The 57,671-nt window shown below is 37.2% G+C and carries 58 protein-coding genes, 3 tRNA genes and 1 pseudogene (1 of these 62 only partly in view); 30 read left to right on the top strand and 32 right to left on the bottom strand.

Annotation, left to right across the window (positions count from 1 at the left end; genetic code table 11):
- Positions 1 to 93 precede the first annotated feature (93 nt).
- Positions 94 to 723 (top strand): GNAT family N-acetyltransferase, encoded by a 630-nt coding sequence (locus WJM97_RS01525; RefSeq protein ID WP_353931312.1) that lies wholly within the window; start codon positions 94 to 96, stop codon positions 721 to 723.
- A gap of 346 nt (positions 724 to 1,069) precedes the next feature.
- Complete coding sequence (locus WJM97_RS01520) at positions 1,070 to 1,630, top strand: hypothetical protein (protein WP_353931311.1); 561 nt, start codon at positions 1,070 to 1,072, stop codon at positions 1,628 to 1,630.
- Between the two features lie 13 nt (positions 1,631 to 1,643).
- On the opposite strand, the gene WJM97_RS01515 is transcribed toward WJM97_RS01520, so the two are convergent.
- From WJM97_RS01515 to WJM97_RS01505, 3 genes are all read right to left on the bottom strand, one after another.
- On the bottom strand, positions 1,644 to 2,789 hold the full coding sequence (locus WJM97_RS01515) for a histidinol-phosphate transaminase (protein ID WP_353931310.1): 1,146 nt from the start codon (positions 2,787 to 2,789) through the stop codon (positions 1,644 to 1,646).
- 13 nt (positions 2,790 to 2,802) lie between these two features.
- On the bottom strand, positions 2,803 to 3,453 hold the full coding sequence (locus tag WJM97_RS01510; protein WP_353933082.1) for a YqiA/YcfP family alpha/beta fold hydrolase: 651 nt from the start codon (positions 3,451 to 3,453) through the stop codon (positions 2,803 to 2,805).
- A gap of 83 nt (positions 3,454 to 3,536) precedes the next feature.
- Complete coding sequence (locus WJM97_RS01505) at positions 3,537 to 5,018, bottom strand: FecR domain-containing protein (protein WP_353931309.1); 1,482 nt, start codon at positions 5,016 to 5,018, stop codon at positions 3,537 to 3,539.
- Positions 5,019 to 5,251: 233 nt separating this feature from the next.
- Here WJM97_RS01505 and WJM97_RS01500 point away from each other — a divergent pair, with 233 nt between their 5' ends.
- Positions 5,252 to 6,619: a hypothetical protein gene (locus WJM97_RS01500; RefSeq protein WP_353931308.1), complete on the top strand. Its 1,368-nt coding sequence runs from the start codon at positions 5,252 to 5,254 to the stop codon at positions 6,617 to 6,619.
- A 58-nt stretch (positions 6,620 to 6,677) separates the two neighbouring features.
- Here WJM97_RS01500 and WJM97_RS01495 read toward each other — a convergent pair whose 3' ends face one another.
- Positions 6,678 to 7,496 carry a sulfurtransferase gene (locus WJM97_RS01495; protein ID WP_353931307.1) on the bottom strand — a complete coding sequence of 273 codons (819 nt, stop codon included), beginning with the start codon at positions 7,494 to 7,496 and terminating at the stop codon, positions 6,678 to 6,680.
- Positions 7,497 to 7,548: 52 nt separating this feature from the next.
- Here WJM97_RS01495 and WJM97_RS01490 point away from each other — a divergent pair, with 52 nt between their 5' ends.
- Positions 7,549 to 8,433 carry an MnmC family methyltransferase gene (locus WJM97_RS01490; protein WP_353931306.1) on the top strand — a complete coding sequence of 295 codons (885 nt, stop codon included), beginning with the start codon at positions 7,549 to 7,551 and terminating at the stop codon, positions 8,431 to 8,433.
- A gap of 71 nt (positions 8,434 to 8,504) precedes the next feature.
- On the top strand, positions 8,505 to 9,860 hold the full coding sequence (gene glmU / locus WJM97_RS01485; protein ID WP_353931305.1) for a bifunctional UDP-N-acetylglucosamine diphosphorylase/glucosamine-1-phosphate N-acetyltransferase GlmU: 1,356 nt from the start codon (positions 8,505 to 8,507) through the stop codon (positions 9,858 to 9,860).
- A gap of 84 nt (positions 9,861 to 9,944) precedes the next feature.
- Here glmU and WJM97_RS01480 read toward each other — a convergent pair whose 3' ends face one another.
- Together WJM97_RS01480 and WJM97_RS01475 are read right to left on the bottom strand one after the other, a co-directional pair.
- Positions 9,945 to 11,651 (bottom strand): DUF3352 domain-containing protein, encoded by a 1,707-nt coding sequence (locus tag WJM97_RS01480; protein ID WP_353931304.1) that lies wholly within the window; start codon positions 11,649 to 11,651, stop codon positions 9,945 to 9,947.
- A gap of 130 nt (positions 11,652 to 11,781) precedes the next feature.
- Positions 11,782 to 12,045: pseudogene (locus WJM97_RS01475) on the bottom strand (chorismate pyruvate-lyase family protein); the annotation flags it as partial.
- A gap of 170 nt (positions 12,046 to 12,215) precedes the next feature.
- Here WJM97_RS01475 and hemB point away from each other — a divergent pair.
- From hemB to WJM97_RS01445, 6 genes are all read left to right on the top strand, one after another.
- Positions 12,216 to 13,139: a porphobilinogen synthase gene (gene hemB / locus WJM97_RS01470; protein ID WP_353933081.1), complete on the top strand. Its 924-nt coding sequence runs from the start codon at positions 12,216 to 12,218 to the stop codon at positions 13,137 to 13,139.
- A 215-nt stretch (positions 13,140 to 13,354) separates the two neighbouring features.
- Entirely contained in the window at positions 13,355 to 14,362 is a 1,008-nt protein-coding gene (locus WJM97_RS01465) for a GTP-binding protein (RefSeq protein ID WP_353931303.1), read from the top strand.
- A gap of 58 nt (positions 14,363 to 14,420) precedes the next feature.
- Positions 14,421 to 15,071, top strand: coding sequence for a GTP cyclohydrolase I FolE (folE, locus tag WJM97_RS01460; RefSeq protein ID WP_353931302.1), 651 nt, complete (start codon positions 14,421 to 14,423; stop codon positions 15,069 to 15,071).
- A 106-nt stretch (positions 15,072 to 15,177) separates the two neighbouring features.
- Positions 15,178 to 15,951 (top strand): GTP-binding protein, encoded by a 774-nt coding sequence (locus WJM97_RS01455; protein ID WP_353931301.1) that lies wholly within the window; start codon positions 15,178 to 15,180, stop codon positions 15,949 to 15,951.
- A complete protein-coding gene (locus tag WJM97_RS01450; RefSeq protein ID WP_353931300.1) occupies positions 15,948 to 16,757 on the top strand; it encodes a metallophosphoesterase family protein in 810 nt (269 codons plus the stop codon). The genes WJM97_RS01455 and WJM97_RS01450 overlap by 4 nt, the downstream gene beginning before the upstream one ends.
- Positions 16,758 to 16,806: 49 nt before the next feature.
- The gene (locus WJM97_RS01445) at positions 16,807 to 17,529 is read left to right on the top strand and encodes a metallophosphatase (RefSeq protein WP_353931299.1); all 723 of its coding nucleotides are present in this window, start codon (positions 16,807 to 16,809) and stop codon (positions 17,527 to 17,529) included.
- Between the two features lie 144 nt (positions 17,530 to 17,673).
- Here the strand turns inward: WJM97_RS01445 and WJM97_RS01440 are convergent.
- Positions 17,674 to 17,754, bottom strand: a tRNA-Leu gene (locus tag WJM97_RS01440).
- Between the two features lie 267 nt (positions 17,755 to 18,021).
- Here WJM97_RS01440 and accC point away from each other — a divergent pair.
- Positions 18,022 to 19,368: an acetyl-CoA carboxylase biotin carboxylase subunit gene (accC, locus tag WJM97_RS01435; RefSeq protein WP_353931298.1), complete on the top strand. Its 1,347-nt coding sequence runs from the start codon at positions 18,022 to 18,024 to the stop codon at positions 19,366 to 19,368.
- 54 nt (positions 19,369 to 19,422) lie between these two features.
- On the opposite strand, the gene WJM97_RS01430 is transcribed toward accC, so the two are convergent.
- Positions 19,423 to 19,716 (bottom strand): YggT family protein, encoded by a 294-nt coding sequence (locus WJM97_RS01430; RefSeq protein WP_353931297.1) that lies wholly within the window; start codon positions 19,714 to 19,716, stop codon positions 19,423 to 19,425.
- A 211-nt stretch (positions 19,717 to 19,927) separates the two neighbouring features.
- Between WJM97_RS01430 and WJM97_RS01425 the strand changes: the two genes are divergently transcribed.
- From WJM97_RS01425 to WJM97_RS01410, 4 genes are all read left to right on the top strand, one after another.
- Positions 19,928 to 20,047 (top strand): photosystem II reaction center X protein, encoded by a 120-nt coding sequence (locus tag WJM97_RS01425; RefSeq protein ID WP_353931296.1) that lies wholly within the window; start codon positions 19,928 to 19,930, stop codon positions 20,045 to 20,047.
- A gap of 230 nt (positions 20,048 to 20,277) precedes the next feature.
- On the top strand, positions 20,278 to 21,192 hold the full coding sequence (locus tag WJM97_RS01420; protein ID WP_353931295.1) for a Ycf66 family protein: 915 nt from the start codon (positions 20,278 to 20,280) through the stop codon (positions 21,190 to 21,192).
- 46 nt (positions 21,193 to 21,238) lie between these two features.
- A complete protein-coding gene (locus tag WJM97_RS01415; protein ID WP_353931294.1) occupies positions 21,239 to 21,793 on the top strand; it encodes a hypothetical protein in 555 nt (184 codons plus the stop codon).
- A 105-nt stretch (positions 21,794 to 21,898) separates the two neighbouring features.
- The gene (locus WJM97_RS01410) at positions 21,899 to 22,426 is read left to right on the top strand and encodes a Tol biopolymer transporter periplasmic protein (protein WP_353931293.1); all 528 of its coding nucleotides are present in this window, start codon (positions 21,899 to 21,901) and stop codon (positions 22,424 to 22,426) included.
- Between the two features lie 80 nt (positions 22,427 to 22,506).
- Here WJM97_RS01410 and WJM97_RS01405 read toward each other — a convergent pair whose 3' ends face one another.
- Positions 22,507 to 23,508 (bottom strand): succinate dehydrogenase/fumarate reductase iron-sulfur subunit, encoded by a 1,002-nt coding sequence (locus WJM97_RS01405; RefSeq protein ID WP_353931292.1) that lies wholly within the window; start codon positions 23,506 to 23,508, stop codon positions 22,507 to 22,509.
- Positions 23,509 to 24,838: 1,330 nt separating this feature from the next.
- On the opposite strand from WJM97_RS01405, the gene WJM97_RS01400 reads away from it, so the two are divergent.
- From WJM97_RS01400 to WJM97_RS01370, 7 genes are all read left to right on the top strand, one after another.
- Positions 24,839 to 25,282 (top strand): AbrB family transcriptional regulator, encoded by a 444-nt coding sequence (locus tag WJM97_RS01400; protein ID WP_353931291.1) that lies wholly within the window; start codon positions 24,839 to 24,841, stop codon positions 25,280 to 25,282.
- A gap of 287 nt (positions 25,283 to 25,569) precedes the next feature.
- Complete coding sequence (locus WJM97_RS01395) at positions 25,570 to 26,361, top strand: type II CAAX endopeptidase family protein (RefSeq protein WP_353931290.1); 792 nt, start codon at positions 25,570 to 25,572, stop codon at positions 26,359 to 26,361.
- A gap of 200 nt (positions 26,362 to 26,561) precedes the next feature.
- The gene (locus WJM97_RS01390; protein WP_353931289.1) at positions 26,562 to 27,806 is read left to right on the top strand and encodes a glycosyltransferase family protein; all 1,245 of its coding nucleotides are present in this window, start codon (positions 26,562 to 26,564) and stop codon (positions 27,804 to 27,806) included.
- A gap of 68 nt (positions 27,807 to 27,874) precedes the next feature.
- Entirely contained in the window at positions 27,875 to 29,131 is a 1,257-nt protein-coding gene (locus WJM97_RS01385; RefSeq protein ID WP_353931288.1) for a glycosyltransferase family 4 protein, read from the top strand.
- Positions 29,128 to 30,285 (top strand): glycosyltransferase family 4 protein, encoded by a 1,158-nt coding sequence (locus tag WJM97_RS01380; protein ID WP_353931287.1) that lies wholly within the window; start codon positions 29,128 to 29,130, stop codon positions 30,283 to 30,285. Before WJM97_RS01385 ends, WJM97_RS01380 begins: the two co-directional genes overlap by 4 nt.
- A gap of 1 nt (position 30,286) precedes the next feature.
- A complete protein-coding gene (locus WJM97_RS01375) occupies positions 30,287 to 32,134 on the top strand; it encodes an ABC transporter ATP-binding protein (protein WP_353931286.1) in 1,848 nt (615 codons plus the stop codon).
- Between the two features lie 23 nt (positions 32,135 to 32,157).
- Entirely contained in the window at positions 32,158 to 33,153 is a 996-nt protein-coding gene (locus tag WJM97_RS01370; protein ID WP_353931285.1) for a phosphotransferase, read from the top strand.
- A gap of 192 nt (positions 33,154 to 33,345) precedes the next feature.
- Here WJM97_RS01370 and WJM97_RS01365 read toward each other — a convergent pair whose 3' ends face one another.
- The 4 genes from WJM97_RS01365 to WJM97_RS01350 form a co-directional block, all read right to left on the bottom strand.
- Positions 33,346 to 34,467, bottom strand: coding sequence for a geranylgeranyl reductase family protein (locus tag WJM97_RS01365; protein WP_353931284.1), 1,122 nt, complete (start codon positions 34,465 to 34,467; stop codon positions 33,346 to 33,348).
- 81 nt (positions 34,468 to 34,548) lie between these two features.
- Complete coding sequence (frr, locus tag WJM97_RS01360) at positions 34,549 to 35,097, bottom strand: ribosome recycling factor (RefSeq protein WP_353931283.1); 549 nt, start codon at positions 35,095 to 35,097, stop codon at positions 34,549 to 34,551.
- Positions 35,084 to 35,812 carry a UMP kinase gene (pyrH, locus tag WJM97_RS01355; RefSeq protein WP_353931282.1) on the bottom strand — a complete coding sequence of 243 codons (729 nt, stop codon included), beginning with the start codon at positions 35,810 to 35,812 and terminating at the stop codon, positions 35,084 to 35,086. The genes frr and pyrH overlap by 14 nt, the downstream gene beginning before the upstream one ends.
- A gap of 82 nt (positions 35,813 to 35,894) precedes the next feature.
- Positions 35,895 to 36,461 (bottom strand): thioredoxin family protein, encoded by a 567-nt coding sequence (locus WJM97_RS01350; protein WP_353931281.1) that lies wholly within the window; start codon positions 36,459 to 36,461, stop codon positions 35,895 to 35,897.
- A gap of 409 nt (positions 36,462 to 36,870) precedes the next feature.
- On the opposite strand from WJM97_RS01350, the gene WJM97_RS01345 reads away from it, so the two are divergent.
- Positions 36,871 to 37,764 (top strand): alpha/beta fold hydrolase, encoded by an 894-nt coding sequence (locus tag WJM97_RS01345; protein WP_353931280.1) that lies wholly within the window; start codon positions 36,871 to 36,873, stop codon positions 37,762 to 37,764.
- 33 nt (positions 37,765 to 37,797) lie between these two features.
- On the opposite strand, the gene WJM97_RS01340 is transcribed toward WJM97_RS01345, so the two are convergent.
- From WJM97_RS01340 to WJM97_RS01300, 9 genes are all read right to left on the bottom strand, one after another.
- Positions 37,798 to 38,052 carry a hypothetical protein gene (locus tag WJM97_RS01340; protein ID WP_353931279.1) on the bottom strand — a complete coding sequence of 85 codons (255 nt, stop codon included), beginning with the start codon at positions 38,050 to 38,052 and terminating at the stop codon, positions 37,798 to 37,800.
- A 275-nt stretch (positions 38,053 to 38,327) separates the two neighbouring features.
- Positions 38,328 to 38,504: a hypothetical protein gene (locus WJM97_RS01335; RefSeq protein ID WP_353931278.1), complete on the bottom strand. Its 177-nt coding sequence runs from the start codon at positions 38,502 to 38,504 to the stop codon at positions 38,328 to 38,330.
- Between the two features lie 473 nt (positions 38,505 to 38,977).
- Positions 38,978 to 39,307 carry a hypothetical protein gene (locus tag WJM97_RS01330; RefSeq protein ID WP_353931277.1) on the bottom strand — a complete coding sequence of 110 codons (330 nt, stop codon included), beginning with the start codon at positions 39,305 to 39,307 and terminating at the stop codon, positions 38,978 to 38,980.
- Between the two features lie 55 nt (positions 39,308 to 39,362).
- Positions 39,363 to 41,531, bottom strand: coding sequence for a peptidase domain-containing ABC transporter (locus tag WJM97_RS01325; protein WP_353931276.1), 2,169 nt, complete (start codon positions 41,529 to 41,531; stop codon positions 39,363 to 39,365).
- A gap of 101 nt (positions 41,532 to 41,632) precedes the next feature.
- Complete coding sequence (locus WJM97_RS01320) at positions 41,633 to 43,147, bottom strand: HlyD family efflux transporter periplasmic adaptor subunit (protein ID WP_353931275.1); 1,515 nt, start codon at positions 43,145 to 43,147, stop codon at positions 41,633 to 41,635.
- Positions 43,148 to 43,572: 425 nt separating this feature from the next.
- Positions 43,573 to 43,848, bottom strand: a complete 276-nt coding sequence (locus WJM97_RS01315) for a CTB family bacteriocin (protein WP_353931274.1) — start codon at positions 43,846 to 43,848, stop codon at positions 43,573 to 43,575.
- A 47-nt stretch (positions 43,849 to 43,895) separates the two neighbouring features.
- Positions 43,896 to 44,231, bottom strand: coding sequence for a CTB family bacteriocin (locus WJM97_RS01310; protein WP_353931273.1), 336 nt, complete (start codon positions 44,229 to 44,231; stop codon positions 43,896 to 43,898).
- 383 nt (positions 44,232 to 44,614) lie between these two features.
- On the bottom strand, positions 44,615 to 44,986 hold the full coding sequence (locus tag WJM97_RS01305) for a CTB family bacteriocin (RefSeq protein WP_353931272.1): 372 nt from the start codon (positions 44,984 to 44,986) through the stop codon (positions 44,615 to 44,617).
- Positions 44,987 to 45,236: 250 nt separating this feature from the next.
- Positions 45,237 to 45,944 carry a diacylglycerol/polyprenol kinase family protein gene (locus WJM97_RS01300; RefSeq protein ID WP_353933080.1) on the bottom strand — a complete coding sequence of 236 codons (708 nt, stop codon included), beginning with the start codon at positions 45,942 to 45,944 and terminating at the stop codon, positions 45,237 to 45,239.
- A 51-nt stretch (positions 45,945 to 45,995) separates the two neighbouring features.
- Between WJM97_RS01300 and yidD the strand changes: the two genes are divergently transcribed.
- Together yidD and WJM97_RS01290 are read left to right on the top strand one after the other, a co-directional pair.
- A complete protein-coding gene (gene yidD, locus WJM97_RS01295) occupies positions 45,996 to 46,241 on the top strand; it encodes a membrane protein insertion efficiency factor YidD (protein WP_353931271.1) in 246 nt (81 codons plus the stop codon).
- 35 nt (positions 46,242 to 46,276) lie between these two features.
- Complete coding sequence (locus WJM97_RS01290) at positions 46,277 to 46,957, top strand: M15 family metallopeptidase (RefSeq protein WP_353931270.1); 681 nt, start codon at positions 46,277 to 46,279, stop codon at positions 46,955 to 46,957.
- 31 nt (positions 46,958 to 46,988) lie between these two features.
- Here the strand turns inward: WJM97_RS01290 and era are convergent, their stop codons facing one another.
- Together era and WJM97_RS01280 are read right to left on the bottom strand one after the other, a co-directional pair.
- Complete coding sequence (gene era / locus WJM97_RS01285) at positions 46,989 to 47,945, bottom strand: GTPase Era (RefSeq protein WP_353931269.1); 957 nt, start codon at positions 47,943 to 47,945, stop codon at positions 46,989 to 46,991.
- 475 nt (positions 47,946 to 48,420) lie between these two features.
- Positions 48,421 to 48,493 (bottom strand) — tRNA-Ile (locus WJM97_RS01280).
- A gap of 271 nt (positions 48,494 to 48,764) precedes the next feature.
- Here WJM97_RS01280 and WJM97_RS01275 point away from each other — a divergent pair.
- Positions 48,765 to 49,457 (top strand): hypothetical protein, encoded by a 693-nt coding sequence (locus WJM97_RS01275; protein WP_353931268.1) that lies wholly within the window; start codon positions 48,765 to 48,767, stop codon positions 49,455 to 49,457.
- 30 nt (positions 49,458 to 49,487) lie between these two features.
- Positions 49,488 to 50,867 (top strand): hemolysin family protein, encoded by a 1,380-nt coding sequence (locus tag WJM97_RS01270; protein WP_353933079.1) that lies wholly within the window; start codon positions 49,488 to 49,490, stop codon positions 50,865 to 50,867.
- Positions 50,868 to 51,139: 272 nt separating this feature from the next.
- Here the strand turns inward: WJM97_RS01270 and WJM97_RS01265 are convergent.
- From WJM97_RS01265 to WJM97_RS01250, 4 genes are all read right to left on the bottom strand, one after another.
- Positions 51,140 to 51,213, bottom strand: a tRNA-Pro gene (locus tag WJM97_RS01265).
- A gap of 151 nt (positions 51,214 to 51,364) precedes the next feature.
- Positions 51,365 to 51,736, bottom strand: a complete 372-nt coding sequence (locus WJM97_RS01260) for a DUF1818 family protein (protein WP_353931267.1) — start codon at positions 51,734 to 51,736, stop codon at positions 51,365 to 51,367.
- Positions 51,737 to 51,794: 58 nt separating this feature from the next.
- The gene (locus WJM97_RS01255) at positions 51,795 to 52,229 is read right to left on the bottom strand and encodes a hypothetical protein (RefSeq protein WP_353933078.1); all 435 of its coding nucleotides are present in this window, start codon (positions 52,227 to 52,229) and stop codon (positions 51,795 to 51,797) included.
- A gap of 122 nt (positions 52,230 to 52,351) precedes the next feature.
- Positions 52,352 to 52,588 carry a DNA-directed RNA polymerase subunit omega gene (locus WJM97_RS01250; protein WP_353931266.1) on the bottom strand — a complete coding sequence of 79 codons (237 nt, stop codon included), beginning with the start codon at positions 52,586 to 52,588 and terminating at the stop codon, positions 52,352 to 52,354.
- Between the two features lie 231 nt (positions 52,589 to 52,819).
- On the opposite strand from WJM97_RS01250, the gene WJM97_RS01245 reads away from it, so the two are divergent.
- Positions 52,820 to 53,365 (top strand): hypothetical protein, encoded by a 546-nt coding sequence (locus WJM97_RS01245; protein WP_353931265.1) that lies wholly within the window; start codon positions 52,820 to 52,822, stop codon positions 53,363 to 53,365.
- A 113-nt stretch (positions 53,366 to 53,478) separates the two neighbouring features.
- Here WJM97_RS01245 and WJM97_RS01240 read toward each other — a convergent pair whose 3' ends face one another.
- Entirely contained in the window at positions 53,479 to 54,621 is a 1,143-nt protein-coding gene (locus tag WJM97_RS01240; protein WP_353931264.1) for an extracellular solute-binding protein, read from the bottom strand.
- A gap of 210 nt (positions 54,622 to 54,831) precedes the next feature.
- On the opposite strand from WJM97_RS01240, the gene WJM97_RS01235 reads away from it, so the two are divergent.
- Positions 54,832 to 55,203 (top strand): hypothetical protein, encoded by a 372-nt coding sequence (locus WJM97_RS01235; RefSeq protein WP_353931263.1) that lies wholly within the window; start codon positions 54,832 to 54,834, stop codon positions 55,201 to 55,203.
- Here the strand turns inward: WJM97_RS01235 and cobT are convergent.
- The 3 genes from cobT to WJM97_RS01220 all read right to left on the bottom strand — a co-directional run.
- Entirely contained in the window at positions 55,180 to 56,316 is a 1,137-nt protein-coding gene (cobT, locus tag WJM97_RS01230; protein ID WP_353931262.1) for a nicotinate mononucleotide-dependent phosphoribosyltransferase CobT, read from the bottom strand. The two genes, WJM97_RS01235 and cobT, sit on opposite strands and share 24 nt — an antisense overlap.
- Before the next feature lie 34 nt (positions 56,317 to 56,350).
- A complete protein-coding gene (locus tag WJM97_RS01225; protein WP_353931261.1) occupies positions 56,351 to 57,085 on the bottom strand; it encodes a DUF2232 domain-containing protein in 735 nt (244 codons plus the stop codon).
- 107 nt (positions 57,086 to 57,192) lie between these two features.
- A protein-coding gene (locus WJM97_RS01220) for a Crp/Fnr family transcriptional regulator (RefSeq protein ID WP_353931260.1) crosses the window boundary here: on the bottom strand, positions 57,193 to 57,671 show its 3' portion. Its footprint extends 220 nt past the window's final position; the window shows 479 of its 699 coding nt (coding positions 221-699); the start codon falls outside the window, past its right edge; it ends in the stop codon at positions 57,193 to 57,195.

Genomic DNA, 57,671 nt, shown 5'->3' with positions numbered 1-57,671 from the left:
TCACTGTTAAGGATGAATCATAAATCTAAGTTAGACGACAGTATATAGACATTTAAGTAAACTTCATTAAATTCACATAATTCTCAACTAGCTTTGAAACCCTGGTTTTCTCGCCCACATCATCAACAGTCAGTCACAGATGCAAGCATTTCTCATTCATGTCAATTTCAAATACGTGCGGCTACATCTGCTGATTTACCCGGTATTGCCCAAATAATTACTGAAAGTTTCCACTCTCAAAAGGGTTTATGGGGATTGGTTTTCCCATTGTTCCGCTTGGGTATTTATGAAGACTTGAGATATCGTCTAGCTTCTATGACATCACATCAAATTTGTTTAGTAGCTATAGATACAACTATGCACGGAAATAATCAAGTCCTGGGAACTGTAGAAATTAGCTTACGTTTTAGTGATGGTTGGGTAAATGTTCGTAAATGCTTCCCATATTTGTCTAACTTAGCTGTTCACCCGAAATACCGTAGACATGGTCTAGCATCCAGTTTATTGACGAGTTGTGAACGAGTTTGCCAAAATTGGGGATTTGAAGATTTATATCTCCATGTTTTAGAAAACAATCATCAAGCTAGGCAGTTGTATTTCAAAATGGGTTATCAGGCGCAGAAAGTTGAATCTCATTGGGATGGCTTTTTTTTCCACACATCACGGCAAATCTTTTTACACAAACATATCAGTAAATATCCAGGCATGGTGAGGGATAGATAAGAAAATTCTGCTGCAAGTGCATCATTTCTATGTGTCATTTATATCTAGAGTGGTAATGTATTTTCTGAATGAAGACCAGATTTATTTTGCATTACAAACTGAAAACTTTATTAAAAGTTTAACAAATGTACCTAAATTTGAGAGACAAATTAGTTGTTATACCCTAGAATACTATTATTAATTTTGTAACAACACTTTGCTAGTCATCAATTTAGCTTAAATTAGGATTCGCCAGCAATTCTTATACATCAAATAAGGAAGACTAAGTAATTTCATTTGATTAAACTGCTAGTTAGTTGACGTTTTAAAGTGCATAATCCTAACTTTACTAAAAGTTTAAAAATACATGGATAGCAAACAACGCCGATGCTATCAAACTGCTATGGTATCCGCTTATTGCTCTGAAACGAGTTTCCTGGACAAACCCACCATGCGAGATGGAAATCAACAATCGCATAAGCTTGATATTCTAGCATCTTTACATAGCAGAAAAGTTTTGGTAGTCAATAGCCGTAGGCGTAATGGTTTATTAGTATTTAAACGATATCACGCCGAATTTGCAGGGCCAGGGGCAATTGTCGGTGGTGATTATGATACCGACTGTCAATTTGTGATCCCTATTGGTAATCTCTCTTTGTTAGATCCTCAATCTCATGAAGATCGTCAAAAGGCTTACCTGATCAGGAGACAATGGGTTCGCTTGGTTAAACAAATTACTGAAAATTCTGTTCCTGTGCAAAGAGTCCAAAAAATTCTGGAACAGTTTGAACAGTATTTTCCGGCAGAAGTGGTTGCTGCTTTGCCGGATGATGCTTTTGCTATGTTAGTGGGTGTATTACCACAAACAGTAGCAACGGTGAGGCGTTTAGGTGGTGATCTCGAAGACTATTTTGATGATGAATGTTAATTTTTTGCTGGTTTTATTTTGCTTGTTTTAAAGCGTTTTGTATTCTCTCAAGAGTACGGGCATTTTCTTGGGGTGTACCCACAGTAATTCTCAATGCTCCTGGTAGTAATCTTACTAAGGTGCCTTGATTTCTGAGTGTTTGGTTTAGATTTTGCAATATTGTATCTGTTAATTGAGATCCATTTGCTTTCAGGCGTAGATAAATAAAGTTGGTATCACTGGTTGTAATTGCTAATGCTGGATGTGTGGATAATTCAGTAATAATTTTTTGCCTTTCGCTCAAAGTTTCAGCAATAGAACTGAGTAGAACTTGACGATTTTCTAGGGCAAATATAGCAGATGTTAAAGAGAAACTGGGTAAGTTATAGGGAAGACGTACTTTTTCTAAGATAGCGATCGCATCTGGATGAGCTATACAATAACCTACTCGCATTGCTGCTAACCGAAAAGCTTTGGAAAAAGTCCGCAATACTATCCAGTTGGAATGTTGTGCTAATTCTCCTACTAAAGTAGTCTGACTAAATTCAAAGTAAGCTTCGTCAATAACTACTAAAATTTCTTCTGGTAGACTTTTTAACCATGCGATTTCTGCTGTTGTTAAATTATTAGCTGTGGGGGAATTGGGATGTACAACAAAAACTACACGAATGGGCGGATTTTGAGTTTCTGCGATCGCTGTTTGTGCGGCTTTTAAGTCTATTTCAAAATTGTCTTCATTTCTACCTACGCTTACCACAGGAATACCTAAAGTTTGTGCCAAAATCCCATACATTGAAAAGGTGGGATTGGCAACTAAAATAGAACCTTCTCCCTTTAAACAAGTGGCAATTAATAAAGAACGAATTAATTCATCTGAACCATTACCAACGGAAATATTCGCATCAGTAAAAGTGGATGATGAAAGGTTTGCGGATTCGTTTACATAGGTGGCGATCGCCTCTTTGAGTATTTGGTGTCCACCATCAGGATAACGATTGCTTTCAATGATTTGTTGAAAATTCCACCCTAGTTTTTCTTTGATATCTGATGGTAAATCGTAGGGACTTTCATTGGTATCTAGCCTGTCAAATTCTATGGCAACTGGTTCGGCTGTATTACTACTGGGGTGAGCTTTGTAAGCTGTAAGTTTGGCTAAATCAGATCGAATAAAGGGAAGCATAATTTGTTAGTTGTTAGTTGTTATTTCCCAATTGACAAAAAGCATAAATAGCTGGCCAAATTTCATCAGTGACGTTTGTTAAGGCGTGATCACTATCTAGTTCTATTAATTCTACCCAAGAACGCGATCGCTTAAATTCCCGACTAGCTTGAATAGGGATTACTTCATCTTTTTTACCATGCAGAATCAGTGTAGGAATAGAACGTTTTAATAAGTGTTCTTGATATTGAGCAGCATCAGTTATGAAATCATAACTTAAAGGTAATTCTCGTCCTTCTCCATAGTGATATACCGACAGATATTTTTCTTGTTGCCAACGTTGTATTTTGTCTGTTCCTAACTTGGACAACCAATGGGATAAAAAGCCAAAGGCAGGGGCTAGTAGAACTAAGCGTTGTACTTGTAAATATTTTTCTCCTAAATGAGCAGATGTTAAGCCACCTAAACTCGAACCTATAAGCGTTACAGGGACAGATGGATCAGGAAATTCAGATTTAACTTGATGTAATTGACGGCTAATTGTGAGATGGGAAAAATCCCCAGCATTGAGGTCAGGAATTGTTAATGGAATCTGAATTTGGGCAAAGCGATTGCCTATATCTTGAGCCTTATTTGATTTAGGGCTAGATGCAAAGCCGTGCAGATAGATAAATGAATTCAAAATAATTATTGATAATCTCTATTTCCGTAATTATGAATCCATTTTACGGTTAACAAGCGATCGCTCCCAAAGTTTTTTCTACAAAATTAGGGATTATTACCTTGATTACCCTGCCCTTGATTACCTTGACCTTGGTTGCCTTGACCTTGATTACCCTGCCCTTGATTACCTTGACCTTGGTTGCCTTGACCTTGATTACCCTGCCCTTGATTACCTTGACCTTGGTTGCCTTGACCTTGATTACCCTGCCCTTGATTACCTTGACCTTGATTACCTTGACCTTGGTTGCCTTGACCTTGATTACCCTGCCCTTGATTACCTTGACCTTGATTACCTTGACCTTGATTACCCTGCCCTTGATTACCTTGACCTTGGTTGCCTTGACCTTGATTACCCTGCCCTTGATTACCTTGACCTTGATTACCCTGTCCTTGATTACCCTGTCCTTGATTACCCTGTCCTTGATTACCCTGTCCTTGATTACCCTGTCCTTGATTACCTTGACCTTGATTACCCTGTCCTTGATTACCTTGACCTTGATTACCCTGTCCTTGATTACCCTGCCCTTGATTGGAATTATTCCGTTGCCGATTTTCGCGGATGACTTCACCAGTCCTAATCAAAACATCCAGTGGTCGGCCAAAATTACCCCCAGGAGAATTACCTCGGAAATTGTTGCCACCACGACCATTTATTAGTCTTTGAGATCGTCCAAAATCTCTATTATTAGATGTATTGTTAGAGTTATTTCTACCGTTATTTCTAGAATTGGAGTTATTGTTGGATGGGTTAGCAGAAGCAGTTGGGTTAAAATCTTCACTCAAAAAAGATGGATTTTCAATTGTACCTTCACCCAGAATAGGTAATTGGGTTTCTAAAGCTTCCGTAGTTTCCGCTTGAACACTTGCTATTGAAGGATCTGAAGTAGGTAAAGAATTTTGCCTATTCAAATTTAAACCCTTAACTAAGCTACTCTGTTGATAAAAAGTTCTCAGGTCAAAATCATATAATCCTTGAAACTTACCTTCCACAACAACCATTAATTGTCCTGCTTTCAAAGTAAGTTCCTGGGAAGCCTCCTGGTTGGCAACTTGAATACCGCTATTTGTAAGCGCACCTATGATCGTTGTGTTGGATTCAGAGTTATGTTTAACAAATAAAGCTGAACCACGAATTGCTGCTGCTGCATTTGGGGTTTTAATATTTGTTTGTCCCCTTCCTGGTGGAATCAGTAATAAAACTGTTCCGTTGGTTAGTGTGAAATTACGTGTCTGTGGCAGAAATTGAAATACTGCTTGTTCTCCTACCCTGGCTACAGAACCATCATTAAAGCGTAAGTCTGCTAGGGAAGAACGACCAGTAGATATACCATCTCCAGGAGTGATGGTTTGTGACTTACGTGCAGGTCTGATTTGAGAGTTATTTTTAGGGATGAATTGGACAATATTGCGAATTTCTTGAATTTCTGCTTTTGTCAGTGGGGTAACAGCATTTGCTCTATTTGATACTGGGAATAAGGTGACTACGCACAAACCCAGAACTACAGATTGTAAAAATTTAGTTAACATATTTGGTGAATTCCTTGAAAGAAATTGTTATATATCGTAATAATTCGGTGAATTGTAATGTAATACTTATTATTTCCCTATAGTTATAGTAGGCTTACATAATGATTTAATATATAGTCAGACTTACTGATTTCTTGGTAAACTCTATGTGATGAACGCAAATATTAGTATAAACTTTGTATAGGATTAAATCAATTACAATATTTTTTCTTACCAATATCTAACTTTTGCTAATGCAATTAAAATCATCATACATACAAGCCAAAATAAAAAAAGAGTTTTGGTTGACACTGATTTTGTTAATTTCCAGCACTGGCCAATGGTGTTACAGAGAAATCAAACCTTCTTTAGCAAATACACCAGATGCAAAAATTTCGCAAGAAGATTCAAGTCTTAATCTCATTTATTTGACTTTAACAAAATCTACTACTCAAAATAGTGAGTCAAAAAATACTCACTTACGTGAATCCTCTGTTACGAACAAAGTAGTACAAAAAACATCCAAGAATAACCCTCAACCGGAATTAGTATACTTAGAATTACCTAGCCATTTAGAACCTCTCATTCATAAAATTGACAAAGAGGAAACAGAAGCATTTAATAACACTCAAAACAATACTAACATAGCTAAGGTTAAAGCTCATCCGGGTGAAATTTATCCATTAGTTTCTCAATCAGCAGCGCAGTTGCTGGATGAACCAACAAATATAGTAGAGAGTTCCGAGAACTTACAAAAACTGACACAGCAAGTATCAGAAGAAGAACAACCTCCCTTAGATCCTAACGAAGAACAGGAATTGAGATTAAGGGTAAGGCCTAGGCCAGCAGAAGAACTACCATTTCCGTCACAGGAAAAACCCCCAGAACAGTTTCAACCGATAGGTTATTTAAGGGGTTATGCGGGTTATTTCCATAGCAGTAATATTTTTTCTAGCAATGATAACAAGATTGAAGATGGGTTATTTTATACAGGGTTAACACTAGCATCAGCTTATTTTCCCATCACGTCTAGTACCTATTTGAACGGATCAATTGATGGTTCATTAATTCGTTATATTGATCAATCAAAGTTTGATTACAACCAGTTAAGATTTAATTTAGGAATTTATCAACAAATTTCCCCAGAAATGTATGCGGAATTAAACTTTAGTAATCAAAGGTTGTTTTATGCTAGAAATGGCGATTTTTTTGCAGCGGGAGATCGGTTTTTAGATGAAGACTCAGTCAGATTATCTTTAGGGAGAAGAGATAATCTCACAGATAAGTTAACGTTAGATAGTTTTTATGAACTTAGTGCCAATTTTTCTAGACCAGAAAGAAGAAGTAGGATAGTTAATTCGCTGTGGGTTTCTTTGAGTTATGCTGTACAAAAGCCTTTAGAAGTAGGGTTAAATTACCAGTTTAACTTATCAGATTTTACTGAACAGGAAAGAGAAGATCAATTTCATAGAATATATGGACATTTAAATTATCGTACTTCTGACACAAGTAATGTTTACCTGCAAGGTGGGTTTAATTTGGGTGGTTCTACCACCCCGGATATTGACTTTTCTGGGTGGTTTTTTAGTGTCAATTATGGTTTTGAACTTGGTAGATTTTAACTTTATGAGTCATTAGTTTTGTTATTATTGCCTATTCCCTATTCCCTATTCCCTATTACTAATGACTTATCCAATCACTCCAACTACCAGCATAAAGTTTACCTGTAGAAATTCCAGCTATTGCTAAAGAAAGTAGATTTACACAAGCTGTCACACCTGAACCACAATAGACTATAATTTCTTTACTTGCTGCTATTTTTCCCCATCTTTGGAGTTGTTCTGATTGAGGAAGTAAAAAACCAGAATTATCAGTTACTTCTGTCCAAGGATAGTTGACAGCGCCGGGGATATGACCGGCAATTTTATCAATGGGTTCTCGTTCTCCACGATAGCGATCGCCTTCTCTAGAATCAACCAAAAGCATATCTGGACTGTCTTTTGAATTTTTCACATAATTAAAATCTACAACTTTTTCAGGTTTTAATTGTGGGTGAAAACTGCCGATTTTTGACTCAGTAATGATATCAGAAACAGGATAAGCAGCTTTTTGCCAACCTGCAAAACCACCATCTAAAACAACTACTTGATCATGTCCTAAATAATTTAATAACCACCACAAACGAGATGCAAATGCAAACCGTGAATCGTCATAAGCAACCACCAAAGTTTTTTGGAAATCAACACCAATGTTTGCTAATTTATTAGCTAAATCGTTAATATCAGGTAATGGATGTCTTCCTCCATGTTCTTTGACAGGACTAGATAAATCTTGATTTAAGTCTAAATAATAAGCACCAGGAATATGACTGATTTTATATTGGTTAAGTCCTAATTGTGGATCAGCTAGAGAAAAACGACAATCAATAATTACAACGTGGGAATCATGCAGATGTTCAGATAGCCATTGAGAAGAAACAAAAAATTTATGATTAGTCATGATTGAATTTTAATAGTAAACGGTAAAAGATCTAAAATAGAAACAGGAAGAAATGACATTAGATAGAAATGAGTTGATACTCCATCCTACTAAAGATGGTTCTTTCACTTTCTTTTCTTCAGAATTTAATGAAGCTTTTCATAGTAATTATGGAGCAAAACAAGAAAGTTATCAAAAATTTGTCATCCCTACCCAAGTACAGCAAGTAGCTAAACAAGGTCAAGTCAGAATTTTAGATGTTTGTTATGGTCTAGGATACAATACTGCGGCAGCTTTAGAGGTGATTTGGCAAAAAAATCCTCATTGTCTAGTTGAAGTCATAGGTTTAGAAATAAATCCAGAAGTCCCGAAAGCTGCGGTGAATCAAGATATATTTAATGGTTGGAATGACGAGTATATAAAAATTTTAACTGCACTAGCTTTTAAACACAATTACCAAAGCGATCGCCTCCAAGCCAAATTATTAATAGGTGATGCAAGAAAAACAATTCAGAAAGTACGAGAATCTGGTTTTTTGGCAGATGCTATTTTTCTTGATCCCTTTTCACATCCTCAATGTCCACAATTGTGGACAATAGAATTTATCCAAAATTTAATTTTATGTTTACATGAAAACGGTTTACTAGCAACCTATTCCTGTGCTGCTTCTGTCCGCACCGCACTTGTAAATGCTGGGTTAGTGATAGGTTCTACCACACCCGTAGGTAGACGTACTCCTGGTACAATAGCCGCATATCCAAAACATAGAGAGAAAGAAATTATAGATACCTATCCTCTTTCTCCAGCGGAAATAGAACATTTACAAACTCGTGCTGCTGTTCCTTATCGTGATCCTCAATTAAGTGATACTGCTGAAATAATAGTGATGCGAAGACAAAAAGAACAACAAGCATCAGCTTTAGAAATTACATCTCAATGGAAAAAAAGGTGGAATTAACTGATATGATTTGAAACTGAATCGGAAAAATACTAAAAACATTGATCATTGAAATTTACTGATAGTTAATTATGGTTGTTGTAGCAATTCTCGCCGCAGGAAAAGGCACAAGAATGAAATCTAATCTACCTAAAGTATTACATTCTTTGGGTGGAAAATCCTTAGTTGAACGCGTGATTAAAAGTGTTGAACCATTTTCACCTTCCCGAAAATTAGTAATTGTTGGATATAAATCAGAAGAAGTAAAAACTGCTTTAGATCATGTTTCAGAACTAGAATTTGTAGAACAGACTTCACAATTAGGTACAGGTCATGCGATTCAACAATTACTTCCCCATTTACAAGCATACAATGGAGATTTATTAATCCTCAATGGTGATGTACCTTTATTAAGAACAGAAACTTTAAATAATCTTTTGCGAATTCATAAAGACAATCAAAATTCCTGTACAATTCTCACCGCAAGTTTAGCAAATCCCCAGGGTTACGGTAGAGTTTTTTGTGATAGTGATAATGTTGTACAGGAAATGGTTGAGGATAAAGATTGTACTCCCGAACAGAGAGAAAATAATCGTGTAAATGCTGGTATTTACTGTTTCCGTTGGTCTGATTTAGCCAAGATTTTACCACATTTAAAAAATGATAATGCTCAAAAAGAATATTATCTCACTGATGCTGTTACCCAAGTAGGTAAAGTCATGGCTGTAGATGTGGAAGATGACCAAGAAATTTTGGGAATTAATGATAGATTACAATTAGCTAACGCTAACGATATTCTCCAAAATAGAATCAAAGAAAAATGGTTATTAGCAGGAGTAACAATGAATGATCCTGCCAGTATTACCATTGATGAAACCGTAGAATTAGAACCAGATGTAATTATTGAACCTCAAACCCATTTACGAGGTAAAACAATGATTAAATCAGGTTGTCATATTGGACCTGGAAGTTTAATTGAAAATAGTCAATTGGCTGAAAATGTCACTGTGCAATATTCTGTAATTACAGATAGTTTTGTAGAAACAGGAACAAGAATAGGACCCTATGCACATTTACGCGGCCATGTAGAAGTTGGTTCTGGTTGTAGAATAGGTAATTTTGTAGAGTTGAAAAATAGTCAATTAGGCGATCGCACAAACGTAGCACACCTTTCCTATTTAGGTGATACAACTGCGGGAACTCAAGTTAACGTCGGTGCAGGAACAATTACCGCTAATTATGACGGTGTGAAAAAACATAGAACCAGAATAGGCGATCGCACAAAAACCGGATCTAATAGTGTTTTAGTCGCACCGATTACGATAGGAAATGATGTTTATATCGCTGCGGGTTCAACAGTCACAGAAGATGTAGAAAATAATGCTTTAGTCATTGCTAGAAGTCGTCAAGTTATTAAACCAGGTTGGAAAAGAAAAACTGAAAATTAATCAAATAATTCATGAAGGAGGGAATAGGTAAAACTTAAATTCTTCCTTACTACTCCTAACTTCTGAATTATTAATTGTTAATTGTTAATTCTTAACTTTTTTCAGCTTTAAAACAACATCATACTGCTGACTACGATTATCTTTAACAGCAGTTTTTACACCAACTGTCTTTATAGCAGACAAAAAAGCTTGTTGATTAGAAAGTCCTCTATTGAAACTAAAATTATTCACAACCCTTTCCATATCCAAGAAAAACAAACTATTAGCAGGATTTAATTCTTGAGGAACAGTTTGTTGAAACAGAAAATTACTAGCCAATGTCTGATTAGGTTTAGTAATAATTTTTTCAGTAATCGGAGCGCCTAAAACGAAGAAAAGTAACTCTTCATCTAACCAACCATGAGTAGCAGTTAAAGTCCCGAAAGGTGAAATCCAATTAACAACAGATTTACCAACGACAGTAGCAGATTCTACTTTAAATTGATATTGGTTCTTAACTACATTATCTAGCTTTTCCAAAGTAGTTTCTGCCAATTTACGTCTTTCCCCTTGAGGATTACCAGCCTTGATCATAAATACCAAACCCACTCGAAAATTATCTGGTGTCGCATCATTTGAACTATTAGGAATTACTGCAATAGAAAATTCTCCAGTCATCCAACTGAGTAAATCTTGCTCCAAGTCCAAATTGATCAAAGATTTAACACTCTTTTTCAATTCCTCCGGGTTGAAAGGTGCTAAAGGATTTCCCTTAGAAGTAGAAATGTAATCTGTCCAAAAATGATTTAAATTACTACCAGAAAACATCATCAAAGTTTCTCTAGGAAGACGATTTTGCATACTTCCAGCCTTATTTTCTACCGCCAAAACCCGCCGACTATGAGAATTTAACCAAGAAACACCTTTTAACCTAATTCCCTGTGGTTCTAGGGTGATATTTCCCGCCAGACCTTGATTATTTTGAAGTTGTGTTAGTACCTGATTTGGTAAAGCTCGGTTAGGAGTTTGAGCCGCTATTTTAGCAGCAGTTGGTACATTGATATAAAACTGAGCAAAAGGTTTATAATTACTAATTTTAGAAAAATTTTCTGCAAAACCTGTCAACCTTGACAAAGATGTTTGATTTTTAAAACTATTAATAGTTCTTTCCATAGTTTTAATATCATCTGTAATTAACATAAATTGCTGATTAATTACAGCCGCAGATAGTTTTTCTCCAGGGTTTCCTTGTTTTTGTGTAATAGTAATTCCTTGATACTTATGCTCTACCAATTTACCTTGATTTTGTAATTTATTTTGCATAAAAGCACTATTAGCCACTTCTGGTTTTTTAATAGGTAAAACCATTATCATTGACTGTTTATAAATATTCTGGTCAGTTGATTTTGGTTGTGAAGTATCATTAACTATAGCACGAGGTAAAACAGCAATTGTGACTTCATCTCCCACCCATGGTTTAATGTCTTTCTCAAAATTGTAACCATTATTAGTAAGAAAGCGTTTTTGCAATTGTGTTAAATTTTTTTCTATTTCTCTTTGAGTTGCTACTGTTCCCAACTCCCTTAATTTTCCCCATTCTTGATTATCTGTAGTTACGGAAATTGTCAGTAAAGCATCTTGAGGAATAATATTTGCACCTACTGGTAAATTTCTAGAAAATGGCTGTCCTTGAGTAAAAAACCAGTAAGCAGCACTTCCGACTCCAATTAATAATCCCGCAACTGAAAGTGTTAGCACCAAAGATGGTTGCTTTTTTTTCTTCATTAGACTAGACACAATAGGTAGTGTCATGACAATATATGGTTGCTAATAATGTTGGCAAAGATCAAATCATTAGTTTAATTCATTAGTTGTGAATGGTTTAATGTCTATTAAGTGAAAAAGTCTTCACATCTTTAAAATTTTTAACATTAACCTCTGTCTACTTACTATTGCCATTGAACTGGGTTTGACCTAAATATTTGGTCAAATAAGGTGAAAAAACTTCATAAATTAAGGTGAGAGGCTGCCCATGATGCCAAAACAAATAATGACGACCCCAAAATGGTTCAGCTTGCTCAAATCCCAATTCTAAAGCTTCTGAATGACCACAATAAATACGGCGAATATCTCTATACAACTCTGTACGTATACGCGCCAAACTTGCCCAAATCGGTAAAGAACGATTTTGCAAAACTTCATCTATTTCTATGAAAGCACAATCAGAGAAGATGGGGATGAAAATTGGATGCTCATATTTGGCAAGAACGATTATCATTATTGTAAAATATGTATGCTGTCTGATAAAACTCTAGAAAACTAGTGAATATCCTACAACGTCCCCGTCGTCTGCGTCGCACTGAAACCTTACGGAACATGGTTAGAGAAACAAACCTAACGGTAGATGATTTGATCTATCCCATGTTTGTCATGAGTGGGGAAGGGCAAAAAGTAGAAATCCCTTCCATGCCGGGATGTTATCGCTATTCTCTAGACCTGTTGCTGAAAGAAATAGCGGAAGTTTCGCAGGTGGGAATTAATGCTATTGCACTTTTCCCAGTTATCCCAGAACACCAAAAAGACGAAACTGGTACAGAAAGCTATAACCCAGAAGGCTTGGTACAAACAGCAGTTAAAGCTATTAAAAAAGCCGTTCCCGAAATCATCATTATTACTGATGTTGCCCTTGATCCCTTCACAACACACGGTCATGATGGTTTAGTGGATGAAAACGGTTCTGTTTTAAATGATCCCACCGTGGAAATATTAGCCAAAATGGCACTGTCTCAGGCTCATGCCGGCGCTGATTTTGTTGCTCCCTCTGACATGATGGATGGTAGAGTAGGGGCAATTCGTCAAGCTTTAGACAATCAAGGTTATATTAATGTTGGTATTTTGGCATACTCTGCTAAATATGCCTCAGCTTACTATGGTCCATTTCGGGATGCTTTAGACTCAGCCCCCAAATTTGGTGATAAAAAAACCTATCAAATGGATGCGGGGAATAGTAAAGAGGCTTTAAAAGAAGTTGAATTAGATATTGCTGAAGGTGCAGATATTGTCATGGTTAAACCTGCCCTAGCTTATTTAGATATCATTCATCAAGTTAAACAAAATACAAATTTACCAGTTGCAGCATACAACGTTAGCGGTGAGTATGCGATGATCAAGGCTGCTGCTGCCAATGGCTGGATAGATGAGAAAAAGGTGATTTTAGAATCATTAATCAGTATGAAGCGGGCTGGTGCAGATTTAATTCTCACTTACTTTGCTAAAGAGGTGGCTTTGATGCTGATGTGACTTAGATACCTACCCAATACTGCTCCCCCCTTAGTCCCCCTTGAAAAAGGGGAAATAGAGCCATTCTTAGACCCCCATGTTTATGGGGAGGGGTGAACTCATACCATAATTAATTTTTACAGTGCATAAGTCCCAGATAATTTTTGTCCTGAAAAATTTTGTGTGCTATATTGATAATGATTATCATTATAGATGAATCAACCATAAGAAAAATCATGACTCAATTAACATTACCCACTACAAACCCAGTCATGGAAATTCCCAAACAAGGAATGCCAGTCACAATCATCACCGGATTTTTAGGCAGTGGAAAAACCACACTTCTCAATCAAATTCTGCAAAATAAACAAGATTTAAAAGTAGCAGTTCTCGTCAATGAATTTGGTGATATTAATATTGACAGCCAATTGCTAGTAACCGTAGATCAAGACATGGTAGAACTTAGCAATGGCTGTATATGCTGCACTATCAATGATGGTTTAGTTGATGCAGTCTATCGAATTTTAGAAAGAGAAGAAAAAATAGATTATTTAGTCATTGAAACCACTGGAGTTGCTGACCCACTACCAATAGTTTTAACCTTTCTAGGAACAGAATTAAAAGACTTAACCACCCTAGATTCAATCATCACCGTAGTAGATACCGAAACATTTAATGAAGATCATTTTGAAAGTGACGCAGCTTTACAACAAATTACCTACGGCGATATGATTCTACTGAACAAAACCGACTTAGTGACACCAGAAAAAATTAAATCAGTAGAAAACTTTATCTATGATGTGAAAAGTGCAGCCAGAATTTTACATACTCAATATGGTCAAGTTCCCTTACCATTAATTTTAAGCGTCAATCTCACACCAGAAAATGAATATATCTCCAATCATATAGAAGAAAATCACGAACACCATCATCATGATCATCACTCTCCCCATTTAGAGAATGATGGTTTTATATCCATATCTTTCCAAGCAGATAGACCATTTAACGTGCATAAATTTGAAACTTTTCTCACGGAAAAAATGCCCCAAACAGTATTCAGATCCAAGGGGATTTTATGGTTTAGTGATAGTGAACTGCGCCACATTTTCCAACTGAGTGGACCACGCTACAGCTTACACGCTGATGAATGGCCAACACCACCCAAAAATCAGATAGTGTTTATTGGTAAAAACTTAGAAAAAGAGGAAATTTACACAAACCTCAATAATTGTTTATTATGCTGAATAAGCATCAATAAATATCACAAAATTTATCCATCAATAATTTATTCAACCAAAAACAATGACTTTATCAACCCGACCTGATCTAAATTCTAATCCTCAAGATTTGTCATTTATATCTACTCAGCAACAACCAAAAGTCACAGAAGCAGAAATGATGCAAGCTGTGAGAAAATTGCTGATTGGACTAGGAGAAAATCCTGATCGGGAAGGATTACAAAATACCCCTAAAAGAGTGGTTAAAGCCTTACAATTTCTGACCAAAGGATATCATGAATCCTTAGATGAATTGCTCAATGGAGCAGTGTTTACAGAAAATGCGAATGAAATGGTGTTAGTGCGAGACATTGATATTTTTAGTTCCTGTGAGCATCACATATTACCAATCATTGGCCGCGCTCATGTAGCTTATATTCCTAATGGTAAAGTCATTGGTTTATCAAAAATTGCCCGCATTTGTGAAATGTATGCAAGACGTTTGCAGGTACAAGAACGTCTGACTGTACAAATTGCTGATGCACTCCAAGGTTTACTCAAACCTCATGGTGTTGCAGTAGTAGTAGAAGCAACTCATATGTGTATGGTTATGAGAGGAGTACAAAAACCTGGTTCTTGGACTGTTACCAGTGCAATGCGTGGTGTGTTTTCCGAAGATGCAAGAACCCGTGAAGAGTTCATGAATTTAATTCGACATAAAGCATATTTTGGGTAATAATCTCTTTGATCAAAGTCTGAATATTAAACACACAATCGAGTTATCATAAACTGATCTCAGGTGGGCATTCCCCACCCTACTTATTTGATCAACAATTACCAATATGAATAAGCAAATAATTACAGCTATTGCTGGCTGTTCAGGAGTAGGAAAAACCACTTACATCTGTGAAGAAATCAGAAATATTAAGTCTAAGGAAAAAGTAATTTACTTTAGCCCCGGTACAGGCAATGTTACCATAGATCAACATAGAATCAAGGTGGAATTTCCTGAGATCAATGTATTTGGAGATGGTGACGAATTAAATTTTTTTCATCAACTACCAGAAGCTGATAGATTATATTTAGAGTTAGGTTCTTATTTAGAATTAAAATCTGTATCATCAATATTAGATAATCTAAAATATCGAGCGATCGCTATCATAGCACCAGGTGATAAAAACCATGAATATGATATCTGGGCTGATGAAATTATCTATGGTACACCAGCAGAACATAAAACCATAGAAAATATCTGGCGAGTTTGTACAACTGGTCAAGTTATTGATGAAACCAGTTTAGAAGAATTTTGGTATGAAATAACTCATGGAGCTTATGGAGAAGTAACCCGTGCTAAAGGAATATTTGATGTCAATGATGGACGTTCCATTTACTGTGATTTTGTTGCAGGTACTCCCCAAATAGATTTTCTAGAATTGAATTTACCTAGATATTTAGAAGGTAGACCAGACCGTTTTAATGGATTAGAATTATCAGGTAAAAACCTAGATGAATCAGCATTAAAAACAACATTATCAGATTGTTGTTTATCTGAAGCCATGATTTTGCAATATCAACAACAAGTCAAACAAATTTTATCAGAGGGTCAAATAGTATGAAAATAGCCGTTATATCATGTATTCATGGTAATTATGAAGCCTTAGATGCTGTATTATTAGACATTGATCAGCAAAAAGCAGAAAAAATTTTTTGTGTTGGTGATTTAGTAGGATATGGACCCCATCCCAACGCTGTTATTAGCCAAATTCGCTCTTTAGATATTCCTACCTGTGTTGGTTGTTGGGATGAAGATATAGTAGAAGGGTTAAATGCTTGTGATTGTAGTTATCCCTCATTATTAGCAGAAAAAAGAGGTCTTCAAGCTCATGAATGGACTAATCAAGAAGTTCACCCCGAAAACCGTGAATTTTTAGCTAATTTACCCTACAGTTTACAATGGAAAAATTTAGCTTTTGTACATGGTAGTCCCCATAGTAATCATGAATATTTATTACCCGAAATTGATGCCTTTACAGCTTTAGAAAGGGTGCTGTCTACGGGTGCAGATACCCTATTTTGTGGACATACTCATGTACCCTATGTCAGAACTTTAAACACTGGTAATATACAAGCAACAGTTGATAGTCAAACAATATCACAGGAAATTAGCTTCACATCTCCCGTCAAACGCATTATTAACGTGGGTTCTGTAGGAGAACCTCGACATGGTAGACCAAATGCAACCTATGTAATTTATGATGATGAAACTCAAGCAGTTAGTTTGAGAGAAGTTACTTATAATTATCAAAAAACCTGTGCAGCAATCATTGAAAAAGGACTACCTAAAATTTTTGCTTGGCGTTTATCACAAGGTTTAGAATTTGCCGAAAAAGCAGATGACCCTACTCATGTTTGTACAAGGTAAGATAATTGGGGAATTATAAAATCTGGATTTTGAATTATTATCGAAAATTATGTGGATTATCTTGAGTGGAATTGATGGAAATTTAGCAGCTTACGAAGCTGTCATGGCAGATATTAAGCGTCAACGTTATGTAGATGCTTTATATATTTTGGGTGATTTAGTTGGACCCACCAAAGAATGTGAACAATTAATAGCAAGGGTAAAATCTCCCCGTCGTGGTGAATTACAACCGATCATTTGTAAGGGGTGGTGGGAAGAACAATGTTTAAATTTACATGGTTTAGGTCCTAGTGGGAATGTTCCTGATTTATTAGCAAAATATGGGGGTGATACTGTAAAAATGCTTTGGGATTCTGTTTCTCGTCAAACTGTTCAATGGTTGAGAAATTTAGATTTTGGTTTTTTTGAATTAGATTGTTTATTGATTCATGGTTCAACTGTAGGTGTCAGCGATGAACTTACACCAGAAACTCCTCCTATTCAAATGTTAGATAGACTCTCACGCATGCAAGCCAATAATTTATTTTGTGGTCGTTCTGGTTTAACTTTTCAATATCAATTACAAGGTGGTTCTGTTACCAGTGAAGTTACCACTCTTGATCACCAAATTTCCCCGCAAACAACTACTATTACACCCCGTCAAATAATTGGAGTCGGTAATGTTGGACGCAATCCTGGTGAAGCTACTTATACTATTTATAATCCTGGTAGTAATCAGGTCAAGTTTAAGAAAGTTACTTATGGTAATAGTAAAGGATTTAAATTGTATTAGTGTGGATCAATCTAATTATTAGTATAGTATATTTAATCTTAACCATGCTTATAATGATAAGGTGTAGGCTGAACCCAGATTCAACTTACACCTTCAGAAGCAGCCAAAATAAAATGGATGCCGCACAAATTAATACATAACTTATGCGGATGGCGAGACTCGAACTCGCAAGGCAAAGCCACACGCACCTCAAGCGTGCGCGTATACCAATTCCGCCACATCCGCACGGTTGTCTAAGAAAACAATATAGCATAAAAATTTGATGATGGAAAAGATTTTAGAAAATTTTTCCCACAAATTTTTTCCCAAATGTTTTAATCAGGGAATACTGAATAGAGTTTAGGGTGTAGAAAATTGATTAATTGGGAATTAGATGATAAATCTTCTTCTGCCTCTTGATAAATTTGCAAGAATTTACAGTAATGCGACAGCTTTATTTTAACGAGATGGGAGAGAATGACAATCTACTGGTACTAATATCACAGCTAGAAAATGAAGTTTGACAAAATTTTAATTGCTAATCGGGGAGAAATAGCTCTTCGCATTCTCCGCGCCTGTGAAGAAATGGGAATTGCTACAGTTGCCATACACTCCACTGTTGACCGGAATGCTTTGCACGTACAACTAGCTGATGAAGCAGTTTGTATTGGTGAGCCAGCTAGTAGTAAAAGTTATCTGAATATTCCTAACATTATTGCAGCTGCTTTAACGCGTGGCGCGACGGCTATTCATCCTGGTTATGGTTTTTTAGCAGAAAATGCCAGATTTGCAGAAATTTGTGCAGATCATAAAATTGCTTTTATTGGACCAACGCCAGAAGCTATTCGCCTCATGGGGGATAAATCTACTGCCAAGGAAACCATGCAAAAAGCTGGAGTTCCCACAGTTCCGGGTAGTGATGGGTTAGTAGAAACAGAAATAGAAGGATTAGCGATCGCCAAAGAAATCGGCTACCCTGTTATGATTAAAGCCACAGCTGGTGGTGGTGGAAGGGGAATGAGGCTTGTCCGCTCTCAAGATGAATTTACCAAACTATTCCATGCTGCCCAAGGAGAAGCAGGAGCAGCCTTTGGTAACGCCGGCGTTTACATAGAAAAATTCATTGAACGGCCACGGCACATAGAATTTCAAATCTTGGCAGATACCTACGGTAACGTCATTCACTTAGGAGAAAGAGACTGTTCAATTCAACGCCGTAACCAAAAATTATTAGAAGAAGCTCCCAGTCCCGCCCTCGACGAAGAACTGCGGCAAAAAATGGGACAAGCAGCAGTTCGAGCCGCCCAATTCATCAATTACACAGGCGCAGGAACTATCGAATTTCTTTTAGACAAACACGGTCAATTCTACTTCATGGAAATGAACACCAGGATACAAGTTGAGCATCCAGTCACAGAAATGGTAACTGGTGTTGACTTGTTAGTTGAACAAATCCGTATTGCTCAAGGAGAAAGACTCAAATTAAGCCAAGACCAAGTAATATTACGAGGTCATGCCATTGAATGCCGCATTAATGCCGAAGACCCAGATCATGATTTTCGTCCCTCCCCTGGCAAAATTAGCGGCTATCTTCCACCTGGAGGCCCTGGTGTACGGATTGATTCTCATGTTTACACAGATTATCAAATTCCCCCTTATTATGATTCCCTGATCGGCAAGTTAATTGTTTGGGGTCCCGACAGATCCACAGCTATTAACCGCATGAAACGAGCTTTGAGAGAATGTGCAATTACTGGACTACCCACGACCATTGGATTTCACCAAAAAATCATGGAAAACGCCCAGTTTTTACAAGGTAACGTTTACACCAGTTTTGTCCAAGACATGAAATTGCAATGATTGGTGATTGGTGATTGGTGATTGAGTTATAAACCTTTTCCTACGCCCTACACCCTAACCAACACGCGCCATCATGGTCAGTAATCCTTGCTGGCCTAGTAAAATTTCTCTGATTAAACTCAAAATACCTACCCAGATAATGGGGGTAATATCAACGCCGCCAATAGGTTGTACTATCTTCCGCAACAGCACTAAAAAAGGTTCAGTTGGCCAAGCAATCAGACTAAAAGGTAAGCGATTAAGATTAGCTTGGGGATACCAAGTGAGAATGATGCGGAAAATAAACAAGAAAATCATCACGCCCAAAATGGGGCCAAGAATCCAAGAAGTCAAGTTAACACCAGTCATGGCTTTAATTTACTGTCTGTAAAAAAATCAACAAATAGGAGTGGAATCTAGAAAATTTTAAGCTTTGTAAAGCATTCTCCTTCTTATCTTAACTAAATGCTGTCAATTTCTTTCACAGGAAAATAGCAACTGAAAAGTTTTCATAGCTTCTCAAGGAACTGATACACCATTAAAATTAAAATGAACTATGTAAAAAAAAAGGTTGAAAACTATGACACCCTCTTTAGCAAATTTTCTTTGGAGTCTACTTTGGGGTACTGCGATTGTTGTTATCCCTGCCACCGTTGGTTTGATTTTCATCAGCCAGAAAGATAAAATCCAACGTGACTAAGTTACAGAAAACAGGTGACAGGTGACAGGTGACAGGTGACAGGTAAAAGTTTTACCAATTACCAATTACTAATCACCAACTACCAATCACCAACTACCAATCACCAAAAATGGTAAATAGCTTCAGAGCTTCTTTACCGGATGCTTTGAAGCTTAAATATATTGTCAATAGTTAAAATAGTGATTTTAATTGTGACTCGCTAACATAGATTTGATATTAGGAAAAGAGCAATGATTAATTTTGGGCTGAACTCAGCCAGTGTTTTGGCTCAGGTAAATTTTGGGGCGAACTCAGCCAGTGTACTAGGAATTTTTCTGGCTGTAGCTGGGGCAGCACTGTATTTTCTCCGCACTGTACGTCCAGAACTGTCACGAGATCAAGATATCTTTTTTGCGGCAGTGGGTTTACTGTGCGGTTTTATTCTCATCTTTCAAGGATGGAGACTTGATCCAATTTTGCAATTTAATCAGTTGTTGTTAGTTGGTTCTACAGTATTTTTTGCTGTGGAAAGTATTCGTCTACGGAGTATTGCTACTCAACAAGCAAAACGTAACACTCCCATTGTGGATGATGAACGAGAAGTCAGCAGAAAATATTCCTACTCTGAACGCCGCAACTATCAAGCGGAGATGGATGCAGATTTAGAACCTCTACCTTATTACGAAGACGAAGAAGAAGATATTCCCCCACGCCCCAGGATTCGTGGTAGTAGAGATGATCGCCCCAATCGCGATAGTTACTATGAAGAACAACCCCCTCGTCGGACAGAACGTCGTACTAGCAGAGAAAAACCAGAAACCACAGAAAGGAAACGACGTACAAGTTCTAGGCGTTCCGTAAGTAGCCCCGATGTTAATATTGAATCAGAAAATTGGGGTGCTGTTTCTAGGGAAGTTGATGATTGGGAAAGTCCCCAAGAAGAAGTCAGAAAATCACCTCGTCGCCGTAATAACAGACCTTCTCGTCCAGAAAGTACCCAGGATGATGTAACTCCAAGACCCAGAAAACGCCGTCCATCTTCTGATTCGACTTCTCGTAGAAACAGAGAAGATGATGAGGCTATCCCTACTGATTATGTACCATATAAACCAATTGACAATTCTCCAGAGGATACTAATAATTCCAATGACTTTGATGATATTTAAAACTTTGGGCTGATGGTAGTTTCAAGGCTGACGGAAAACGTTTGATGTGAGAAAATTTACGGCGATTTTGTGGCTCCAAAAACCTGTTCATTGGAGCCTGATTTTTAGTTTTGCTAGTTTACTCGTGTCCTGTGGTGCTGGTGATATTCCTATTGGGGTTTCTTCCCTGAACAGTCGTTATACTGAGGAGCAACCAGCTTTGAGCGGAAACGGACGCTTTTTAGCTTTTGTTTCTAATCGTAATGCTAATCAACAGTTATTGTTGTATGATTTGGAAGCTCAAAGTTTCATTTCTACTCCGGGCTTAAATCGGCGTGAGACAATTGCAGAAAGTCCTAGTCTTAGTTACACCGGTCGTTATCTTTGTTATTTAACGAGTGACCAAGGTAGACCTGTGGTAGCTCTTTATGATCGTGCTTTGCAAAAGTCCCAAATTCTCACTCCTAGCTATCGTGGTTGGCTCAGAAATCCTGATATTAGTTCTGATGGTCGTTATGTTGTGTTTGAGTCTGCTAGACGTGGCAGATGGGATATTGAAGTTTTAGATCGTGGTCCAACTGTAGAATTAGATATTCCTGATGGTAAAACGGTGAATAATTAAAAATTCAGAAGGCAGGGAAAGCTGGGGAAGATGAATAACCCAATGCCCAATGCCCAATGCCCAATGCCCAATGACCAATGACCAATGCCCGATGCCCAATGACCAATGACTAATTACAAATTATCAATTCTTTTATTTTTAAGCTCAGGTTTATTAAGTGGTTGTTTTGGCTATCCGCGTATATTAAGTTATCCATTCGATGCTAGTGGACGGAGTCTCAACAGTTTGGCTTCTGAGTTAAATCCGCAAATTTCAGGAAGATATATTGTTTTTACTACCAACCGTCGTGGGACTCAAGACATATATATGTTTGATTCTGTAGCACGGAATTTAATTGATTTACCGGGTTTAAATTCTTTTGATACTATTGCTGACCATCCTTCTGTCAGTGAAGATGGACGTTTTGTTGTATTTGCAGCTAGTCGTCAGGGACGACCTGCTATTTTTCTCTATGATAGGGAAACACGACAATCACGAAATTTAACTGCTAATTTGCAATCTGAAATCCGCAATCCTACAATTAGTGCTGATGGGAGTAGGATTGCATTTGAGTTTAATAATAATGGGCAATGGGATATTCTGCTTTATGATCGTTTTGGTCAGAAATTAAATATCCCCCAAGAACCAAAGTAATACCAATTCAAAATCAAGAATTCTTGGCTTTTGCCCCTTTTTTCCTTCTTCTAAAACTGTGACCTGTAACCTGTAACCTCTCACCTGTCATCTGTCACCTGTTTAACTGATTCAATGAGCGATCGCACTTCCTCAGTCCCTTCTGATGGTTCAAAGGAGAGGGGAAATTTACCCCGGACAAGCATCCGTAAACCCAGAGGTGCAAGGCTCAATAATCCTTTTAAGTCGCGGAAATAATTACCAACTACCTGAATCCCAAATTGACGTTCATCAATCCAACCACCGGCTTTGACTAAATCTATTAATACTTTACGGTGACGAATGGAACGGCTATCGCTGGCTTGTTTGCGGTCAAGAATTTCCTGTTTAATTTTGGTAATTTGTTCTAGGGGTGCTACTTCCATGGGACAAACTGAGTCGCAGTAAAAACAACGAGTACAACCCCAAACTCCCTGAGTATCTTCGTTGTAGGTTTCTAAGCGATTTTCTGTGTCACTATCACGGGAATCAGCTACCATGCGATAGGCTTTAGCTAAAGCATGGGGACCAACAAAATTAGGATTGATTTCGCGAGCGTTACATTCTGAATAACAAGCACCGCACATAATACAATTACCAGTTTGATCGAGGAGCGATCGCTCTTGAGGTGTTTGCAAAAATTCTCTTTCTGGTACTTGTCTTGCTGCTGTACTCACATAAGGTGTAACGGCTTCCAAGTTATCCCAAAAACTGGTCATATCCACAACTAAATCCTTAATCACTGGCATATTGCCCAAAGGCGCAATTGTGATTTCGTCAGTGGTATGATTTGTCTCTGGCGAGGAAATTTTTTCTAATCTGGCTAATTCACTACCTACATTTTCCTTACAGGCTAAAGCTGAACGGCCATTAATTCGCATAGAACAACTACCACAAATGGTATTGCGACAATTTTTCCTAAATGCTAGAGTTCCATCCTGTTCCCATTTAATTCGATTTAGACAATCAAGGATTGTATTTCCTGGTTCTACCTGTAAAGGATAGGTTTGGACAACAGGTGTAGAATTTTGTTGCTGCCGAATAATCTTAAAAATAACTTCCATTATCACTAACCAAATTCTAAAGTTGCTTTAATTGAGCCAGAAGTCGTAAATTGAGGCTGGAGGCACTAATAATTCTAGGTCATAACCATTAAAATTCTAGTTGCAGATGTGCAGTTGGTGCAATTTATCTTCACAACCAACTTGCTCAAGAAGGTGGGATAGGATAAAAACTCCAAAACTTTTGCATATTTTCCATGATTATGACAACTTTTTCGGGTCTTCCTTCTGACTCCTGCGCTATGATTTACGTCATACTGCGTTGTTACGAAAAGACTTTTTCATTAAACCAGAGTTTTTAGTCTAGTCATATTTGTAAACTGTCTTCAAGCCATAGCGAAGTGAAAATTTCTTAAATATATAGAAGTGTTAAATCAGAGGATAATTTTCTGGCGATCACTATTAAGCAGGAGATAGATGTGGTAAATTAATTCTTCTGCTATGCAAAATTGGGTAATCATCTTTGATATTTTACCTTCTGCCAATAAACTGGGTGAAAAGCCTCAGCAGCTTTTCCTTTGATCTCCAATCAAGAAAACCTAATTTTAAGTAACCTACTCAAAACAGTTGCTCTCAATTATATAAATTTTTATCAACTCCTAGACTCTACAGTGATGATCCGATCATGGGAGAGTAAAATCTCTTGCTCTTTTTACCTTCCTATTTGCAGTGATCAGAAAAAAAATATTTTTAAATTGAATTTTAAATTAAACAAATATTTTGCTATTATTAATCCATGATAGTATTTAATATGAAATTATGAATTCACAAAACCAGTACCAAAGGCTGTAGAAGTACGACGGGTACTACTTTGTTGATTCGTAATCGAGAGACATGAAAATTCAAGTCTCTATGGCAAGACAAAAGGGTGTATGTCTGTGAGACCATAAGCAAATACTATACTGTCCTAAGCTTGGGATGACGAGTGGGTACAAACCTACAAATCAAGAACAAGAAAAGGGTAGTCCGAAAGTGAAAGACCTGCTATTTATTGTATCTACGACTTTTTTGGAGTAGAACTAACCTGATTTGTAAAGGTTGCTTAAAAATAAACCACTACAAAAGCGCCAAAAGATAAAATACTCCTTTTTTTCATGGCGAATGATGGTTAAAAGTACCGTAAAATCAATGGAATAAATTTCTGTGATCACCAGGATCTCTGAATCTAATATGGATAACCATTGAAGGAGATACTAGGTTTGATCTTATTCGCAGGAATTCACGCCTCACCCCACAGTCTTTAGTAGCTCTGTTAATTGGCTAAAAAGTCAGATACAGAACGTAAGGCTACATTAATGTTCAGCTTGAAGAGATTAAGGAAATTTTGAGCATAATGACTGAAACTGCAACCGCCGAATATCCACTATTAACTGGAAAAGCACTACTAAATAAAGTAAAAGAGCTTTCTCATTTACCACGTCGTGAAAGAGCTAGACAGTGTGGCTATTACACAGTTACAAAGAATCAACAGGTACGTGTTAATCTGACAGATTTTTATGATGCTTTATTGGCAGCAAGAGGTATTCCTCTCAGCCCAGAATCACCTAAAGATGGACGTGGCCGCGAACCGACATATCGGGTAAGTGTTCATCAAAATCGTCAAATTGTCATTGGTGCTACCTATACAAAAGCAATGGGTTTAAAACCAGGAGATGAATTTGAAATTCGGCTCGGTTACAAGCATATTCACTTAATTCAACTAGGTGAAAGTGACAAAAAATTGACTTCTTCAGACCTAGACTCTGATGAAGCTGATTTGGAAAATGAAGAGGAGTAAATTTCTCTAAAAAGTAGGGGTCAGTTGTCAGTAAATGTATATTGGCTTTTCCCTACTTTTACAAATAAACAGTATTTGTAGTTTGAGGCTTTGTTGACAACAAAATACGATTTGATATTTTGGACGATGAGTCATAAATTCTGGTAGGGTTTTGGAAGATTGCCAAAATACCCTATCTTATCTGACTATATATCGTGATTTTTCCACACTTTTTTCTATCACTTCTAGAGCCATCTGTCCAGACATTACTGGTGTTTTTAAAAAATGCGCCAGTAGTGTTCGTTGTCATGGCTTTTTTTATGGTTTGGGCAATATTTTGGTTGCCATTGGCAGTGATATCTGCCTCAGTATTGAAGTTGCAGATTAATAAATCCTTACAACCAGAGCAAAAAATACCTTTATTAGTATCTCTCTATTTATTAGCACCTCTAATTATTTGGGGGTTCAATTGGTTAGGATTTGGATCTTTTGCCGATGAGGGATTAGTTAGGAATTTTTCGATTTTTGCTTCCCTATTCCTAGGTTTGGGTTTGGGTATATTGGGGCTAATCATGGTGTTTACCTGCCAATTTTGGTTAGGTTGGTGCTATCTAGAAACATCCAATATCAAATTAATTCCCGGTATTTTGCTACCAATTTCTGCGGTAGCTTTGTTTGTCGGAGGGATAGAAGAGTTAGTGTTTCGGGGTTTTTTACTGACTACTTTAGACCAAGATTACCCGATTTGGTTAGCTGCTGTTATTTCTAGTTTGATTTTTGCTTTACTACATTTAGTTTGGGAACAACAAGAAACCATACCTCAATTACCTGGTTTATGGCTGATGGGAATGGTGTTGGTAGTGGCCAGAATAGCTGATAGCAATAATTTAGGGATAGCTTGGGGACTCCATGCAGGTTGGATCTGGGCGATCGCTACCATAGATACAGCGGGATTAATAACCTACACTGGTAAAGCCTCAGAATGGTTAACTGGTAAAAATCAAAAACCCCTAGCTGGTTTAACTGGGGTTCTCTGTGTTTTGCTTACAGGAGTATTTATTTGGTGTTTCTGTGCAAATGTTAGTCTTCCTAATTCTTGATGATCTGATACTATCAACTATTGAAATCCATCTAACTCAGTAACATTATGATTCGTAGTAACAATTGTCCGTAGAGAAGTTGGTATCCTTGCTGTAGTTAACCAGTCCAGAATTAACTATAATCTTTCTCAAGATATTGACTAGGTTGTCTATGAATTAAATATACCAAATTAGTTTGCTCTAGAAGATTAGGAGTAACAGTGACCAAAGAGGACTCAGAGACAGGTAAAAACTTGCCTCAAAATCATCGTAAGTGGCGCATTGTTTTCTATTCCCATGACACAATGGGATTGGGACATAAACGCCGTAACTTATTAATTGCCCAAACATTAAGATATTCGCCTTTAGACATCGATATCTTAATGATTAGTGGAATACAGGATGGAAGTAATTTACCCATACCTTCAGGGGTTGATTTTTTGAGTTTACCAGCTTTGTATAAAAATATTGATAGTCAATATCAAGCAAAAAGATTAGATTTATCATTACAAGAAATTATTACACTGCGATCGCAAGTTATTCTGACCACGATCAAAAGTTTTCAACCTAATATTTTCATTGTTGATAATGTCCCCAGAGGTGCAGTTGGAGAACTAGAACCAACACTGAATTACTTGCATACCCAAGAAAAAACACGCTGCATTTTAGGTTTAAGAGATGTGTTAGACAAACCCATATCTGTGCAGAGAGACTGGAAACGCATGGCTAATGAAGAAGCCATTCAAACTTATTATGATGCTGTTTGGGTGTATGGAGATCCGGCTATTTATGATGTAGTTAGGGAATATAATTTTCAACCTCAGACAGTTGATAAAATTCGCTACACCGGTTATATTGACCAACGTCATCGCCTTAAATTTACTGATATTGAAAGTATTCAGGCGTTTAAATCCTTAAATTTGCCATCAGGAAAATTTGCATTATGCTTAGTCGGTGGTGGACAGGATGGAGAGAAATTAGCAGAAACCTTTGCCAGTGCAAAACTACCACAAGATATGAATGGCATCATCTTAACTGGACCATTTATGCCACCAGAGGTACACAAAAGACTACAAAAATTAGCAGTTCAACGCGATAATTTACGAGTATTGAAATCCTTACCAGAGCCAACACTGTTAATAAATCATGCAGACCGAATAATTGCAATGGGTGGATACAATACAACCTGTGAATTACTATCATTTCAAAAGCGATCGCTCATTGTTCCCCGTATTACACCCCGTCAAGAGCAGTTTGTCAGAGCAGAACGCTTACAGTCACTCGGTTTAGTAGATATGCTACATCCTCAAAACCTCACACCTCAAGCATTGACAGATTGGTTAGCACAAGACAATAAAGCTCCACAAATTCGTAATTGTGTTAACCTCAACGGACTCAACCAAATTGCTCAATTTATAGGCGAAATACTCATACCTGTTCATAATCCATCAAAACAAGCTTCTTAAAAAAGCAATAAAAAGATAAATTCATACTTTTAATCAGCAACGCCAAGCCAAATATTAAATTACGAATTATGCCCACAGTTGGTTATGTTCTCAAACGTTATCCCCGCTATTCTGAAACATTTATTGTCAATGAAATTTTAGCCCATGAAGCAGCAGGATTAAAAATTGAAATTTTCGCTTTAAGACCACCTAGCGACAGTCATTTTCAAAATATTATTTCTCAAGTAAGAGCGTCTGTAAACTACATTAAAAAACCAATTCAAGGCCGTGTCAGTCCATCTCTCAATAGTCTTGCACCTACAGCAGCCAGCTATTTTTGGGCAGAATTACAAGAAGCTAACCAAATTATTCCCGGTTTTTGGTCAAAATTGGCCATTGCTGAAGGTGAACAGGCCAGCACAGTCTACCAAGCTGCATGGTTAGCACGAGAAGTAAAACTCAAAGGTATTACTCATTTACACGCCCATTTTGGCACTGTAGCTACCAGTGTAGCCAGATTAGCATCCCATTTTACAGGTATTCCCTACACTTTCACGGCTCATGCTAAAGACATTTTTCATGAAAGTGTGGAATTTACAGACATGGAACGTAAACTACAGGATGCTGCTACGGTGGTAACTGTCAGTGACTACAACCTCAATTATTTACAAACAAAATATCCTCAAGCTGCACAGCAAATTAAACGTATTTATAATGGTTTGAATTTAGGAAGATTACAATATTCTTCACCTGCTCAACGTCCACCTTTAATTATTTCCGTTGGTCGGTTAGTTGAAAAAAAAGGGTTATCTATTTTAATTGATGCTTGTGCCATTTTGAAACAGAGAAATTGTGAGTTTCAATGTCAAATTGTTGGTCTAGGTTCATTAGAAATAGTATTAAAACAACAAATTCAAGATTTAGAATTGTCATCTTGTGTGGAAATTGTCGGTCCACATCCCCAAAATGAAGTATTTAAAATGGTACAAAAAGCGGCTGTGTTTGCAGCACCTTATGTAGTTGGTAAAGATGGCAACCGGGATGGACTGCCTACTGTTTTACTAGAAGCAATGGCATTAGGAACACCCTGTGTAAGTACAAATATCACGGGTATTCCTGAAGTGGTGCGTCATGGTGAAACTGGGTTAATTGTGCCACAAAATCATCCTGAAAAGTTGGCTATTTCACTTCAAGAACTTATCACTGATTCAGCTTTGCGGGTGCGGTTGTCTAGTCAGGCTAGAAAGTTAATTGAGTCTGAGTTTGATGTTGATAGTAATACCGCAGTTTTACGGGAGTTATTTTGCACGCAGAGACACAGAGGCGCAGAGGAGGTTTGCAGGTGAGAATTGCTTATGTTTGTGCTGATTTGGGGATTCCTGTTTTTGGGAAAAAAGGTTGTTCTATTCATGTTCAGGAGGTGATACGAGCATTAGAAAAACAAGGTAGTGAGGTTGAATTGTTGGCTACTAGAATTGGGGGAACACCACCAATAGATTTAGCTAATATTATTGTTCATAAATTGCCTTATATTCCCAAGGTAGAAATAGAAGTTAGGGAAAAAATAGCTTTGGGAATTAATGAGGATTTACGTTTAAATTTACAGGGTTTGGGAAATATTGATCTGATTTATGAGCGTTATTCTCTGTGGAGTTATAGCGCGATGGAATTTGCCCAAAAAAGAGGTATTCCAGGAATATTAGAGGTGAATTCTCCTTTGATTAAAGAACAAATAAAATATCGGGGTTTGATTGATGTTGATAGTGCTGAAATGGTAGCAAGTCGGGTTTTTGAAGCTGCTGCTGCTGTAATTGCGGTTTCGGAGGAAGTAAAAACCTATTTAATCAAGTATGTAGATGCTGAAAAAATTTATGTAATTCCTAATGGGGTTAATCCTGACAGGTTTTCTAATCTTAATGTTGCTGCTGAATCAGAAGATTTTACTGTGGGATTTGTGGGGACATTCAAACCTTGGCATGGGTTATCAATTCTCACAGAAGCTTTTGCTCAATTACACCAAAAAGTTCCCCAATCCCGACTTTTAATTGTTGGTGATGGTCCAGAAAGGGAAAATATTCAGGCTGAATTATCGGTGCTTGGATTAGATGATTGTATTGAATTTACTGGTGCGGTAAATCCTGATCAAGTTCCGCAATTTTTAGCAAAAATGAATGTTGCTGTTGCACCTTATCCAGCACAATCAGATTTTTATTTTTCACCTTTGAAAGTTTATGAATATATGGCGGCTGGTTTGCCTGTGGTTGTGAGTAAAATTGGACAATTAGTAGATTTAATTGAACCGGAAGTTAATGGTATTTTTTGTCCTCCGGGGGATGCGATCGCTCTAGCAGAAGCATTAGAAAAATTGTGGCGATCGCCTTCTCTCCGTCACAGTCTCGGACAAGCTGCACGTCAAAAGGTGATCAAAAATCATACCTGGAATGATGTAGCTCAACAAATTCTGCATATAGCGGGACTCTATGGGGATTTAAAACTATAAAATGGCAAAATCCCTCAAAAAAGCTATTCCTGGTCTTTGGGGCATTCTGGTTTATTTCTGGCCTTACATTCGCCCCCACTACGGACTCCTATTAGTTTCGGCGATCGCTCTGATTACAGATGTAGGACTACGGGTACTAGAACCTTGGCCACTCAAGTTTGTATTTGACTATGTTCTCATCCCCAATCATCAACCAACCAATATTCCCATAATTGCAAATTTAGAACCGATTACGTTATTAACACTTTCCGCAGTTGCATTCCTGATATTTACAGGATTACGCGCTTTTGCTGCTTACTGGAGTACCGTAGGATTGGCTACCGTCGGTAGTCGCGTTATGGGTAAAGTGCGTCATCATTTATATTGTCATCTGCAAAATTTGTCTTTGTCCTATCATACCCAAGCCCGTAGCGGTGATTTAATTATTCGTGTTAGTAGTGATGCCAGTCGTCTACAAGAGATTATGATTACGGCTGCATTACCCTTAGTAGTCAGTATTCTCAGTCTGTTTACTATGATTGGGGTGATGTTATGGATGAATCCTAGCCTCACCCTCCTCTCACTGCTGACTTTACCGTTATTTTGGTTAGTCACCAATCGCCTCAGCCAAAAAATTAAAGAGTCCTCATTAAAGCAACGCAAACAAGAAGGGGCTTTAGCTGCTACTGCGGCTGAATCAATTGCTGCCATTAAATTGGTTAAAGCTCTTTGGTTGCAAGATGCCTTTGCCAAGGTTTTTTCTCAACAAAATCAGCGTAGCCTGAATGAGAGTGTTAAAACCCAACGTCTATCCGCCTACTTAGAAAGAACTGTAGATGTTGTCATCGCTTTAGGAACGGCTGTAGTTCTTTGGTATGGTTCTTGGTTGGCTTTGCAAAATGCGCTCACACCAGGGGATGTACTGGTATTTATCACCTATCTCAAAAATGCCTTTAAGCCAGTACAGAACTTTGCTAAGTACACCGGCAGACTGGCTAAGGCAGCGGCTTCAGGGGAAAGAATCTTAGATATATTACAACAGCAACCGGAAATTAGAGATTTACCAAATGCAACTCCTGCACCAATTTTCCGGGGTGAAGTTTGTTTTGAACACGTTAATTTTGGCTATGAACCAGGACAAGTTCTGTTAGAAGATATTAATTTAGATATTCAACCAGGTCAACAAATAGCGATTGTGGGTACTTCTGGTAGTGGGAAATCTACATTAGTGAGTTTGTTGTTACGGCTTTATGATCCTTCTGGGGGTCGGATTATGATTGATGGTAGGGATATTCGAGGGTACACATTAGCATCATTACGGCCGCAAATTTCCGTGGTTTTACAAGAAAGTATTTTGTTTGCAGCTACGATTCGGGAAAATATCGCCTATGGTGTAGTTGGGGTGTCAGATGCTGAAATTAAAGCAGCGGCTTGTTTAGCTAATGCTGATGATTTTATCCAAGCTTTACCCCAAGGATATGATACTTTTGTCGGGGAAAGAGGGGCTACACTTTCGGGGGGACAACGCCAAAGAATTGCGATCGCTCGTGCTGCTATTCGTCAAACTCCCATTCTCATTTTAGATGAACCTACAACCGGTTTGGATAAGGGTAATGAACAGGCTGTAATTCATGCTCTGCAAAGGCTTTCTCGAAATCGCACGACGTTTTTAATTACCCATGATCTTAATTTTGCTACTCATGCTGATAGGATTTTTTACATGGAAAATGGGTGGGTTTTAGAACAAGGTTCTCATTGGGAATTGATGCAACAAAATGGGCATTATGCAGCGTTGTATCAAGTGCAAAATGTTATGGGAAATGAGGAGGATTTTTCTCACGCAGAGGCGCAGAGGCGCAGAGAGAATTAGAGTATAAATATATAAATATTTTTATGATTGATAATTTTGATAGTGTGGTTGATTTAAAAATGCCTTTTTTATCCGCAGCAATTGATCCGGCACAAGTAAAGGAATATTTGACTAAATATTTATCAATTGCCCAAAATACCCAGATTGCAAAAATTGAAGTTATTCGACATAAACCGGGAAGACGTTGTTTAATTGAATATGAATTGGTTAATGATGATGGAGAGAGAATAATTTTAATTGGGAAAATACGAGCTAAGGGAACTGATTTTCATAGTTATGAATTACAAAAATATTTATGGAAATCAGGGTTTATTGATGATAGTGTGGATGGTATTTCTGTACCTGAACCTATGGGTGTAATTCCTGAATGGCAAATGTGGTTACAGCGTAAAGTTGAAGGTGTGACATTTACTCAATTATTAACATCAAATAATAGTGTTTTATTAGGAAAAAGAATTGCTGAAGCTGCCCATAAACTACACACAACTAATATTCCTCCCAGGCGTTCTCATACTATGAATGATGAACTGAGGATTTTACATGAACGAATTCCTTTGGTTATCCAAAAATATCCACAGTGGCAAGAACGTTTAGAAAGAATTTTAGCAGAATGTGATTATTTTGGAAATCACACTTTAGAGTTAAAATATTGTGGTATTCATCGAGATTTTTATCCTGATCAAGTAATTGTTAATAATGAGCGTTTATATTTAATAGATTTAGATTTATATTGTCAAGGTAATCCGGCTTTAGATATTGGTAATTTTATTGCTCATATTCAGGAATATAGTCTGCGGGTATTTGGTAATTCTGAGTATTTACAAGAGGTAGAAAATTCTTTGATGGAGGGATTTATTCAGATTACAGATGATGACTTGAGAGTGGGAATTGAAGCTTATACTATTTTGACTTTAGTTAGACATATTTATATTAGCACTCTATTTTTAGACCGTTCTTTTTTGACTGAATCCTTATTGAATCTCTGTGAACAGCGGTTTAGTGTAATTCGTAATTTGTAATTAGGGTTGTTGATAAAAGTCTTATGTGCCATGCCCCATGCCCGCGAAATCCCCCTTGCTTCAGCCGGGGGATAAGCTTACAGCAGATTCCGCTCTAAAGAGGTACAAAGTTGAATAATGAAACTCTTGTGGTGCGGGCAAGATGCCCGCTAGATATGTACCTCATAACACCGGGAAGTGCTGTAATATGAATCAAGACCCCAAACTAGGTATCAACCGCTTCAAGGCACGACTGGCTACGTCAGCATAACGTAATTCACCACTGAGAATTTTACCCATAGTCTGAGCGCCAGAGGGACGTTTAACACCAACTTTATAACCAATACCTGGAAAACGATAGAATGCACTAGCTAATTTTGCTGCCCAGGCCATATCAGTACCCCACTGTTCATTCATGGCATGAGTATAATTTTCTAGGGCATTGATATCACCACCGATAGCTTCACTAATAAATTGGGCAGCTAAAAGACCACTAAACATAGAAGGACGAATACCTTCAGCTGTGAAAGGATCAACTAGACAAGCTGCTTCACCTGCTAAAACTGCATTTTGAGTATGTAATTTTTGTTCGCCATTCCATAAAGAGATGGGATGACCGTACTGTTTACCTGTTGTTAGGTCTACGTTAAAGAGTTGGGAATATTCGGTTAATATTTTTTTGAAATCTTGAGGTTGGCCACCAATAAATGTACCTACACCAATAGAGTAACCATCAGCTTTAGGAAAATTCCAGATATAACCGTTTTTAATTAATCCAAACTCGAAGTGTGCAATATTTTTATTAACTACATCTGCGGTGACTTCTGCTTCTAAAGCTCCTGCTAACTGGCGTTTACGGTTTTTAAAACCTAACCATTTTGCCATTGGGCCTTTAGCACCATCAGCAGCAATTAGGTAGCGACCGCTAAATGATCCATTGGCTGTGTTGACTTGCCAATGATCGGTTTTAAATTCTATACCTGTGACTTCTGTGTTATCTCGTAATTCAGCACCTTGGTTTTGAGCTTGTTTAACCAGAAAATGGTCAAATATATCTCGTCGCACCATCCAGACTGGTTCTTGAATACCTATTTTCGCTTCTACGGGATCTTCAAGTTTCCAGGTAAAGCGTAAGGAGTCTACTTTCACAGAAATAGCAGGACTAAAGTCAAAATCAAACCATTGGGCGATCGCTGGTGAAACACCACCACCACAGGGTTTATATCTAGGTAGGGAGTTTTTTTCTAGAACCAATACTGAGTGTCCCCGCTTGGCTAAGTGATAAGCTGCTGTGCCACCTGCTGGGCCAGCGCCAATGATAATGGAATCGTACATGAATAGGGAATGGGGAGATGGAGAAATGGGGAGATGGGGAGGTGGGAAATATTAGTAACCCACCAATCACCAATCACCAACTTAGACAGTGGTGATGTCTTTTTCTTTTTCTGCTAGTAAGTCGTCTACTTTGGCAGTGAATTTGTTAGTTAATTTTTGCAGTTTGTCTTGTAGATCCCGTGATTCATCTTCGGAAACTTCCGCAGCTTTTTCTTGTTTACGAATTGTATCTAAAGCATCACGGCGGATATTGCGAATACCAACTCGACCTTCTTCGGCATACTTAGCAGCAAGTTTGACAAATTCTTTACGGCGATCGCTGGTCAAAGGAGGGATGTTCAAACGAATCACTGAACCGTCGTTACTGGGGGTTAAACCCACGTCTGACATAGAGAGGGCTTTTTCAACTATATTCAAGCTGCCTTTATCGTAAGGCTGAATGAGGATGGTTGTGGCATCAGGTGTACTAATGTTGGCCAGGGATTTTAAGGGTGTAGGTGTGCCATAATATTCCACCTGTACCTTATCCAATAGACTCGAATTAGCACGTCCGGTGCGAATGGTATTAAAAGCTCGTTGAGTAGCCTCAACGGTATTTTGCATTTTACTTTCGGCTTCATCTAATTTCACAAGAACCTCCCACAAGGGTGCCAATAGATTCTCCCATTACTGCACGGCGGATGTTTCCTCGCACCGTTAAGTCAAATACCAGAATGGGAATATTATTTTCTTTACATAGGGCAATTGCGGTACTATCCATGACTCGCAAATCTTGAGCCAAAACATGGGCGTAGGTAAGGGTGGTATAACGCTTGGCTTGAGGATAAATTTCGGGGTCTGCGTCGTAAATTCCGTCTACTTTGGTGGCTTTGAAAATTACTTCTGCTTCTATTTCTGCTGCTCTTAAAGCCGCAGTGGTGTCTGTAGTAAAGAAAGGATTTCCTGAACCTGCTCCAAAAATTACCACCCGTCCTTTTTCTAGATGACGGATGGCGCGACGACGGATATAGGGTTCTGCTAATTCCTGCATAGCGATCGCTGTTTGGACGCGGGTTTGTATCCCTATTCTTTCCAGCGAGTCTTGTAGGGTCATGGCATTCATGACTGTGGCAATCATTCCTACGTAGTCGGCGGTTGCCCTATCCATTCCCAATGATGCCGCTTTCACACCCCTAAAGATGTTGCCGCCGCCAACGACTATAGCGACTTGAACGCCACTGGCTACTACCTCTGCCAACTCTTCGGCTATTCCCTTGACTACTTCTGGATCAATGCCATAGCCCATGTTGCCCATCAAGGCCTCACCGCTCAGTTTAAGTAAAACCCGTCGGTAATTCGTTCCCATGAAGTTACGCTTTATCAAATAAGTTGCAATTGCCTCCAATTTAAGATAGCAGCACAATGACCATCTGTGTCTATCTTCAGGTTTATTTCCGCCATGTTAGTGGTGTACCTACCTGTGGAGTTTCGGTTGGTTGAATTTCTTGGCTGGCAAATAAATTGGCGATCGCATTCGTTAAATAATCTGTCCCTGAAGCTGATGGATCTTGGGGATGATCGTCAATTTGACCTTTGTAACGCAAAATCCCGTTACTATCAATTAAAAATGCAGTGGCTGTAGTGATAGTGCCAAAGCTACGGGTGACATCTTGTGTTGTGTCCCATAGATAGGGAAAATTTAATTGATGGCGATCGCCAAACTTTTTCATATTCTCAAAATTTGAACCAGAACTACCCTCTTGGCCTAGTTCGTCTTGACTACTATTTAAGCCTATAAGTGTAAAACCATTCTCGGCAAATTCTGCTTGGATGTTCTTGAGTCTGTCTATATATTGTTCTACATAAGGGCATTTATTAGACATAGAAACTACGCAGACTGAGCGTAAGTTCTCTAAATAGCGACTAAGATGGTGTACTCGATCATCAATTCCGGGCAACTCAAAATCTGGGGCATAACTACCTATTGGAGTATCAATTGTTTCTAATTTGTTCATCTTTTCTTGCCTGAAGGAACTATGCACAAAGTTTTTTTTGGGTTAGCGTTTGTTTCTCAGTATAAAACCACGCCTAAGTATTTATTTGGTGTTTAATATTATTCTACCTTGAGAATTTCATTCCTAACATTTCAGTTAAAATGTTAATTTTGCCGTCTTTTGAGTCTTCACAGATGTCAGCGGTAAAAGGTAAGCATAATAACTACTTTGATATCAATATTTTGGGTTTTAGCATATACCTTGTTTACTGGAAATGTTCTGTAATAGACTGATATGGAACAAAATTTAAAACTGATCACCTCATTACTGGTGTTAATTTTAGCATTAAATAAGCATGATTTTGCATAAAATTTTGTTAAAGTAAGATTCTTATAATTTCGGAAATAGTCAATCTAAAATTTCCAATCAAATGACCAACTTAACAGATATATTTGCATTACCTAAAACCTGGATGTGGCAAGATTTCCCCATCTGTTATCAGACCCAAGGAAACAAAGGGCCTGCTGTAATTTTAATACATGGGTTTGGTGCATCATGGGGACATTGGCGCAAAAATATACCAGTATTAGCAGAAAATTACCGCGTCTATGCTCTTGATTTAATAGGTTTTGGCGCATCTGCTAAACCAGAACCAGGGGAAAAAATCACATACACATTAGAAACGTGGGGACAACAAGTTGCAGATTTTTGTCGGGAAGTGGTGGGAGAACCTGCATTTTTAATAGGTAATTCTATTGGCTGTATTGTAATTTTACAAGCTGCTGTCATTGCCCCAGATATGGCTTTAGGAACAGCTTTAATTAACTGTTCTTTGCGTTTATTACATGATCGCAAACGATTAACTTTACCTTGGACAAAACGCCTGGGTGCGCCGATTTTACAAAAGATTCTATCAATTAAAGCAGTCGGCAACTTCTTTTTCAATCAATTAGCTAAACCAAATACAGTTAAAAAAATTCTGTTACAAGCCTATGCGAACGGAGAGACAGTAACAGATGAATTAATAGAAATTTTAATGAAACCAGCTAGTGATCCCGGTGCTGCTGCGGTTTTTCTAGCTTTCACGGCCTATTCTAGTGGACCATTACCGGAAGACCTTTTACCTATTTTGTCTTGTCCAGTGATTATTTTATGGGGAACGGCTGACCCTTGGGAACCAATTAATTTAGGTCAAGAGTTAGCCAATTTTCCCCAAGTACAAAAATTTATTCCCTTAGAAGGAGTGGGACACTGCCCCCAGGATGAGGCACCGGAGTTAGTCAACCCCATTTTACAAGATTGGATTGGTGCGCTATCGGTTTAACCTCATATCTTGGAGTAGCTTTGATAGAGCTTATTACCATCGAGGACGACCTCCACCCCAGCCGCCGCCCCAAGGACGACCTCCACCCCAACCGCCGCCCCAAGGACGACCTCCACCCCAGCCGCCACCCCAAGGACGACCTCCACCCCAGCCGCCACCCCAAGGACGACCTCCACCCCAGCCACCGCCCCAAGGACGACCTCTACCCCAACGTCCACCAGATAAAAGTTGTTGTTCTTCGCTGGAAACATCCTGAATCAAATCTGATTTGATATTTTGTTCTAACATGATTTTTAGCCTCAATTAGTTTTATCAAGCTATACTATTTTTATAGAGATTAATAAGATTATTTTCAATAATTCTTTGGTTATAAAACTAATAATTGAAATTACATCTTATGGTTTATTTTTGTCAGGATTCAGAATTATAAGAACTCAAAATATATAATTAGAAAAATGGTTATCTAATGAAAGAATAAACATCTTTGAGATATTTTGAATTCTTCTAATTACTAGATTTTTTATCTTGAATCCTGACATCTTTTCCACTAAGACTTGAGGTGATTAATACCCATAAGAGTACATAAAGTTTTTATAGGGCATCGAATGTTCATGGGAATCACAACCACAACATCGAGGCGGTTGACAACAAGGAGAGGAGTTACCATATCCTCCTGATATAAATTGCTGTTCTTCTGTTGTTAATTCCATGAAATTAAACCGCTCAATTTGATTGAACATAGTTAATTGCCTCACTTACATGATATTTTTAGTTTTTAGGTAATAGCCAAAATGGATAATTAGATATTACCTGCTGTACTTCTAATATTACGAATGGAGTCTTTTAATTAATTAGGCTTGAGTTATATTTATCAGTTATATATTTATTTCTTTAGACTTATTTTTAAAAATTAATATTAGTCATTGAAATATATGGAGATGTAAATAAATTCACTTCTAGAGAAATATCAAGCGATAAAAAACTGCAAAGTACGGAAAGTACACCACAAGAGGTTTTAGAATCATCAGAAGATATTATTACTTGTAGTAGGTGACAGGTGACAGTATAGCAGCCTTTGAGTTTCCAAGTTTTAGCCTTGGTTAATGTCCTAATTGCCTTATCCGTTGTTATCAGGACTTACGCACAAGTCATAGAAGAATGAACCGCAGAGGACACAGAGAAATAAGAGTTTGAGAGATTTTTTGCGTAAGTCCTAGTTATACAAGAATAATCTTTTGAGGAAATTAGGTAAGAAATTTAGAACCTGATGAGAATGAGGATTAAAATTATTTTTCGGCAACCCAAAAGTGAAGGAAAAACCCATAGTAATTTGAGATAAATTATATTTAGTATTTTGAGAATTAGATTCATTAGCTCCCATTGTTAATTGATTATCAGCATTAGTTTCAATATCGGTTTTTTGCAAGAAAAAATCAACATTACCAATGACAGCAAAATCTTGTCCACCGATGATGTTTTGTTGTTCTAATGCAGATAAATCATGTAAGAGTTGTTGATTATTGGTTGTGGAATTATTTGTCATTTGATTATTCCCAAAGGTAATAAAATCCTTATATAGTTCATTTAGTAAGCCCTATTTATATAGTTAAAAATTTTAAATGCTCTCCTTTTTGAGATAAAAAGATATCTCTACTACCTTGTAAAATTACCTCACCTTTATCCATAAAAACTATCCAATCTGCACGATTAATGACACTAGGACGATGGGTAATTAAAATTGTAGTTTCTCCTTGACGATATTCTAATAATCTGTCTAAAACATGAGTTTCGCTAACAGGATCTAGTCCTGCTGTAGCTTCATCTAAAATTAGAATTGGTGGGTTGGTAAGTATACCTCTGGCGATCGCTAATCTTTGTCTTTGTCCACCGGAAAGGTTTGCACCAAATTCTCCCAATACAGTTTGATATTTATTGGGTAATTGACTAATAAAACTATCTGCATCTGCAACTTCACAAGCTTTAACAATGTCTTCAAAAGCAATAGTTGGAGTTCCTAAACGGAAATTTTCTAAAATTGAACGACTCCAAAAATGAGGTTCTTGGGGTACATAAACCACTTGTTGTCGTAAACAATCTAAAGCTAGATCATGGATATTAAAAAAACCGATGCGGATATTACCTGAAGTGGGTTGATATAAACCTGCAATTAGTTTTGCTAAGGTACTTTTACCACAACCAGATTGACCAATTAAAGCAATTACTTTTCCACCGGGAAGCTTGAGAGAAAAATCCTCTAATAAATCTACTCTACCGGCATGATGAAAGGTAAGATGAGAAAAAAGAATATCATCATTACTAGCAATTTGTGCAATTGGTTTTTGACTACCTCCAACTACTTCTGGTGTCGCATCAATAACTTCTAATAAACGCGAAATAGCAGTTTGGGAACGAAAATATTCATCTACTAAACCAATTAAAGAACCAATTAAAGCTAAAACATTGACTTGTAAAACATTAAAAGCCAACATTTGACCAATACTTAATTTGTGATTAATTACCAACATACTACCTATTGATAATAGGATGACACCACCAAGGGTAGATAGAAGTTTAGAAACAGTACCATTGATGATTCCGATTTGAATTGTGCTAAAAGTAAGATTAGCTAAACGACCAAAACGACTTTGAAATTCATCCCAGAATTGAGGAGCAGCATTAGTAGTTTTCATGACCTGCGCGCCTTTAAAAGTTTCCACTAAGACCCCTTGATTTTCTGCACCTAAAACTAATAAACTGCGAGTTTTTTGTTGCAGAATAGGTAAAAATGGTAAACTAGCTAAAGTCATTATGGCAGCAAATACAAGCACTGCTATTGTAAGTTGCCAGCTATAAAATAGCATTAATACTAAAGAAATTATGGCGATAAAAAACTGACTGGGTAAAAGTACAACTACTTGAGAAATTAATTGATTAATTTCATTAATGTCACTCAATCTACTGGTAATTTCTCCGCTACGTCGAGATTCATAATAAGTTAAAGGTAATTGTAAAATTCTGCGACCAAAATCTAAGACTAAACCTAATTGTAATTGTTGTCCAAAATAAGCAATCATAGTTGCTTGTATGACTTGCAAGCTACTACTAAATAATGTCATGACAATGACAGAAATTACCACAACTGTCAATAATTGAATATCACCTCTGACTAAAACATCATCTGTTAATAATTGAATTAAAATAGGACTGCCTAATGCTAAAATACCCAAGGCAATATTAATAATTAGAACTTGAGCAAGTAGTCCCCGATGGGGCAGAATCCGCATAAAAAAGCGCAATAAACCACCATGAGGTTGTTCATGGGGTTGTTGATAAAACCTTTCTGAATCTGGCTCTAATAGGAGCATAACGCCATTCCAAGCTGTTAATAATTCTTGGCGGTTGATATGGCGAATACCTACAGCCGGATCAGCTATAATATAATTTTTACTTTTTTTACCATATAAAATTACCCAGTGATAACCACGCCAATGAATAATTGCTGGTAGTTTAATTTCAGTGATTTTATCAACAATTTCTGGTAATGCTTTTACTGCTCTAGCATTAAATCCTAAATTCTCAGAACCGCGTTTTAAACCTAATAAAGTTGTACCTAATTGACCTGTACCTACGGCTTCTCTACTTTTATTAATGCTTAAAAAACGTCCGTAATATTTACAGATAGCAGCTAAACAAGCCGCACCACAGTCTTCTTCACTAGCCTGTAAAATACATTGATGTTTTTGACGATTTTTGAATATGTTAAACATAGTCATAAAAAATGTGAGTATTTTAGTAATTCAGTAGTTAGATAAGATAAAACTATGTTTTTATCATCTGCATTTTCTGAAAACCAATAAATAATAACTAATCACAAATCAGTAATTAATCTGGCTTTTCTGAGGATAAATTGCATGACAGTTTCCTGACGAGAAATAACTTCAGCTAAACCTTGCATTCCTGATTGTAAATGACATCGGCTTTCACCTCTACTGAGATACAGTGTCTCTGGTTCAATAGTAATTTCATAACCAATTGTTTGGGAAGAATTAGTATTATTATTAAGTTGATTTTGTATAATAGGTAAAGCATCTGGAGCGACATTTGTAACAATACCTTTAAGAGTTCCATAATCTGGATAGGGACAAGCAGAAACTCGCATTTGTACTTTCTGATTTTTGGCTACTTTATTAATATCTTGAGCAGGAATATAAGCCTTAATTTGTAAAGGTGCATTAAGAGGTGCAATTTGCGCTATGGCTTCACTAGGTTGTACGACTTGTCCAGGGTTACGCAGTTTTAATTGTAATAATGTACCAGTAATTGGTGCGCGAATTATACTTTTATTTAAGTCAGTTTTTGTTTGTTGTAAATCTTGATCAGTACGAGTTAATTGCTTTTGAATTTCTAACTTTTGTTGTAATAAAGTTTGCAATTCTTTTTTTAAAGCTGCTAAACTTGCTTCACCTCTAGCTTGTTCTTGTTTAATTCTTTCTGCTGCCATAATTACCGCAGAATCATGAGGATTAATAGCTGTTTTTGCTTTTTCTAGATTTGTTTGAGCAATTTTCAAAGCTTGTTCTTTTTCCTCCCAAAGATTTTTAGCATTGTTTTTAGTCTGTTCTAACTTAGCTTGAGCAGATTTAACAGCTTGTTCTTTTTCTTCTAAAATACTTTGAGAAATAGCACCAGAATTTGCAATTGCTTGTAATCTATCTCTTTGTAATCTGGCTAAATTTAAAGCTGCTTGTGCTTCTTCAATAGTTGCACTTAGTAGTTTTTCTTTTTGTAAACGTTCTAATTGTAATCTAGTAAATTTTAATTCAACTTGTGCTAGTTTCATTTCTGCATTAGCCTTAATTTGTTGGTCTTCAAAGTTTCTTTGAGTACCCATAAACTCAGCTTGTGCAGCAACAACTATCCGGTTATTTAAGTTGGTCTGTGCTTGTATTTGATTATTAATTTCTTCGATTTGAGCATCAACTTGTAAAAGTTGTAACTTACTTTGTTGAATAATATTTTCTAATTGTTGTTTCTGTGTTTGCAGACGAGAATTGTCAATATAGGCGATTGCATCATCTTGATTAATTACCTGATTAGCCTTGACAAGAATTTTTTGTACCTGACCAGAAATAGATGATTCAACTAACTTTAATTCTCCCACAGGTCTAATATTAGCAGGAACTTTCACAGTTACCTTATAAGTAAGCACATTTGTTAAACCTACACCCACCACAAATATAGTCATCATTACCCCCACACCAATGCTAGTCCATTTCTGGATTTGGGGTAAAAACTCATTTACTTCTACTAAATGTAAATGATCATAACTATGATCACTAACTGTATTCCAAATATAGTTTTCGTGGCGGTCTAAAGAATTCACAGTGTTGCACCCTCTGTATTTAAACATCAACAAACAAAGGGATTAATACTAGATATAATCCCGGCAACAAAACCTGAAACAAGTATATTTACATCTCACTTTTGACAGATATTGATGATATTTATGTGTGAAAATTATCAAGCTGATGACAATAGATTTATATTTCTTAAATCAAGAGAAAAAAGTGTCAGATTCCTAATCATCATCTATAATTGTTTGTGGGGGATAGGAGAAGTTAAAACCAATTATGGTAATAACTTTTCTTGATATCTCTGACGTAGGCAACGCTGAGAGAAAACCGAGGAGAACGCTCAAACTCCCTCAAAGTCCTCACTTACATTGAGCGAGTAATTAGAATCTCCTCTCCCCTCTTCCTATAACTGATAAATCATCAAGTCTAATCATAAAATTCCTAGCTCATGATGTTAAATTGCTGTTAAAGTATTTATGCCATGGGATTGATTTTGACCAATCACATCAGATGATAATATGGACTGCGCGCCACTGTTAACATCACTAAAATCAGTTTGAACTTGAGAAATATTGCCAAACTTATCAGCATTATTCGCTTGGAAAGTATTAGAGTTTTCCTGAGTAAATTTATTATTACTCATCTGGGCTTTATTACCACCCTTGATTAATTCTTGATCGTGATTAGGTATTTCCATCAATAATGGTGGTTGGATTATTTTTAATAACATAATTATCAGCCTTGCTTACCGTAAATTAATTAGCCAGATTATCAAAATTAAGTATCTTGATTGATTAAATTGCCTAAACTTCTTAAACCAAGTCTGGGTAAAGATGGTAAACCATTAAGAATCGGTGCTTGTCCTAAAGCTGGAAAATTAGGTATAGATAATGCACCCAATCCTAAAAAATCCTGTGCTGCGGTATTAACTTCCGAACTTTGACCAAAAGAACTAGCAAAACTACCATTAGGTCCAGAAGATGTTAAACCGCGTAACATCACAATTCTATTGGCAAAATTGCTACCAGCTAACTCAAAATCAGTAGCACCAGTGATAATTTCCTGTTGTTGTTCAGATAAATCTGTAAGTAAAGGTATGGTGATATATGACATAATCTTCAGCCTAAATGATATCATTTTAAAAAAAAGGATTCTAGTAAATGAACTGATTAATGTTTTCGGTGAAATAAACAGAATCACCTCTAGAATCCATTATTTAAAGATTGCTAAAAAAATCAACTCACACACAACATTTATGGAATCTAGTCTCAAGCGTACCGCAGAGATTATGAAGTACAGCTTGATATAACTAAAAACCGAATATCTGCAATTACTGGTTAATAATTAAAAATCACAATTGCAGATTTTAGATAAAAGTGTCCAGAAAACTTGGGTAATTTGATTTGAGATTACCAACTCTAGATAAAAGAAGCAATCTGGTATAGTTAAAAGTTGATTTTTTAGACAAGATAAAATATCAAAAAACTAAGGCTACATTAGCCGAAAGGACCCCCAGCACCTCCGAAAGGACCGCCACCACCAACAGGGGCGACAGGGACTGCTCCAGCCATTGGCCCTTCGATTGCTCCTTGTCCATTCAGAATAGGTGCAGCACCCAAAGCACCAACATCAGGAATAGTAGCTGCACCCAACCCTAACAAGTCTTGCGCTGCGGTATTGGTAGCAGAACTTGTACCTATAGAATTACCGGTGCTACCGTTAGGACCAGAAACTGTAGTACCTTGCAGATTTGCTAATCTGTTAGCGAAGTTACTACCAGCCAATTCAAAATCAGCCCCACCAGTAATAAATTCTTGTTGGTAGTCAGATAATGTCACGAACAAAGCAGAATTTATTTGATTTGACATAATTATTAGCCTCACTTACGAAATTAGGTGAATCACAACCTAATAACCAAACTATAAGCATTACCGCTAAGTAATTCATAAATCTAGGGATATAAATCCAAATTACTATATTTACTCCCCAAAGTAGATATAAAATATTTAAATTTTTATAGATAAAGCTAAAGATGGAAAGTTTATCTCTTTAATAACAGAGCTTTTTGAATGTATTTAATAAATCTATCGTAATTACTGTTGATTTTCGGTTTCTATTTCAATTCAAAGCTAGAATTTGCACCAGTCCATAAGCCAAAACTGCACTACCAATAGGAACTGTTAAATTATCAATACCTAAAAAAGAAATAGCTTCTAAAGCTGTAGCTACTATCGCTACAACTATTGATATTAACCATATTTCCCAACTATTACCTTGTGTCGCCAATAAAATTAAAATACAAACCAATAAACTCACAAGAGTTACAGTTAAAGAACCTTCCCAGCTTTTATTTGAGCCAAACAGTTGATATTTATGCTGACCAAATCTTCTCCCAATTAAACCCGCTAGTCCATCACCCCAAGCCATAGTAAGAATTCCTAAAGCTGCATATTGAGGTTGTTGCAAATCCCAAAAAACAGCAACTAAAATCCCAATACTAACAGCATAGAAAAATGTTCCCAAACTTTGACGACCAACACTATTAATTCCTGGTAAAATCGGAAAAATGTAGGATAATAGAGTAATTAAACTAGCTAAAATAGCAGCTGTAATCCCAACTATGGCAGGAATATTTAGTAACCAGGCTAGTAAAATTACATTGCCTGTGCCAATATGAACTATTTTACGAATAATTTCGGGTTCGCTGTCAGTAAAGCGACTCACCAACCAAGCGATGAGAATTATCAATAATACCCAAGCAGCAGAGATGCTAATTTGCAGCCACAATGGGAAAGTAGATTCTAAACTAGGAAATGTAGTAAACAATGGCGTAACTGATGATTCTAGCACTTCGATACTACTGTAAACGATTTGGTCATGAAAATATTATTAATTTGGCTAATTAAGGGTTATCGGTTGTTTATTTCTCCCCTATTTCCCCCCACTTGTCGCTTTCAACCTACTTGTTCAATGTATGCTATTCAAGCTATTGAAAGTTTTGGGGTTATCCGTGGTAGCTGGATGGCTATTGGGCGAATTCTACGTTGTCATCCCTTCCACCCTGGAGGTTATGATCCTGTTCCTGAAAAGGAAAAACATTCATGTTGTCAAGATCATGAATGAAAAATTAGTAATTTTTTAGTTTATCAATAAAAATTATGCGTCCATATCATAAAATTAATATCATTGAATCTGGCGAAATTTTAGTCAAAATACCTCTAGAATTATTCGCTGTAGAAACTCCCCATCCTTACGAAAAATTAGGTGCTAATTATGGAAAATATTCACCTTATTTTCTGCGAAAAACTGTTGTTGAAAAATTAATTGCTGCTCAGAATTATCTACATTCATTACATCCTGATTGGTATATTCAAATATTTGACGCTTACCGCCCAGTGGCTGTACAACAGTTTATGGTTGATTATAGTTTTGCACAAGCTGTAACAGAAAAAGAACTAAAAAAATCAGATTTATCACCCCAAGAATTAGCAGCAATTTGGCAACAAGTTTATGATATTTGGGCTGTACCAAGTTTAGATATGAATACTCCTCCCCCTCATAGTACAGGTGCTGCGGTGGATATTACTTTAGTAAATAATCATGGGGAAGTTGTGAATATGGGTTCACCCATTGATGAAATGTCTGATCGTTCCTACCCCGATTTTTTTATTAATAAAAACCCAGAATTTCATCAATTACGACAGTTGTTGAATGATGTGATGATGCAAGTGGGATTTACACGCAACCCCAGAGAATGGTGGCATTTTTCCTATGGTGATCAAATGTGGGCTTGGTTATCTCATCAACCTACAGCAATTTATGGGCGATTGGTGTTGTAAGTTGTTATTACCCATTACCAATCTGTTAAACCTATTCTTCAACTCTATATCCCAATTCTGCTAACCTAACTCTTGAATGTCGCCATTTTGGTTGTACTTTCACAAACAATTCTAAATAAACTTTACCCGCTATTAGTTTTTGAATTTGTTGCCGTGCAGCGCTACCAATAGACTTTAGCATTGTCCCACCTTTACCAATTAAAATGCCTTTTTGGGAGTCTCTTTCAACGTGAATAGTAGCAAGAACACGGGTAATAGCTGGGGTTTCTTCGACTAAATCAATGGCGATCGCCACAGAATGGGGAACTTCTTCACGGGTTAACAATAAAATTTGTTCTCGAATCAATTCACCCATAATAAATCTTTCCGGTTGATCAGTAACCAAATCCGGTGGATAATAAAAAGGACCCGGTTCTAAATTGTCAATTAATAAATCTTGTAATTCTAATAAACCCGTAGCATTTAAGGCAGAAAACTTAACAGCTTGCCATTTATTTTCCCTAGCTAACTGTAAGTAACTTTCATCTATTTGTTGAAACTCTAAAGGTTGTTGATCAACTTTATTAATCCCTAAAATTACTGGTATTTGACTACCTTTAAGTAAATCCACAATAAAGCGATCGCCACCACCACAAACAACCGCACCATCAACTACAAACAGAACTACATCCACCGACTCAATCGCAATTCTGGCATTTTTTACCAACACTTCTCCCAATTGATGATGGGGTTTATGAATTCCCGGAGTATCTACAAAAATTAACTGCGCTTTTTCAGTAGTTAAAATTCCCCGTAAACGATTCCTAGTAGTTTGAGCAATAGGAGAAGTAATCGCAATTTTTTGTCCTACCAACTCATTCATCAAAGTTGATTTACCCACATTAGGACGGCCAATAATGCCAATAAAACCGGATTTAAAATTAGGAGCAGCTTGAGGGATTGTTACTGCTTCGGAAAATGATAAAATATCATTATTACTATCAATCATTTTTAACTACACCTTAATACTTTACTGGCTAAATAATAATTAACCACAGATAAACACAGATGTAAAATCAGAAATAATCAACTTGCCAATTCTGTACACCATCATCTTAACTTTCAGTTTAATCTATTTTAGAAACAGATAAACGTGAAAATTCTACAATCATTATTATCTATCTAAATCCATATTTCTTCATCTGCGTTTAATTGTTACAGGATTTACACAAATAACACAAAGTAACAGCGCGAATGGGCGAAACCATAATCAACCAATTACCCGTAAGTTGTTGTTTTGGCGATACAATGGTTGTATTGAGAGAAAACTGGGAGAAAGTAGGCAACTACTTATCCACTGCAAAAGCTTCCATCTTCACCTTAAAATACTGCTAGTTAATTACTCTATTTACCAGTATTACAAGAGTATACGGCGAAATCATAATTCGTCTAGATGATGTGCGATATGAAGTTGTTTTGTAAAGTGCGCCCTGCTGGAATCGAACCAGCCTGAAGACGAATTATGAGTTCGTTGCCTCCCCAATCGGCCAAAGGCGCGCGTTTTTGTTATCATCTAGTCTAAGTTTATGTACTTTTGACTTTTAGATAAACACACGTAGGCAATTATAGCATATTTTTATAGAGTTAACAAAAAAAATTTCTGAGCTTATAGAATCTAATGATGAAACTTTGTTAATTACAAATTCAGAGAATGATAGCGGTTTGATACTTTTTTGCAGAATAATGATGAAGTTAGTTTCCATAATCGGGCATTAACGTCATAATCCTTTTAAAACAATTATTGTTAGCTTGTAATAGATTATTAGCGATGAAAATAAATTCCACTGTAATTCTCACCTTGGTATTGTTAACTCTCATGCTGGGAGCAGGTTCTGTCAGTGCATTTTTAGGGTTTACCATGGGTAGCTCTGCCCTCAAGGGTGTATCGTCACCGGATGGTCGTCCTACCACCAAATTTTCTAGTAGTAATAATAACAAAGTGCAACAGGTAGGAATCACCCTGTTAAAAGAGGAAGACATCATCAAAAGTACCAAAGCCAGAATCCAGGAAAATAAAACAGCGAAAAAAACCACTCAAGATAATGATGAAATCAAACCTCAAAAGACAAAAACAACAGAAAAGCAGGAAGAAGTAGCTCAAGAAAAACTAAAACCAGGATTTCCTATTGTTTCTGACAGCGAAGGTGTATCTATGTCTGTACAATCTGTTCGTTACTCCGGTGGGGATTTATTAGTAAGAGTGAAAATGCAAAATCAAGGTGCTGACTCTGTCAGATTTTTATATAGTTTTTTAGATGTTACAGACGATAAAGGTAGAACCCTAAGCGCGATTACAGAAGGATTACCAGCAGAGTTACCAGCAAATGGACCAACATTTACAGGTACTATCAGCATTCCTACAGCTTTACTAGATAATGTTGGTAGCATATCACTAGCTCTCACGGATTATCCAGCGCAAAAACTAAAGTTACAAGTCTCTGATATTCCTGTGGAAAAATAGAAATGCTATTGTTAGCTTGTTGGTATCGGCATAATTTTGGCACGAGCTTTAGCGGTGATCGGTTCTCCTGACTTAATTTGGACAGATATTGGGTTGCGATTGTTATCAGTTCTACTGCTGATTGCAATTAATGCCTTCTTTGTAACAGCGGAATTTTCCATGGTAACTGTGCGACGAACTCGTATTCATCAGCTAGTTCAGGCTGGTGATATACCTGCGATCGCAGTAGAAACATTACAACGTAGTATAGACAGATTGCTGTCTACTGCTCAATTAGGAATTACTCTTTCTAGTTTGGCCTTAGGTTGGATTGGCGAAAGTACCATTGTTGTTTTGTTAGAGGCTTGGTTACAGTCCTGGTCTTTACCTGGGAATTTGAGTAATTTTCTGGCTCATTCTTTCTCAGTTCCCATCACATTTTTTTTAATTGCCTATTTACAAATTGTCTTAGGGGAGTTATTTCCTAAGTCAATTGCGATGTTGTATTCGGAACAACTGGCCAGGTTCTTAGCTCCTTCAGTCAGAGCGATAGTCCGATTTTTCAGTCCAGTAATTTGGGTTCTCAATCAATCAACCCGTTACCTGTTAAGGTTATTTGGCATTGAATACACAGGTCAAAGTTGGCGGCCACCTGTAACTCCTGAAGAGTTGCAATTGATTATCTCCACAGAACGGGAATCAACGGGTTTGGAATTAGCAGAACGTGAGCTACTGAATAATGTGTTTGAATTTGGAGACATTACTGCTCAAGATGTGATGATTCCCCGGAATAGCATTGTGACTTTATCTGAAGATGCTACATTCCAAATATTTTTGGAAGAAATAACTGTGACTGGTCATTCCCGTTATCCTGTTATTGGTGAGTCTTTAGACAATATTTGCGGTATTGTTTACTTTCAGGATTTGGCATTACCTCTAGCTACAGGAAAATTGACCTTAGAATCACAGATTAAACCTTGGATACGTCCCCCTCGCTTTGTTCCAGAACAGACTTTGTTAAGTGAATTATTACCCATGATGCAGCAAGAAAAACCAGCAATGGTGATTGTTGTTAATGAGTTTGGCGGTATTGTGGGACTGGTGACAATTCAAGATGTAATTGCTGAGATTATAGGTGATGCAGGTGAACCAGATGTTAGCGATGACTTGCTGATTGAAATGTTAGATCCGCAAACATTTTTAGTGCAAGCACAGATTAATTTAGAAGAAATCAATGAGGTGTTACATACCAATTTACCTTTAACGCGACAATATCAAACCTTGGGTGGGTTTTTACTGTATCAACTACAAGCAATTCCCACTAAGGGGGAGACTTTACGTTATGAAAATCTAGAATTTACTGTAGTATCGGTAATTGGACCACGATTACACCAAATTCAAATTAGGAGATTTCCAGAACTTAACGGGTGAGAAGGTGGTTGCAAATAAGATGTGACAAGAAGTGGATGGAAGAATGTTCTCAATCATCTGCGCTTAATTGTTCAACCTCTCTGACTATTTTGGTTGATTTATCCCTGGCTTGATATTTTTCCCAATTCCGATTTATTGCTTGGATTCAATCATCTTAATTGATGCAATGAATAGATTTAAACCCTTTTATGCTTCCAGGTAAAAAGGTTTATTTACTACTTGCTTCATCCGGAAAGCGACAAAATAGGGATATATTAAGACTTTTAAATCAATCGGAGCGGCGGGATTCGAACCCACGACCTCCACTACCCCAAAGTGGCGCGCTACCAAGCTGCGCTACGCCCCGTTTACTTAATCGTACGTTTTAGATTCTATATTTTGGCTTGGGGATTTATGCCAAATTTGTGAATCTTAAACTAATTAAGTCACTCTCACTAAATTAACATGATGTTCAGGAAAATGGCAAGCCTTTTTTAGAAAACTTTTCAGAACAATTTTCAGAACACTTTTAGGACAGCCGCAGCTTGCAATAAACCTGGCACAGCTTCCACATCCCATTTTCCTTCTACACAACGCTCTGTATTGAGAATCAAGCGCAAACTGTAACTGTGGGGATATCCTTCGACTTCCATCCATAAAAGCTCACTTTCCGCTTCACCGGCAATTTTTTCTTCATCCATTAATTCAGAGGCTAGATGCTTCATGCTATCTGCAAGCTGACTCACTAAGCGACAAAAATCATTTAGTTCAGCTTCTGTTAATTCTATTGCCCAATCATCTGTACCAACTAAGCCTTTGAACTTTGGTGCGTCTGGATTCCAACCTATACGCCAACCATTTCCGCTTTTAATTACTTTTGTATTAGTCATTGGTAAAAATATTATGCAACCTATAAGCTGTCACCTGTAACCTGTCAACTTTAACCTGTCACCTGTTGCTAGGATTGTAGATATTAACTAAAACTTGAACTAAATCATTACGTTGTTTGCGGGTAAGTTTGGCTATGGCTTGGCGATCGCCTGGTAAGGGGTTTTGACGTAAAAAGTCATTACCTGGATAGGATGCTTCATAAATAACCTCATTTGCCTCAAGATAGTCAGCTAAAGTTAACTTCCAATCTAAACGATAGATGGGGGATCTACCTTTAGTATAAATGTGATAACGAATCAAGCGACTAGCTAAGGTGTTATTTTCACCTACCTTACCAGTATCTTTACTTATATATTGATTTTCTTTTGGTAAATCTGGTAATTGCTGATAAACAATTTGCCAAACATCACTAGGGCTAATAATCTGGGCCATAGCAGGTTTAACACTCAGAAAATTTGAGCCACCCAAACCCAAAACTGCGATAATGATCATTATCAAGGCAATGATCGGTTTTGATTTAAAACTGAAAAATAAAGCTCTTTTCTTGTTCATCTTTATTAACCTCAAAAAACTGGGAACTGGAAACTTACACCCAATTCCCAGCGTCACAAAAGTTATAATTCCCCGATAATTTCCGGCTGATTTAGTTCATCAGACATTTCAATAATTGCTCTGAGTACAGGTTTCATAATCGCATCTTCGTTATTTTCAAAGTCTTCATAACGGCGACGCTTGGCGCGGTTGGCCACTTGAACAGTAATCCGATAGCGATTTGAGGCTGCGCTGATCAGATCCTCTGCACGGTGCATAATTTGAGACTGGGTTGTCTCGAACTTGGAACGCTTTAGCATAATTATTGACTGTTGGGATTCTCAACCAGTTTAGCAGTATCAAGATAAAGTTGGAAATTTTAGATATTGTCAATAACACGGTAATGTTTCTATGTTTATTGATTAAGTAAGTACGTCAGTGTGAAAAACCTATGTAAAAAAAAGTAAAATCATCAAAACCCCCAAAACCATTTTTTCTTTTTACCTATTAAAACTAAAATTTTTCTAGTTATTTTCCATTCAACCTAAATTATGCTGAAATTCAACTTTGTTACCCATCAAAAATCACTATCACTCATATTGAGAATATTTAGCTTCAGCTTGACTACCTTGGCAATTTTACCAATTTATTCATCACAGGCTGAAAACATACCTCTGGCCTCCAATGCTCCCTTAGAATTAAGTTTATTAAATGAACCTAACGGTTCTGTAATCACAGCTGATACCATCGCTTCCCAAGGTTTAACAATTCCTAGTTTATGGTGGGCCAAACAAATATCAGAAAATAAACTTTTAGATAATTGGATAGCATATCCTGCTTCTGTCAGTGAATCAGCCCGTGTAGATTTGATTGTCAATCAACAAATTTGGAGTTTGTTAGATTATTTAGAACGCTACAAATTTGTGAATAAGGTAGGTACAATTGCCAGAGGGTTTGGTTATAACATTCGAGTTTTTAATTATCAACAGGAACTGTTAGCAACATATACCTGTAATCTAGATGTTAAACCAGATTTATGTAATATTAAAATGAATTTCCAAAGCCGGTTAGGTTTGACCCAAACATCAGATTTTTAGGAATTTACAGCAAATTGCAGATCAATTAGGTACAGAATCAAAATTGAAACTTAGACACCAAGCTAGTTTCACCCCTGACTCCTGAATTCTGCTGTATTGAGAAACAGCTTGGTTTAAGCGGCATTTTTCATCTGCTTAAATAAAGTCTCATACTGCTTATTTGTATCCGGTGATAATGGTAGTAAGAACTCACTTTTATTAAATAAATTCTGGTTATTTAATAACAGTCTTTGTAATGGTTTTGAAATATCAGCATCAGCAATATTTGTAGGGATTGGTGAGTTAGTTTCTGTAAATTTAATAATTTGTTTAGCTATATCTGGTTGCCAACAAAAATTAATCCATCGAGATTGTAAATCATTTTTTTTCACCCCTGCTGGTTTTACCCATAAATCAGCCCAAATTGCTGTTCCTGATTGGGGAATTACTGCACCCAGTTTTGGATAACGACTGAGTAAGGGTATGACATCACTTGACCAACCTACAGCTAACCAAGTATCGCCAATAATTAGTGGTTCTAGGTAAGTGGTGGAATCATAGAATTTCACTTGTTGATTTAAGGTTTGTAATTCTGTTTCTAAGTTGGCTATTTTGGCAATATTTTCTGTGTTGTAAGATTTTCCAAGTTTTTTTAAAACCAAACCAATTACTTCTCTAGGATGATTGAGTAAGGAAATCCGCGATCGCAATTCTTCCCGCCATAAATCACTCCAGTCTGTTGGTTGCCAATCAAATTCTCGCAACTTTTCCCGATTATAAACAATGACTGTATTACCCCAGCGATAAGGTGCAGCCCATACTTGACCATTCGGGTCTATATTACCTTGATTATTCCGTTTAACCAGTTGCTGCCATTTTTGATTTAATGCTGACCATTGTTTGATTTCTTCTGTTTCTAAGGGCTGAATTAGTTTTTGTTCAATAGCTGCTTTTAGCCAATAATCTCCCAACGTCACTAAATCAGATGGAGCGGTTTTTTGATTTTGTCGAAATGGAATAAAACGCTCCCATCCTGGTTCTTTTGGTTGTTGCCAAGTTTGTAATTGTTTAAAGGCGATATTAATTTGATTAATGGGAACGAAATTTAATTTTGTCCCTGACTCCAAAGTTTTACGAAATTGGTTAACTACCTGACCTGGTATAGAACCCTTTAATAACTGTATTTTTAGTTGGTTCTGGTTCTGATTATTACATCCTATGAGTATTTGAGACACCAGGATTCCGCTTGTACCCAGTAAAAAAGACCTTCTATCCATTGATTTTTAAATTTAGAACTATAAACATAATTTTAAGCATAGGCGCAAACAAAGTTCAGAAAAACACAGAATTTTATTCCTGTCCGGGGAAAGTGGCAGAAACTTGATTTATGTAAAAGATTAAATAAATCATAAGTATTTTTAACATTGACAGTAAATTGAATAACATAAAGAAATTATTTGGGAATATGAGGTATTAAAAGGTATTAAATGGATTCATTACAGCAACAGATACTAACTTTAAGTGATAAAGTAGATGCCCTACATCAAGTAATTGAGAGCCTAGACAGAAAACTGTCTCAAGGGTTATCAGATTGCTTTTTAGAGCAAACGCAAATAGAAGACAATTATCTAGAAAAACATCAAGTCGAAACTTTCAAATTCAAAAAACAAGTAAGTTTCAATTCTGATTTAGAACACAAGGATGTGTTAATTGATGGGATTTATCCAAATAATCAACAAACAGGCGGAAAGCAAATAACAGCAGAACTACAAATCAAAAGACTAACGGCACAATTAACAGCCGCATATAATCGAATTGCTGCTTTAGAAGAACAATTAATGCGGCAGAGAATTCATTAATTGCTCAATTTGAGATTCAATGGCTGTTAAAAGTTGTTCTTGCTGCCAATTTTTACTTAGATAGGCGGCTATACAGGCAGCACCAGCACCAACACCTTCTTTAACAAATCCCTGCTCATAAGCTTGGAGTTGGGGATAGCGAGAATCAGCAAAACTTAATTGTGTAGCTATTAGGGGCGGAATTTCCGTACCCAAATTCATGCTGTTTGTGCCTAGATTAAGAGCTAAGTCAACCGTGGCCCCTGTAGAGTCCTCTGTTACCCAGCGGGTTGTACCCACAACCACTGCTTCTGGTTGCCAAGACAAAGAATAAGTTTTAGCGATCGCTTGTAGCAAAGCATAAACAGCCAACATTTGTGTACCACCAGCCAATAAAACCCCACATTTACGACTAGCGGCGATCGCCATTCCCGCCACCACCACCTGCATAGGATCACCCACAGCAGCTACCAGTTCTAGAGGATCTGTAAAATTGTCATGTTCAAATTTTCCTAACCCTGTTTGGACAACATTCCACTTTTGGGCATGATTACAAACAGGATGACTACTGTTAACCCTAGTGTTAGCATCAATACCCAAACCAGTCAAAATTGCCAAAGCCGTGGTAGTACCACCAACAACACACTCACTTAAAATCAAATATCCATCAGTAATATCAGCACTGAGTTGAGAACCCCAAAACAAACCCTGTTCTAGCAAATGTTTAACAGTGCCTATTGCCATCGCCGTACCCGTACTTACACACCTAGCCTTCGTCCCACCCAGATCAATTAATGGTACAGCAGGAATTAAATTTAAACCCGCATTAAATAAATAAACAGGTATTTTGAGTTCTTCCACCACAGCGCGAGAAATTACCACCGGAGAAGCACCAGCAGTCAAAGGAGGTAAAGGGTAAACCGCCTGATGTCCTGCACCATAATATAAAAATTCCGCATCAGCACAAGCCGTATATTTTCTATCCTCTGGAGTTAAACCAGCCGCAGAAATACCAGGAATTAAACAAGTATCAGTAAAACCTAAAACACAAGCAAACACAGGGAAACTACCGCGATAACGTCTTAACCAAGCCTCACCCCGTTCAATTTGTGTATAAATTTTAATATTAGTCATTAGTTACTTTTCCCCAATCACCAATCACAAATCACTATTCATAATCCATCAATACCTGTACCCAACGAGGAGGACGGGGGATAGGATTTCCCAGACGATCCAAAAGTAACCACGCTGCCAGGTGAACCACAAATAAATAAATTAAGTTATTAAAAGCAATCAACAGCATAGCTCCTAACTGAATCGCAAATACACTAGGAGTCGCCAATATTTGCAGTTTTAAGAAAATCCATTCAATAATTTCTGTTACCTGGTTAATCACATATACCCACAAATCTTCACCAGACAACATTGACAAAAACCACAACCGGAAAAACACACCCAAAGTACCCAACAGCGTACCTAAAGTAATGGAAACAATCCAAGGTACACGCCGATGCCAAGTTGCCCCCAACAACACACCCATCAAGGCAAAAGGCATCACAAATAGCATACTGCGAACTGGCCCCATCAAAACGGACAAAAGTAACCCGGAAGTAACAGCAGACATCCATGCAGCACGTTTACCCCAACGCAAATAAACCAAAGCAATGGGGACTGGGAAAAATATTCGTAAGACTGGACCCAAAGGAAAATAGAAATTAATAAACCAAATCAAACTTGCAGTGCTGGCCAAAAAAGCAGTTTCTACCATTCTCAGAGGTGCATCAACCTTAACCTGGGGACGTTGTAGCGGTTGTTGCTCTAAATTATTACTAAGACTGGCATTTGATGATTCTAGGGATGGATCTGCCTCCGGTTCGTCAGGTGAAGAATTTAAAATACTCATTAGTAATTTGTAATTTGTTAGAAGTAAATGCTAACAGCTTACTGACATAGCTACAGAAAAGATGGTTAGGACACGACAAAATTTCACAACCATTTCCCAGGCAACTTTTAAATAATCGTCTTTTCCAAAGCTGACACATCGGGAATGCAAATAACATCTTGTTCCCGTATAATCAAGCCTTTTCTTTCCAGCTTTGTCAGTACCCTAGTCACTGTTTCCCTGGCTAAACCACTTAAACTACTTAACTCACGATGAGGTAAGTTAGGAATTTCCGTTCCTGTATCTCCTCTCTTACCTTGACCATCTGCCAAAAACAATAAAGTATCAGCCACCCGTGATTGACTATCGGATTCTCGTAAGCGTAGACGACGGTTGACTTGTCTTAATCTTCTGGCCATTAATTGCGCCAATCTTACACCAGCCAGAGGTTCTATTTGTAACAATTTGACAAAATCCTGGGCTGGCATACTACCAATAGTTGTTGGTGTCAGAGTAATTACATCAGTAGAACGGGGAACTTCATCTAAAGCGGCCATTTCTCCAAATAACTCGCCATTACCAATGATATTTAGAGTTACTTCTTTTC

Source organism: Okeanomitos corallinicola TIOX110 (assembly GCF_038050375.1).
In the GTDB taxonomy this organism is placed as follows: domain Bacteria; phylum Cyanobacteriota; class Cyanobacteriia; order Cyanobacteriales; family Nostocaceae; genus Okeanomitos; species Okeanomitos corallinicola.
The sequence above is the reverse complement of the archived record's forward strand: the minus strand, read 5'-3'. Positions and strand labels throughout refer to the sequence as shown.

Excerpts from the sequence above, each read along its gene's own strand:
- WJM97_RS01520 (WP_353931311.1), top strand. The coding sequence starts at position 1,070 with ATGGATAGCAAACAACGCCGATGCTATCAAACTGCTATGGTATCCGCT.
- WJM97_RS01515 (WP_353931310.1), bottom strand. The coding sequence starts at position 2,789 with ATGCTTCCCTTTATTCGATCTGATTTAGCCAAACTTACAGCTTACAAA.
- WJM97_RS01505 (WP_353931309.1), bottom strand. The coding sequence starts at position 5,018 with ATGTTAACTAAATTTTTACAATCTGTAGTTCTGGGTTTGTGCGTAGTC.
- WJM97_RS01500 (WP_353931308.1), top strand. The coding sequence starts at position 5,252 with ATGCAATTAAAATCATCATACATACAAGCCAAAATAAAAAAAGAGTTT.
- WJM97_RS01495 (WP_353931307.1), bottom strand. The coding sequence starts at position 7,496 with ATGACTAATCATAAATTTTTTGTTTCTTCTCAATGGCTATCTGAACAT.
- WJM97_RS01490 (WP_353931306.1), top strand. The coding sequence starts at position 7,549 with ATGACATTAGATAGAAATGAGTTGATACTCCATCCTACTAAAGATGGT.
- glmU (WP_353931305.1), top strand. The coding sequence starts at position 8,505 with ATGGTTGTTGTAGCAATTCTCGCCGCAGGAAAAGGCACAAGAATGAAA.
- WJM97_RS01480 (WP_353931304.1), bottom strand. The coding sequence starts at position 11,651 with ATGACACTACCTATTGTGTCTAGTCTAATGAAGAAAAAAAAGCAACCA.
- hemB (WP_353933081.1), top strand. The coding sequence starts at position 12,216 with ATGGTTAGAGAAACAAACCTAACGGTAGATGATTTGATCTATCCCATG.
- WJM97_RS01465 (WP_353931303.1), top strand. The coding sequence starts at position 13,355 with ATGACTCAATTAACATTACCCACTACAAACCCAGTCATGGAAATTCCC.
- folE (WP_353931302.1), top strand. The coding sequence starts at position 14,421 with ATGACTTTATCAACCCGACCTGATCTAAATTCTAATCCTCAAGATTTG.
- WJM97_RS01455 (WP_353931301.1), top strand. The coding sequence starts at position 15,178 with ATGAATAAGCAAATAATTACAGCTATTGCTGGCTGTTCAGGAGTAGGA.
- WJM97_RS01450 (WP_353931300.1), top strand. The coding sequence starts at position 15,948 with ATGAAAATAGCCGTTATATCATGTATTCATGGTAATTATGAAGCCTTA.
- WJM97_RS01445 (WP_353931299.1), top strand. The coding sequence starts at position 16,807 with ATGTGGATTATCTTGAGTGGAATTGATGGAAATTTAGCAGCTTACGAA.
- accC (WP_353931298.1), top strand. The coding sequence starts at position 18,022 with ATGAAGTTTGACAAAATTTTAATTGCTAATCGGGGAGAAATAGCTCTT.
- WJM97_RS01430 (WP_353931297.1), bottom strand. The coding sequence starts at position 19,716 with ATGACTGGTGTTAACTTGACTTCTTGGATTCTTGGCCCCATTTTGGGC.
- WJM97_RS01425 (WP_353931296.1), top strand. The coding sequence starts at position 19,928 with ATGACACCCTCTTTAGCAAATTTTCTTTGGAGTCTACTTTGGGGTACT.
- WJM97_RS01420 (WP_353931295.1), top strand. The coding sequence starts at position 20,278 with ATGATTAATTTTGGGCTGAACTCAGCCAGTGTTTTGGCTCAGGTAAAT.
- WJM97_RS01410 (WP_353931293.1), top strand. The coding sequence starts at position 21,899 with ATGACTAATTACAAATTATCAATTCTTTTATTTTTAAGCTCAGGTTTA.
- WJM97_RS01405 (WP_353931292.1), bottom strand. The coding sequence starts at position 23,508 with ATGGAAGTTATTTTTAAGATTATTCGGCAGCAACAAAATTCTACACCT.
- WJM97_RS01400 (WP_353931291.1), top strand. The coding sequence starts at position 24,839 with ATGACTGAAACTGCAACCGCCGAATATCCACTATTAACTGGAAAAGCA.
- WJM97_RS01395 (WP_353931290.1), top strand. The coding sequence starts at position 25,570 with ATGGCTTTTTTTATGGTTTGGGCAATATTTTGGTTGCCATTGGCAGTG.
- WJM97_RS01385 (WP_353931288.1), top strand. The coding sequence starts at position 27,875 with ATGCCCACAGTTGGTTATGTTCTCAAACGTTATCCCCGCTATTCTGAA.
- WJM97_RS01375 (WP_353931286.1), top strand. The coding sequence starts at position 30,287 with ATGGCAAAATCCCTCAAAAAAGCTATTCCTGGTCTTTGGGGCATTCTG.
- WJM97_RS01370 (WP_353931285.1), top strand. The coding sequence starts at position 32,158 with ATGATTGATAATTTTGATAGTGTGGTTGATTTAAAAATGCCTTTTTTA.
- WJM97_RS01365 (WP_353931284.1), bottom strand. The coding sequence starts at position 34,467 with ATGTACGATTCCATTATCATTGGCGCTGGCCCAGCAGGTGGCACAGCA.
- pyrH (WP_353931282.1), bottom strand. The coding sequence starts at position 35,812 with ATGGGAACGAATTACCGACGGGTTTTACTTAAACTGAGCGGTGAGGCC.
- WJM97_RS01350 (WP_353931281.1), bottom strand. The coding sequence starts at position 36,461 with ATGAACAAATTAGAAACAATTGATACTCCAATAGGTAGTTATGCCCCA.
- WJM97_RS01345 (WP_353931280.1), top strand. The coding sequence starts at position 36,871 with ATGACCAACTTAACAGATATATTTGCATTACCTAAAACCTGGATGTGG.
- WJM97_RS01340 (WP_353931279.1), bottom strand. The coding sequence starts at position 38,052 with ATGTTAGAACAAAATATCAAATCAGATTTGATTCAGGATGTTTCCAGC.
- WJM97_RS01335 (WP_353931278.1), bottom strand. The coding sequence starts at position 38,504 with ATGTTCAATCAAATTGAGCGGTTTAATTTCATGGAATTAACAACAGAA.
- WJM97_RS01330 (WP_353931277.1), bottom strand. The coding sequence starts at position 39,307 with ATGACAAATAATTCCACAACCAATAATCAACAACTCTTACATGATTTA.
- WJM97_RS01325 (WP_353931276.1), bottom strand. The coding sequence starts at position 41,531 with ATGTTTAACATATTCAAAAATCGTCAAAAACATCAATGTATTTTACAG.
- WJM97_RS01315 (WP_353931274.1), bottom strand. The coding sequence starts at position 43,848 with ATGTTATTAAAAATAATCCAACCACCATTATTGATGGAAATACCTAAT.
- WJM97_RS01310 (WP_353931273.1), bottom strand. The coding sequence starts at position 44,231 with ATGTCATATATCACCATACCTTTACTTACAGATTTATCTGAACAACAA.
- WJM97_RS01305 (WP_353931272.1), bottom strand. The coding sequence starts at position 44,986 with ATGTCAAATCAAATAAATTCTGCTTTGTTCGTGACATTATCTGACTAC.
- yidD (WP_353931271.1), top strand. The coding sequence starts at position 45,996 with ATGAAAATATTATTAATTTGGCTAATTAAGGGTTATCGGTTGTTTATT.
- WJM97_RS01290 (WP_353931270.1), top strand. The coding sequence starts at position 46,277 with ATGCGTCCATATCATAAAATTAATATCATTGAATCTGGCGAAATTTTA.
- era (WP_353931269.1), bottom strand. The coding sequence starts at position 47,945 with ATGATTGATAGTAATAATGATATTTTATCATTTTCCGAAGCAGTAACA.
- WJM97_RS01275 (WP_353931268.1), top strand. The coding sequence starts at position 48,765 with ATGAAAATAAATTCCACTGTAATTCTCACCTTGGTATTGTTAACTCTC.
- WJM97_RS01260 (WP_353931267.1), bottom strand. The coding sequence starts at position 51,736 with ATGACTAATACAAAAGTAATTAAAAGCGGAAATGGTTGGCGTATAGGT.
- WJM97_RS01255 (WP_353933078.1), bottom strand. The coding sequence starts at position 52,229 with ATGATCATTATCGCAGTTTTGGGTTTGGGTGGCTCAAATTTTCTGAGT.
- WJM97_RS01250 (WP_353931266.1), bottom strand. The coding sequence starts at position 52,588 with ATGCTAAAGCGTTCCAAGTTCGAGACAACCCAGTCTCAAATTATGCAC.
- WJM97_RS01245 (WP_353931265.1), top strand. The coding sequence starts at position 52,820 with ATGCTGAAATTCAACTTTGTTACCCATCAAAAATCACTATCACTCATA.
- WJM97_RS01240 (WP_353931264.1), bottom strand. The coding sequence starts at position 54,621 with ATGGATAGAAGGTCTTTTTTACTGGGTACAAGCGGAATCCTGGTGTCT.
- WJM97_RS01235 (WP_353931263.1), top strand. The coding sequence starts at position 54,832 with ATGGATTCATTACAGCAACAGATACTAACTTTAAGTGATAAAGTAGAT.
- cobT (WP_353931262.1), bottom strand. The coding sequence starts at position 56,316 with ATGACTAATATTAAAATTTATACACAAATTGAACGGGGTGAGGCTTGG.
- WJM97_RS01225 (WP_353931261.1), bottom strand. The coding sequence starts at position 57,085 with ATGAGTATTTTAAATTCTTCACCTGACGAACCGGAGGCAGATCCATCC.